Origin of the sequence: Flavobacterium sp. (genome assembly GCF_027533505.1) — a bacterium.
Taxonomy (GTDB): Bacteria; Bacteroidota; Bacteroidia; order Flavobacteriales; family Flavobacteriaceae; genus Flavobacterium.
On sequence record NZ_JAPZUB010000010.1, the window covers coordinates 1 to 57,671 of the forward strand.

Consider the following 57,671-nt stretch of genomic DNA (forward strand, 5'->3'; position numbering starts at 1 on the left):
GGTTTTATTTTGCCTAACATATTGCCACTATTTTATACTCAAATATACCATTTTTGGCAATAATTATCATCTATTTCTAGCTAAATTTTATTGTAATAAAATAACAATCAGGCGGTTATTTGTTTTTTAAGGGATGACTAAGTAAACCCTTTAAATGAGAAACTACTTTTTTTTAACCCTTATCTCCATTGCGCTGTTTGTAGTCGCTTTTACATTTTATGTAAAAATTCAAGATGTGTTGTTGGGGACTTCTAACATAGTCTACGGCGCGATGAAAACACAAATTTTTGATTCACTAACATTTGGTATTTTATGGGCCGTTTTGCCATTTATCATGAATATGGTTTGGAAAAAAATGGAAGTAAAAAAAAGACAACAAAAATTGTATCTATAGGCCTTATATTACTTACAGTTTTGCTATTTACAATCACAAAAAGTTTGCTCTTGTCAACAGGCATCCAAACTGTAGAAAGTATTAACTTACCCGGCTATTTCATAGCTGGCACTATCACTGGATTACTAATTATGTACATATATTTAAAGATTACAAAAAGGACTTCCGCGAGTTTAGATTAGCATTGCAAAACCGCGTAGTCTATTCTCCAACTTTTTTAAAAATCGTTTGCTGAAACTCAACCAAAAGAAATACTGAACAACGTTTCGTAACAAGGCGAAGTAGCGGATGTAGCAGCACAAATTTTCAATTTAGCACTGAACCCGCCATTTTGCTAAACTGCTGTTATAGGGTGTTTTTCTTTTTCGCTATTAGTATTGTATGTATGTCAAATTCTGCTTCTGAAATTTTGTACTTCACTTTAAATGTTTTTATTTCTTCCAATTTGAACTTATTCAGTTGTTCTTTTATGTTGTCCAATTGATAGTAATTAAAATATACTCGTCCGCCACTACCAACTTAAAATCCGATTGGTCTGGCGCTCCTTCTACGAAACTTAAATATATCAAGCCATTGTCCCGTAACAAATCGTAAGAGTTAGATATTAGTTCTTTGCATTCTGTCTGCGATAAATATGGCAAACAAAATCCGCCAATAATTCCGTCAAATTTCGTGTCAAGAATGTTAATTTGTCGACAGTCCATAATAGCAAAACGTGCCGTCGGATTGTTCTGTTTTGCAAGTTCTACCATATTTGGTGCTATGTCAATGCCGAAAATTTCAAAGTCAGGTCTTTTAGATAAAAGATATTTTGTAATGTTTCCAGGTCCGCAACCGATTTCCAAAATTTTTGCTTTGGGTTTGTCGATAAAAGTACAGATAAAGTCGTAGGTGTCATTATACAAGTCCAAATCCATAAACTTGTCTTGGTATAATGAAGCAATTTTGTTCCAAGTGTCAAATGTTTCTTTGTATCTGTCCATCATTGGTTTGTCGTCTTTTAAAATGCCCTATACCATTAAGATATGCCTTATTCGCAAACCTTATGTTCAGTAGATTGCCCCATTAAGAATTACCCCACCTGCCTGGCAGGTTGCCGCATTGCAAACTAACTTACTTCTCCCCTTTTGTGCTGCGGGGTTTGTAATTCTTTAAGTATTCGCCTTTCGGGGTGCCGTGATCAAATGAGCTAAACTGCACTGGGAAAGCGGCTTTTTTTCGCGCTTCATCGGGTGTCCATCCTTCATATTCGATACGATATAACGCCGAATACATTTGCGCACGACCAATGCCATGGTAACAATGCAAAAGCACCGGATAATTGGTCGAATCATCCATGATGGCAAAAACGTTTTCAAATTTTCCTCATTGGGCACTTGATCCGAGCCGTTGTTGAAGTACTTTACGCCTTTTATTTTGGCCACCGCATCGCGTTCGGCAATTAATTCTTCCGGTAATTCAGGATTGTTGATTGTATCGCCCGTACCGGGAAAACGCAAATCGACGATGGATTTAATCCCATACGCTTCCACATAGTCTTTGATTTCATCGGGTGGAATTACCCCACTTTTATAAACCTTTCCTTCCGTGATGGCCATAAAATTATGGTTGATGTGACGGTCATACACGTATTTTCCGGTAGCCATTAATGCTACGGTAAGAAGAACAAGGCCAATTTTAGTTCGTAAACGCATGACTTAGTTGGATTTTGAGGTTAGTTTTTTATCAATAATTCGTTCCATATAATCTTGTAAAAAAGCCTTACAGCGCAGTTCCAGCTGGTTCATTTCGGCATTGCGTTGCTTGATTAAGTTGGTTTTTAGCGCATAATCGTCTTTATGGTAAAAACCAACAGCCTTTTCCCCATCAAAAGTACAAATATAATTGCCACTCATCATTTGATACAAATCCGAAGCATACCGCATCACAAACGGTGGCACCTTGGGATCGCCCAAAAGACTTCGGCCCCAGCTGCGAAAGGGTTTGTCGTAACCAATCATATCCATGAGCGTTGGGAAAATATCGATTTGCTGCGCCCAATCGCGGTTCACCCCTTTGTAGGTATGCTTAGGGGTATAAAATAAGATAGGAACGGTATGCGCGTATTGATCGTTATAGTACAAATCATAGTGAATCAAATTATCGTGATCGGCTACCAATACAAAATTGTATTTTGATACCACGGCTGCTTTTGGGCTGCTTTAAAAAACTGTTTCAACGCATAATCCGTGTAGCCTATGGTTTGGTGAATGGGACTATCCCCTTTGGGAAACTTCCCTTTGTATTTTTCGGGGACAACATACGGTTCATGCGAAAAAACCGAAAACAAGGTCGCCATAAACGGTTGCTTTTTGGCCGAGATTGTTCGGTTAAAATACTGGAAAAAGGGTTCGTCCCAAATGCCCCATACGCCATCGAAATCGGCATCATTACCGTACTCATTTTTACCGTAATAATGGTCAAAACCTAAAATGTTACTAAACCCTAAAAATCCCATGGAGCCGTTGGGCGCACTATGAAAAAAGGAGGTGTCATACCCTTCACTATTTAAAATGGAAACCAAGGATTCAATTTTTTGTTTGGGATACGGCGACGAGGTAAAGGCATCTTTAAATGAGAGAATGCCCGACAACACCGACGACATCCCGTGAATTGACTTGTATCCATTGGCATAGCCGCGTGTGAAAATCAAACTGTGTTGGGCCAACGAATCCACAAACGGCGCATACCCACGGTAGCCGGGAATTTTTTCATGGGTATTGAAAGAACTAATATATTCTCTTCCAAAACTCTCTAAAATCAGCACCACAATATTGGGTCGGGTTTGGGGACGGTTTTGGTACTGTTTGATGGGAACAAGTAACGAATCTACTACAGCTTTATCGACCAAGTTCACCTTTTTAAACGTATTGGCATTCCAGGTTCGAATGACGGCAAAAGGGGTATTCAACACAAAATCGGCTTGCGAGGCATCGGTCACAAAGCGATTGGCATCAATCATGTTGATGGGACGCGTACTTTTACGAAAATCGCCTCGAATCCCACCCACACACAACACACAGACGAGCAAAAAAGTAGCGGTTGAGGCAAAAAAGTATTTTAAAGTATATTTTTGTTGATGAGGCTTAACTTTTTGTTTTCCATAGAGATAAATCCATAAAAATAGTAACCCAAAAAACCACACGAAAACATGCCAATAGTTCACCAAAAAATTCCCCATCAACGCTGCTTTGTTACTTTCATGTTCCAAAATATCCAACGATGCTCGGGTGCTGCGATTGAACGAGTAGCGGTAATACACCAAATCCACAAAATTCAATGCATAAAAAAGGGCATTGGTGGAAAAGTATAGTATTTTAAGTCCAAGCTGATACGATTTTCGCGTGTTCACCCCAAAAGGAAGGATCGAAAAAACGATAAACAACGCATTGGCATAGAGGATCGCTGTAGTATCAAACGCCAAACCGTGATAGGCCAAGGGAACCAATTCGGTCCAAGACTCGATTCGAATTAAATTGGGATTATAGGCAAAAAATAAAAAACGAACCCCCATATAAAACAGGTAGGCCAGAAAAATCCTGTATGCCAATACTTTATATTCGTTGTACCGCGGAAATCGTTGCATAGAAAGGGTTGTCGAAATCGAAGCAAAACTACAAATTTGTATTTTATGGTCGGTATAGATTAAAAATTAATTGTAAAAGCAGTCGATTTTAATTAATTTGCAAGAAAAATTGACTATGCAAACGATAAGCCGACTATTTGACTTTCCTTACTATCAGTTGTCTAAAAACAACAAAGCCGATTGTTTGGTAACCAAGTATGGGAATGAATGGGTTAAAACCTCCACGCAAGAATATATCAACCAAGCCAATACGGTTTCAAGAGCGTTGTTGCGTTTGGGCGTGAAAAAAAATGATAAAATAGCCCTAATCTCCTCTACCAACCGAACCGAATGGAACATATGTGATATTGGTATTTTGCAAACTGGGGCGCAAACCGTGCCTATTTATCCGACGATTGCTGCAGAGGATTATGCCTACATCTTAAATCACTCTGAATCGCAATACTGTTTGGTTTCGGATGCTGTCGTTTTTGAAAAAATAAGTCAAATCCGCAGTCAGGTCCCCCATTTAAAAGAAGTGTATGCCTTTGACGATCTTTCGGATTGTACTTCTTGGAAAAGTTTGTTGGAGTTAGGAGCCGATGCTTCCAATCAATCCGAAGTGGAGCAACGCATGAATGAAGTACAAACCACCGATTTGGCTACGATAATTTATACTTCTGGTACCACCGGGAAACCCAAAGGTGTGATGTTGTCGCATCAAAATATTGTCTCCAATGTGATTGACAGTGCGGAGCGGATTCCTTTTGAAGAAGGAAAGAGTCGTGCCCTTAGTTTCTTACCGGTTTGCCATATTTTTGAGCGGATGATATTGTACATTTATCAGTATTACTCCGTTTCCATTTATTTTGCCGAAAACATTGAAAAACTATCGGACAATATTAAAGAGGTAAAACCCAATGTATTTTCAGTCGTTCCGCGTTTGTTGGAAAAAGTATACGACAAAATTTACCAAAAAGGAGCCGAATTAACAGGAATCAAAAAGGCCTTGTTCTTTTGGGCGCTGAATCTTGGGTTGCGTTACGAACCCTATGGCGCTAATGGGGCGTGGTATGAGTTTCAACTCAAATTAGCCCGAAAACTCATTTTTAGCAAATGGAAAGAAGGGTTGGGCGGCGAATTGAATGTAATGGTTTCGGGAAGTGCCGCTTTGCAACATCGATTGATTCGTGTATTTGCCGCAGCAGGAATGCCGGTTATGGAAGGGTATGGTTTGACCGAAACGTCGCCTGTAATCTCCGTAAACGATCAGAAAAACTTTGGATTTAAAGTGGGAAGTGTCGGACGCGTGATTCCAAATGTTACGGTAAAAATTGCTGAAGATGGTGAGATTTTATGCAAAGGCCCCAATGTCATGATGGGCTATTATAAAGACCCTGTATTGACAGGAGAAGTCTTGAAAGACGGATATTTCCACACGGGCGATATAGGAGAAATTGATAAAATGGGCTTTTTGCGCATTACCGATCGTAAAAAGGAAATGTTTAAAACCTCTGGAGGAAAATACATTGCGCCACAAATGATTGAAAATGCCATGAAACAATCGTTTTTTATTGAACAAATCATGGTGATTGGCGATGGTGAAAAAATGCCGGCTGCGTTAATTCAACCGAGTTTTGACTTTATTCGAGAATGGGCTAAACGCCACAATGAAACGGTGGGTACAACCCCAGAAGAAATTGCTCAAAATCCGCAAGTTAAAGCCCGAATTCAAGAGGAAGTCGATAAAATCAATGAACGTTTTGGAAATTGGGAACGCATCAAAAAATTTGAGCTTACGCCTACCCTTTGGAGTATTGATGGCGGGGAATTAACCCCTACTTTAAAATTAAAACGCAAGGCCATCAAAGAGAAATACCAGCACCTTTACGATGCTATTTATCGGGAGGAGTAACCGAAAACGAACCCGCATAAGCCGATGAAGCACCTATCTTGAAACCTCAAAATAGGTGCTTTTTTTTACTCATTGGCCCTTGTATTTATAGCTTTGGGAAAGGCTACTTGTCTCAAAATGGTCTCAGCCATAGGAACTAAAACATGTTTCTCTTCACGCTTCTTAAGGGGATTCCACAAACGTACTTCCATTCCTCTTTTACTCATAATGGGAGAAAAATCTATCGCCTCATAAACCCTTTTCTCTTTTGCCTCATAATACTTATCTTTAAATTTTGAGCTGTAGTTTCGCCCCAACTTCATTTTTGATGCCACAGACAACGCATACACTTGAGGACCGTATTGATAGACAACTTCACCTTGTTGGGTGTAGTGAATTTTAGGAGCCGTTTTCCATGTAAAAGAGAATGAATCATTCGGTTGAAAAACACGTTGCACCACATAATAATCGCCTTCCGTTCTTATCGTTTCATTGGTTTCAAGTTGAGACACCCAATTTGGTTTTCGAAGGTAAAATGTCAATGTAATCGGCGTTGAAGTAGTAACTCGATAAGTAAATGCAAAATTTTGAGGATATTGTGTTTGATTTTCTAAAATAACCTTTTGTCCTTGCACCTCATACGCTAATCGGAACGGTAGGGGTACATGGATGTAAAGGTGTCCCAATTCATTTTGCATGCCGATATTTTGAATTAAGTACGGTAAAAAGCGACCCGCATTGGGCGTGCAGCAAACGGCCACGTCTTGATGAACTGCCGAATATTTGTATCGCGTTTGAATCCGATCAGGTTCCGATTCTCCATTACGTGTTCCGTCCATTACCCACGAATTGTCCGTTTTCAAATAGGCAATCCCTTCATGATTAGGATGACGTGCTCCTAATCCTGCATTGAAAAAAAGTTGCTCCATTTGAGCTGCCCATTTCGCTTCGCCCGTTTTTTGTAACAATTGTGCTAAACTGTCCAGTAACTCTTGTAAGGAACAATATTCGTATCCAGTATTTGTTGCATCGGCTATACGACCTGCAATCCATTCATCACCAATAGCTCCTCCCGAAGTAGTAATCGACTTGTTGACTTGTTCCAAATACCGTGAAAGCATCAACGAATAGTTGGAAGCATTGGCCGTGTAAGCCGCTACGGCTAATGGTCGAATATGTTCGTACACATGAACTCCATGACCTTGTAAAGTAAAATCCGGCATTTGAATGCGTTGGAGTTGCGCATCCGACTCCGACTGATTACTGTTGGCATAGGATTGATATAAAAATAACGCATACTGACGGTACTCGGGTTGTTTTGTTTTACGATACATATAATCCAATATATCGGTAAAGGTTAACCCATGGGATACACCTCCATTGAAGGCATTGCCTGTATCAAAAGGATGCGAATTGCCCATAGGATAATTTTGCATCACATTGGTTACTGCACGCGTTATGGCTTGAAATACCTTTTCATCGCCAGTAGCTTCGTAGTAGGCAACGAGTCCACGAAGTAAGGTGGTTTTTGCCCAAAGTTCCCCATTCTCTGATTGAAAATTATAACGGGTTTGTGGGTCATAAATACCTAAATAGCCATCTGCATCTTGTGACGCTAAGATATGTCGAATGTAGGCCGCTACTTTGGGGGAATGGCTCGTATTTTGAGTTAAAAAAACATGGCGAATATACCCGTCCCACCAATTGGATTGGGTTTCACTATTCCACCATTTGTATTGATCATCCCCTGCCGCGTCCCCTGATTTTAAATTGCCCAAGTCTTTGGCTTTGCTGTTTTTTCCCAAACGTTGTGTGGTATAAATTGAATCTTTAAAAAGAGTGGGGACCAACTGATCCAATTGACCAACATAATGCTCTAAATCTTGTTGCATGTACGACAATACCCATCCTTGCGGTTGAATACGACCGAACGGTAAAGGCTGAAGTACTTCTGGTTTAAAATTACTTTGGGCGAGGGCAACGGTTGCCCATAAAAAGAAGATTATTTTTCGCATGAAGTTGTCATGTTAAAGGTTAAATTTCCACCTTCAGTCAAAGAACGAAATGGGATAACTGGAGTTAGTAATGGCAATCCGTTCCATTGATAGGCTGTAGCGCCGCAGGTATTTGAAGAGAAAGAATCTGCCTTAATTGTTAATGGCTTTTTACCTGTTGTTACGATGGCTTTTTTTACTTGTGGCGCACCCAAAACAACTTCGCCTGAAGCGGGATTCACCGGATAGAACCCCAAAAGTGTACACAAATACCAAGCACTCATTTGACCGCAATCATCATTTCCAATTAACCCATCCGGTTGGGGTTTATGAAATTCATTCATAATACGTTTTAAATACTGGTGTCCTTGCAATGGTCGATCACTGAATGCATATAAATAGGCAATATGATGACTTGGCTCATTACCATGGGCATATTGACCAATCATTGCTTCTTGACCAAGAAATTTATTAGGGGCCACAGCAGTTGTTGTAAAAAAAGTATCCAAATGGGTGGTTAAAGCGGTTTTCCCGCCAAATAAAGCGACCACGCCATTAAGATCATGTTGCGCAGGTGTCCAAAAATATTGCCACGCATTGGCTTCGGTATAATCACCCGGATTGTTTAATGGAGAGGTTGCTTTGAGCGGATCAAAAGGAAAACGCCAATTTCCAAATTGATCTTTCCCTCTAAAAAGGTGTGTTTCAGGATCAAATAAATTACGATAGTACTGACTCCGTTTATAAAATTGGTTCGCGGTTTCGATATCACCAATTAATTGTGCAAAATAGGCCACACACCAATCATCATACCCACTTTCTAGGGTTCGCGAAACGGATTCGTCGGGAATCAAATCAAATGGATAATACCCAAAGCGGTTATAGACTTCCCAATCGGAATGAATGTGCGAACGAGTAGACGTTTCCACCATAGCACGCAACGCCCGTTGGGTGTCTATTTGTGCAACACCATTGACATAAGCACTCACAATCATCGGGATGGCATGATTGGCAATCATACAATAATTATCTTGCCCCCAAACGGTCCAAATAGGCAAAAACCCTTTGGCTTCATGATGCGCCAGCATGGACTCAACAAGATCGGGAATGATTTCGGGGGTTATAAGTTGCAATAATGGAAAAGCCGCACGATAGACATCCCAATTGGATAAAGTAGAGTAATATGCCCGATTTACCGCCGTTCGAATCGAATCATCCACAGCACGATACTTCCCGTCAACATCAGCCATGTTCATGGGTTGCAATAAAAGGTGGTATAATGCCGTGTAGGCCATCACTTTCTTCGACCGTGGGGCTTTTAGCGTCAGACGATTCAAATAATTTTCCCAAGTGTCTCGATTGTTAGCATACACCCGTTGAAAATCCCAATGAGGAATCTCCGCCATCAAATTGGCTTTTGCCCCTTCCACAGCAACCGAAGACAGGGCCACTTTTATTAGCAATTCTTTGGAGGAATCGAGTTGAAAGTCAAAAGCATACAAAGGGGCCTTATCAGCCTGATTATGAGCAATACTTCGTTTGTTTTGAAAAGGTTTACTAAAGTGAATGGTAAAAAAATAAACTCGATTCACCCAGTTTTGCGTTCGACAATACCCACTGATTACAGAGTCATTCTCAATGGTTACTTCACTAGAAATCACGAGCGGTTTTGTTTCTTTTTCATCAAAAACAAATCGAAGTCCGTGACGAAAATCAATGCGCACATGGGCCGAACGCGAAGGATAGCGGTATCGATGAAAGGCCACCCGTTCGGAGCAGGTTAAATCGACCGTAACGCCATCATTTTTACGAACATGATACCACCCGGGTTTTCCCTTTTCGGAAGATTTATCATAGGACCTAGCCTTCACTGAATCGGGTTGATGGATGGGTAAAATCAAAATATCACCCAGTTCATTAATCCCAGTACCGCTGAGGCGTGTTTGTGAAAATCCGAGTAAAAGGGTATCTCGATATTGATACCCGCTGGTATGAGACCACCCCCGATCGCGATTATCAGGTCCGGGTTGCACCATTCCAAAAGGCATCGATGGACCGGGAAAAGTATGCCCAGTACCCTCAGTACCTATAAAAACGTTGACGAAGGATGTGGTCTTCTGTCCAAATAATGAAAAACCTCCCAAAAGTAACCCGAGGAGGAGTAACCATTTTCTTAATTCCATAATGCATTCATTTCTTCAAGGGTTAAATGCTTGGTTTCGGGTACTTTTTTCCATACAAAAAAGAAAGAAAGCAAACACAGTAACCCAAAAAAGTAAAAAGGAAAAGCGCCATTGAAATACCTATCAATCCATACATTTTCTACCATAAACGGAAAAAATTGGGTCACTAAAAAATTGGCAATCCATTGTATAAAAACACTGATAGCCAAGGCTAAACTTCGAATCGAATTTGGAAAAATTTCAGCCAATAGAACCCAAACAATGGGGCCCCACGAAATACTAAAAGAGGCCATAAAAAGTAGTAAAAAAGGTAGAACAAAGGTTTTTTCCCATTCAAAATAAATAAATAGACCTACGGTCAATAAAGCCAAAGCCATTCCAATCGACCCTAAATACAACAACGGTTTCCGACCTTTACGATCCACCCATCGAATCGCTAAAAGTGTAAAAAATAAGTTGATTACTCCCAAAGTACTCGTTTCCAATAAAGAAGCATCTGTAGCGCTCCCCAAACTCTTAAAAATTTCAGGTGCATAATACAAAATAGCATTGATTCCTGTTAACTGTTGCAAAAGGGAAAGGCCAATTCCAACGCCTAAAGCCTTTTTATATTTGGGATTTCGTAAAGACTTCCAAGCTTGTGGACGCTCCGACTGCAGGGATTTTTCGATGTCTTCACGCTCTTTTTGCACATCTTGCTCACTATTAATAGCGTGTAAAACGGTCATTGCGCTCTGTGCTTTTCCTTGCATGAACAACCAGCGTGGACTTTCGGGAATGAAAAAAATGAAAATGAAAAATAACACCGAGGGAATCAATTCAGAACCAAACATCCAACGCCATCCAACGGTTAAATTCCACTGTGCATTACCTTGTAAGGCAATACCATAATTCACAAAATACACCAAAACAATTCCGATTACAATGGCCAATTGGTAATGGCCGACCAGGGCACCTCGACGTTGGGCGGGCGCAATTTCAGCGATATACATCGGTACCACCATGGAGGCCAACCCTACTCCTATCCCGCCTATAATTCTGTAAATTATAAATTCGGTAAACGTGTCCGGTATTGCGGTTCCAATCGAATTGACAATAAATAAAAGAGCCGCCAGTATCATTGCTTTTTTTCGGCCCCAACGCGAACTACAGAAATTTGAGATTAAAGCGCCCAGTAAGCATCCCAGCAAGGCACTTGAAATTGCCCAACCCGTTTCCATAGGCGTGAGTGTAAAGTACCGTGTTAAATCGCCAATTGCCCCTGAGATTACGGCAGTATCATAGCCAAACAACAACCCTCCGAGGGCTGCGCTCAGGGTGATAAACCGAATTTTTGTTGAATGTGTTGATTTCATACCCTACAAATGTTGTTGTAAAAACTGTTTCATTTCCAAGTTAATGTCCCATTGCGAAGCCAAAGGTTGTTGGGTAAAAGGTGCCGAGGGCATATAGGGATAGGGACCAAATTCGGGAGTTACTGTAAAAATCGAGCAATGTTGTTTTTCATGAAAAGCCACTATTGCTCTCCACCATTTCAAATACAACCTGCGATAGGATTCCCACTCGGGAGCGAAAGGATGGTTGACTTGTGGTCCTTGTTCAAATCCGATTCGAGCATGCAGATGTTTGACAAAAGGAGTAAGACGATCCAAATGAGCTTGTTGGTCGTGTAATGTACTTTCGGAAACCACACAGAAATGGGAATAATCGGCGACCAGACCAAGAGCGGGAAACACTTCCAAATAATCCAAAACGGTTTTTAGATGAAACGAGAAACGACCGCGATGAATTTCATGCCAAATGGGTATCCCTGTTTTCTTTGCAATTTGTTGTGTCGTCTCGATAATTTGGCAATTTTCAGAAAAACTGTAGTAATCTTTTCCCGTGTGTGAATTGATGGCATAGGGTTGTAATGACGCTACCATTTCCAACCGATCAATCAACCGTGCTGTGTAATCTGCCATTCCTTTTTCGGAAGGCGATACTACATTTTGGGCGATCACCATAAAATGAGGATGTGATGTCGAACGGATGGTAGCGCAAGCCGCTTGAAACTCTGCAATAAATTGGTCATCATGCGGAAAATTAATCTCTACCCCATCATACCCGTGGGCTAGGGCGCGGTTTAAAAATTCGGAAGCGGACATTGCTTCACAGCCCCAATAGGGACACAAATAGCGAATTTCCATGTTATTGCGCATAAAGAACTGGATTCAACGGGGTATCAATCACGGCATTTACTTGCGCTCCAGGGCACCAAGTCTCCCAATCTTTGACTTGATTTCGGTTCTCGGGATTTTTGAGAAGCATTTCATGATCCATGTAAATAATCGTCATCACTTTTCGCATTTCGTGGGTGGTATTGGCCCCTGCACGGTGAAAAATCCATCCCGAATGAAAACTCACTTCCCCCAAATCGAAAGGCTCGATTATATGTTCAAAATCGGTTACCCGTAATTTTCGGTTTAGGAAATCCTCACTTTCATCACTAATGGCCATTTCGCGCCCTTCCACGAGAATATGACTCCCGGCACTGAACTCCAAGGGGCCCATTTCCAAAGGGGTTGCTTGCAAGGGAATCCAGGCGGTTACCGTTTTATCGGACGCTAAGGGCCAATAGTATTGATCGGCATGCCATGGGGTAATCCCGCCGCCGCCTTCTTTAAACAAGGCTTGATCGTGGTACAATCGCACTCCCGTTACCTGCATCAAATCGGCAGCAATTTTGGCCAATCGTTTGCTAAATACCAAGGTTTTTATGACCTCGTTTTCTTGCCATAAATTGAACAATTGTAAAAAAGCTTTTCCATAGGTAGTTCGGTCTTCCAAGGCTATTTGCTCGGTAGTCATCGCCGCTACTTGAACTCCAATTTCACGATTGAAAAAGGCGACAGTTTCGGCATTTAAAACCGACTTGAGTTTGATGAACCGATGGGTCTCATAAAAATCCAATTGTTCGGTTGTGAGGGGCATCGGGGTGTCTAAATAGGTGCGAATAGCATCGGGTACGGTACGCATGGTTTTGTTCTGTATTGTTTATGGATAAATAAACCGTTAACAGGAACAAAAATACCGCATGCTTATCCATTTCTTTTTTCGTAAAAAATCAAAAACTAATACTATATTGAATTTAATTACGCTATTTTTACGTATTTCTATTCAATAGAGACCATGAAACCTATTTTTGAAAACATTCCACACGAGAAAGGCACATCGAGTTTTCATGCGTATCGGATCGTGGTACCGCATTTTGAGTTCAAATGGCATTTCCATCCCGAGTATGAACTCACCTATATTGTGAAGGGATCGGGGTATCGGTTGGTGGGAAATACGTATGAAGAATTCCAAGCGGGTGATTTTGTCTTGTTGGGGCGTCATGTGCCGCATACGTGGTCGGGGAAATCACTTGAGGGTGAGCCTGTTGAGGCGGTAGTCATTCAATTTACAAAAGAGCCCATGGATTCGATATTGTCGTGTCAAGAAGGCGTAGCATTGCAAAACTTATTGAATGAAGCGGCTTATGGCATTCGATTTACAGTTCGGGAAGCATGGATACAACAACTCAACCATTTGGTAACCTTAGAGGGATTAAACCGCATGCTTTTGGGGATAGCGCTCTTGGAAGAACTGGCCCAAGCACCTTATGAAAGAATTAGTCCAAATCCAATACACCATTCCTTTTCCCCCCAACAAGAACTGCGTATCAATACCATTTGTCGTTATATTATCGGCCATTTCAGCGAACCTTTAACAGTAGAAAAGGTAGCCTCAGTGAGCGGCATGAGTACGAGTAACTTTTGTAAGTTTTTTAAAAAAGCAACGGGAAAAACCTTCTCTGACTATGTCAATGAAATTCGAATTCAAGAAGCCTGCATGTTGCTACGAGAAACGGAACGAAAAATCAGTACCGTTGCCATCGATTGTGGTTTTGAAACCTTAAGTTATTTCAATCGGGTCTTTTTGGCAAAAAAAAAATGCCGCCCGATGGCGTATCGGAAAAGCTATTTATCTATAAACACGCGTGCGCATTGAGGTCGTTCTCTTTAAGATATTGAAACATCGTTATTTCATCCTCAACCACTTCAAAATAAATCCAAATCGCTTGGAAAGGTTTTCCGGATAAAAATAAATGTTCCTCATCAATTACCCCACGGTCATGATAAACACGGCTCACTAATTCACAATGGAAATCGGTTTGTTGCAACCGGGGCATCAATGCCGAAACCAAGGCATCGCGATTTGGATAAAGTAATTTGCCCTTGACATCGTACCCCCGAACATAGGTCGCAAAAGCACTTTCAAAAACAAGAATGTCTTTTGTATTCAACCCGATATAATGCCGATCAATGCAAGGTACCGCTGATAAGGGGTTTGAAATTGTTTTTTTTATTTGCGACACGATCCAATTGTTTAATTTATGAATGGGACTTGAAACAGGAGCGCTTTCCTTATCGAACCACAACACCCTAGGCCTACATTCAGTTGTTGTACTACTTTTTAAGAACTGTTACTGTTTGCGCGTTAGTGGTTGTATCCCTCCCAAAAACAGCCTATTGATAAATGCTTTTTACGTTTCGAATTACTCTTCAAATCACTACTAATTCAGCACTACTAATTCATAACTCATAATTCCCTAAATCATTCCCATTTAAAAACATTCACCCCAATCGCATAGCCATATACTTTTTTATCAGCATCGGTATAGAAGCGAATTTTATTGCAAGCGCGGCCTAAATCGATTTTGGTCCAGGTTGTTCCGCCATCTTTGGTTTCAAATCCCGAATTCATTGTTCCCACAAAACCGTGGTTCTCATCGATAAAACCAATACCAAACTCCCGTGCCCCTGCCTCCTCTACGAGATTGATTTCGGTCCATGTTTCGCCCCCATCGGTCGTTTTGGCCACCCGTTGCTGCTTTACATTGGGATCAGGATTGTAGGATTGAATGGTAACATACCCCACTTTGGCCGTAGGAAAAGATACTTTCCAAGTGGTTTCAAAAGGCCGGTTGGATTCATAGACTTTTTTCCAAGTTTGTCCTCCATCGGTGGTTTTCAAAATCAAAGCATGCGACTGCGTAATGTCCTCACTCGTTGCTGCACAGGCAAACCCCGTATTTTTGTCTAGCATCTTTATGTCAAACAACATTTTACAATCGGCTTGCATGCTGCGGGAAGTCCACGTCGTTCCGCCATCGTGTGAAACCATGATGTTGGCCGGACTCCCGACTCTTCCTACGGCATAAATATGGGTTTTGTAATCAATCTTTCCGTGATTGATGTATTGCTCTTTAACCACATCAAAAGCACATAACCCCTTTACATAAGGGCCTTTGTAGGCGACAGGTTTCCATGTTTTCCCACCGTCTTGTGTCCCGTAAAGCGGAATGGTATCGGTCACATTTGGAAAATAATCAGTCCCAACGGTACCCACAAATCCAACTTTTTCATCCAAGAAAACAAGGGTACGAAAAAACGATCCCTTTTGTTCAAGCTGTTTGGTCCACGTTTTACCACCATCTTGGGTGTGGTAAATGCGACCAAAACCATTAACATACCAACCCATATTGCGATCGACAAAGGTGATATCATCTTGTTTACCCGCATAGGGTTCGGTGGTCAATTTTTGCCAACCGTTGGTTTGCGCCTTACTCCACAAGGCGGTTAAAATAAAAATCAGAGGAATAATAATTCGTTGCATTTCAATGTTTTATTACGATTAAGGTTGCACTAACGCCAAAGCCCAAGCCACTGCTTTTTGTGTCACTTCGGGATTGAAGGCTTGAAATAATTCTTGTATTTTTCCTTGACTAAACGTGTCATAGGCTTGCTGCATGGTTCCAGAACGGGCAAAGTAATGGTCGGTTAACGGAAAAGAAAGCAAACTGGCATTTCCCGAATGGTAATGATTGACGGTCTGTACAATCTGTTCGTGATCGGCTAGTGAAAAGGCCTGGAAATCGGATTCGCCATACAATACCAAAACTTTACCCGTAGTATTTTTCCAATTGTCCAAAAGCGGGTAATCTTGTATTTGACGCCAATATTCCTGATTGCGATCAAAAATACGGTCTTTCCCATCGTATTGCCAATCCGACTCCAATATGGCTTTCTTCTCTGGGTCGGCGGCAATCGCCTCTAAACTTTTTTTACGAATAAAATAGTCAAACGCAATACCAGCCTGAATGCGGCAACGTTGTTCGTATTCCAAGGGTGGTGTTTTGGCCAATTTCAACTGCAACCGGTTCATTTCCAATTGGTATTCAAACCAACTTTTGGCCGTGGTACCGTACACCATAACCCCGCGTACTTTTTCACCAGCACTGATCGCAGGGGCAATAATACCGCCCATCGAGTGCCCAAAAATGAAAAGTTTTTCGGTATCAACATACGGTAACGATTTCATTTTTTGAAAACCGGCCTTAAAACTTTCCACTTCGTCATACAACGTAGTCGTACTGCAATCGGGGGTGTTTTGGCTATCGCCTAACCCACTTTTTTCTACGCGTACGACCACAAATCCGGCATCATGAAACGCTTGCACCACGCGTCCATACGGATGATCGGGCGTCAAGCCATCCACCGAACTACAGGTATAACCCGGAATAAAAAGTACGGCAGGGAGTTTACCCGTTCCCTCGGGTTTGTTGATAATGACACTGAGCTGTCCGCCCTTAAAAGGAACCCGATCATACGCAATCGACCCCTTTGCCACCGATTCCCGATCACGTCCCACCCAAGTGGTTTTGATTTGTTGTGGCGAACCTGCCCGTCGTATGGTAAAAGTAACCACTTGTTTTTCGGTGTATTGGGCTATTGCCGTTGCCACTTCGCTCGGGTGATGGAGTACTTTGCCGTTGATTTGTAACAAAACGTCTTCCGGTTGCAATCCAGCGGCTTTGGCAGTACCCCCAACCACTTGATTGAGTAAAATACCCCCTTTAGGATCGGCACTGAGTCGGGCACCCAACCAAGGACGCCGCGGCAACGGTTGCGCAGTAGCCATCGCAATTCCAAACCCAATTAATCCAATATAGACTCCTAATTTTCGCATCGCTTTTTCTTTTTTTTAAAAAATTAAAAATAACTGGAAAAGAACAACAGCACCCCTAAGACAAGAACAAGAGTTAATTCAGAAAGCAAAACCGTTTTTTGCCAAAGGGGCTTGTCGTTCCATTTTTGTGCGGGAGCAAAAGGATCGAAGGCTAATCCCAACCCAAAGTAGAGTAAGGCCTGTCCCCAATCGTTTCGCACTATAAAAAAAACACCAATACATACAAACAAGAGGTGTAATCCACGTCCGAAGGTATTTTTCATTGCTTTTTTTAAACAAAAATACCCGAAGAGGAGGTCGCAAAAGGTGTCAAAAATTGCTTATTTCACTGCAGTGGGTGTCTGTCCAAATTTCTTTTTAAACGCTTTACAAAAGGCTGATTTATCGGCAAAACCCGTTTGAAAAGCAACTTCGGCAACAGTAAGTCCTTGTTGCATTAAATTACGGGCCTGTTGTAAGCGCAAATGCAACACGTATTGGTAGGGTGTTCGTCCAAATAATTTTTTAAAAAGGCGAATAAAATGATACTCTGATAAATGGGCCTCTTGGGCAATAGAAGCGAGAGCTATAGGGTCCAAAAAATGCCGCTCGATGTACAAACGCGCTTCGTGTACGAAATCAAACAACCGCTTACTGGTTTCTTGTTTGACCGATTTTAGTCGCGAAAATTGCTGCCAAAGGTCCACTTGATCTTTGACCATACATTCGCCCAAGGTATATAACAACTCGTGGTGTAACACGGCTTCATCGCGGGTTAAGGCTTCAAAATGGTGTTCGATCTGGCGAATGGCATAGCCCAAATGCGTGTGCGCTGCTGTGTAGCGGTTGACCATTTGCTCTTGTTGTAAAATGAAAGCGGCCAACTCAGGTTGGGTTCCGTATTCAAAATCCAAAATCTCTTGAATCACTTTGGGTTGGATGTCCAAACAAATGCCCAAAACGGGTTGCGCACTGTCAATAATGATATGTGAGGTTGAAGTGGCATTACCTACGATATACTCGCCCGATTCCACGCGGTAGGTTCGGTTGTTGATTCGGTATTGCTCACAACCGCGTACCACATATTTGGCAGAAAATGCTGTAAAATCAACGCTACTGTCGAAGGTTTGTACCCCCGAGACCCGAATTTCGCCATTATGCGGCGCTGAAAGTACCACTTTGTTCATAGGACCGCTTTTCTTCTTTAGTCCAACACCGCCTCATTTTGTTACAGCAAAACAGCAAAAAAACCAATGGATTTATGGTAAAAAACAAGCTGAGGTGGCGCGTTCCTTTTTTTACATAAATTAACATAACTTCATAAAATTATGTCAATTAACAGTTGTTTTTCTCTGTCAGTACCCGCGTACAGTACATTTGTTAGCTATTGCCTAATTACCCATTCCAATCAACACTTACCTATGAAAATTCCACCCTCAATACAGCACTGGCGTAAGAAAATAACCCAAGCCCTAACGGGTCGTTTGGGGCAATCCCGTCGTCCTATTCACAATCCTACTAATTGTAGCCCCACGCCTATCCACCGCATTTTGATTATTCGACCCAACCATCGTTTGGGGAACACGCTGTTGATTACCCCTATCGTTGCCGAAATGCAGCAACTTTTTCCCACAGCCACGGTGGATTTATTTGTCAAAGGCGGCATTGCCTCTGAAGTGTTTCGCGAATATCCTCAGGTAGATCGCATCATGGCCTTGCCCAAAAAACATTTTAAAGCATTGGGCACCTACCTTTGGACGTGGATACGGTTGCGGATGCGTTCGTATGACTTGGTGATTAATAGTGTTTCGCATTCGTCATCGGGGCGCTTGGCCACAGCTTGGGCGCGTGGAACGTACAAATGGTATGGCGATCGCAACGATAGTTTACAAGCGCTTCGCACCCAATTAATTCCCCACATGGCGCATGGTTTAGTGATGGATTTTCGGACGTTTTGGACCCCCCAAACCCTTTTTATGACGCCACGTCCTTTGCCTTTGATGGACCTAAAACTCTCGGCGGCTGAGAAAGCGGTGGGGAAAGCGATATTGTCTACATTAGTCCCTACTGGAAGAAAAACCATCGCCTTATTTACATTTGCTACGGGTGCCAAATGTTATCCTCCTGAATGGTGGATTCCATTCTACCAACGTTTGCAAACCGAGTTTCCAGAGTACAATTTCATCGAGATTCTTCCAGCAGAAAACGTTTCACAAATCGACTTTGCGGCTCCAACATTGTATTCAAAATCCATACGTGAAATGGCAGCGGTCATTGCCAACTGTTCGTTATTCCTTGGTGCTGACAGTGGCGTAATGCATTTGGCTAGTGCCGCGCTAACCCCTACTGTGGGACTCTTTCAGGTGACCGACCCCGCCCTGTATGGCCCCTACGGAAACCATAGTTTTGCCGCTGACACTCGGGTGATGACTACAGCATCGTTGTTGGAACAGATGCGTCAAACGTTACTCCTTATCGAGCGTTAAAATGCACAACGCAGGTGGCCGAAAGTGGCGTAAATAAAGAATCGCTTTTCTTTATCTACAGTAGTATTCCCCTATCACTTTGCGAATAGAGATAAACCCTATCGCATTCAAATCCATCGTAGGCGGATGGCACCATTGTAACGCAGCGATCTCGTCGGCGGCTGCGATGCCAATTTCAGGATTTTCAAGTTCGTATTCGTAAAAGATATCGAGGGTTTTGTAGGGAATCGTTTTATACAAATAGTTATTGGCGGCAGTGGTAATGTACTTGAGCTTCCGCATATCGAGCACCACTCCCAATTCTTCTTTAATTTCGCGACAAGCGGCAGCTTCGGCCCGCTCACCGGGATCAATAAATCCGCCCGGTAAATCGAGCGTACCCGCGTCGGGATCTTTTTGTCGAACGGTAAACAACACCTGGTCTTGGTACCGCAACACGACAGCGACGGCCGCAGCCACATTGTGATAATATACAAAACCACAATGGGAACACGCGATGCGGTATGCCTTGGTTTCGGTGATTTTGGTGGACGTACAACGGGGACAAAATTGAAAAAGCATGGATGGGTATTTGTTCAAATGTAAAAAAAACTACCGTATTTTGGTTACCTTGCTCCAAATTTGAAGCATGAGTTACGTTTTTACCCACGACCAAAACTTTACCCAACAAACCTACACCCAAGCCGATTTACAGCATACCGAATTTGAGCAATGTACTTTTACCGATTGCGACTTTACGGCTTGTTTCTTTCAAAACGTGACCTTTGTCGATTGCAATTTTGTGCGTTGTAACTTCAAAGGAACTAAGCTCAATCATACCGCCTTACGTGGTGTATGGTTTACCGATTGCAATCTTACCTCGGTCAATTTTGCCATGACAGATCAAGTGATTTATGAATTTCACTTCAAAGATTGCTTACTCGATTACAGTCAGTTTTATAAATTGAAATTACGGCAAATTCAGTTCATTCATTGCAGTATGATTGCCACTGATTTTATGGAAACCGATTTATCAGGTGCTTTGTTTGACTCGTGTAATTTACGGCGTACGGTTTTTAGCAACACCAATTTGGAGAAAGCCGATTTCTATACGAGTTATGAATACCGGATCGATCCCGAAAAAAATAAAATGAAAAAAGCCATTTTCAGCGCACAAGGGCTGCATGGCTTATTGGAAAAATATGCTTTGGTTATTAAACCGTAAATAAATTATTTCTTTTTGGCCTGCACCATTTCCATTTTGGTAGCATCAAACGTCCAGGTTAAGGTTGTCGATTTATTCTTTTGGGTGACCGTACCATCGGGGTTGAGGACCAATTCATAGCCCTCACGACGCACCCGCATTTGGGTTTCACTCGCATTTTTATTGCGGTCTAAATACACTTTTTCGGTGATGTTATTGGTGACTTGTGTGTTGAAAAAAACTTGCTTCTTACTCGTCCATTCATAAATAGCGTGGGTAACGGTGGTAATTTCTTCCGTTTTATCGGTGGTGGTAACCGTCTTTTTTTCGGTCCAAGACACGGCATACAATTTTGTTCCAGAAGCGGTAAAGGGGACGATTTTACAATCTACAGGCTTTAATGCTGTGGCATTGGCTTGCACCACAACCGTTTCTTTTACTTTGGCACCTTCCATTTGAACCAACTGTAAATTTCCTGCTTTGAGTTCTAAGACCAGGTTTTCGACTTTGGCCAATACAGGCGTAGCGGCAGGTGCTTTTTTCTTTTGGGCGTTGACCAACGAGAGGGAACATAACATACAGAAGAACACGATTTTTTTCATGGTGAAAAGGATTTTAGTGTTCCGAATGTACAAATTATTTTGGTGTAAAAAAAACAGACGAACCTCAAGTTGAAATTCGTCTGTTTCTCTACAGGGAAAAAAGGGTTAGTCTTTGCTTGACTTCACGGCCAAATTGTAGATCACCAAACCGAAACCGATTTTGTTAATCGCATCGGCAATGTTGTAGGCTACATCTACATTTCCTTTGCCCAACATAGAGGTGTACCAGCCTTCGGTACCCAACATGTAGCCCAACGGATATATGGCCCAACCTACCAATACAAACCAGCATAAAATCTTGTGGGCTTCCAATACCGAACCGCCCGCCGCTTTGGCCAACTTGGAGGCTTCGCCCAACCAAATTTCATACACAATGATGAAGTATGCCAGACCTGATACTAAGCCCCACAACCAAGCATTAGCTGGATCAACGGCTTCTCCAAAGTACCCCGTAATCAACATCACTAAGGAATAACCAATCATTTTCCATAATAAAGAGGTTTTGGCTCCGGCTACTTTGAGAATCAAATAGAATTCCAAACACATCAACGGCACCGTCAACACCCAATCCACATACCGGAAAAAGGTAGGCGATTCTCCAAAAGCACTCCAATAATCACGCATGTAAAAATAGTGTACCGCTGCAATGAAGGTAATTAACCCAGAAACCAACACGGAGGTACGCCACTTTTTGTCAAACTGACTTAAGGATAAGAAGAAAAAGGCCGAAGCCGCCATCATAGCCATACATCCGATGAAAAATGTAAATCCAATGTAATCGGTGGGCATCATCTTGGCTACCCAACCGGTCAATAAACTGAAGTTTGTCATAATTTGTTGTTTTAGTTGTTATTACTTGTTATTGTTTAATTAAAATTACAAAACATTAAACAAATATTCTTTGTTTTGTTTAACAATTTAACTATATTTATTAAACAATTTAAACAACCCAACGATGGAAAATTCCCTTCACCTCCGCATTTTACTGACTTTTTTCATGTTATGGTTGGCCAATTTTATTTCTGTTGAGAATCAGCAGCTTATTGGTTTTGTAGGAATAGCCTTACTAGGAATTGTACACGGAGCCAATGATTTAACGATTGGGCAGCAATTAAAAGAGAGCGGGTCCAAATCTTGGGAGGTAACATTGTTGTTGAAATACATTACTATTGTATTGATAGGGATGGTGGTATTTACGCTTCTTCCCTCCTATGGCTTACTGCTTTTTATACTTATCAGTGGGTATCATTTTGGCAATCAGCACTGGACGTTGGAAATACCCTTTTTACAGAACCGCCTAGGGATGTTGTTTCAAGGAAGTTATGGTTTGTTGGTGTTGGGCATTCTTTTTTGTTTTCATGAAAAAGAAGTACAGGCGATTGTTCAAACGATTACACGAAAAACGTATGCTACCTTGTGGATTCAAGAAATAACGCTGTTCCTCGGGCTGTCGGTGTTGGTGTTAGGAAGTCTTTTGGCCCAAAAAAGTAGCGCTTTTCGGGCGCGGATAGGTCGGAATCTATTTTACCTAATGGTGTTTACGCTTATTTTTTATCATGCTGGATTGATTTGGGGATTTAGTATGTATTTTGTGTTATGGCATAGTGTACCTTCAATTCAAGAGCAGATTCGGTTTTTGTATGGCACAGAAAATAGACGCTCGTGGGGACATTATTTTAAATCGAGTGCCTTGTATTGGTGTTTGGCGGTAGGAACGATGGGTATTGCGTATTGGGCCATTGCCAATGATACGGTATTTAAAGCCTTATTCTTTTCCTTGATGGCCGCTATTACATTTCCGCATACCTTAATTATAGCGCAAATGAAAAAGGCGATGCAAAAAAAAAGTCGGACCTAACATCCGACTTTTATTGCTATTTGTTTTACACGGTTTATTTCACTTCTTCAAAATCCACGTCTTGCGTTTGATCGCCGGTCGCTTCTTGCTGGGGCTGCGCTTGGTGGGTTTGTCCTTCGGCTTGGGCTTTGTACAATTCCTCAGAAGCATTTTTCCAAGCTTCATTGATTTTGTCTAAAGCGGGCTGAATCGTATCGATGTCTTTGGTTTCGTAGGCCTTTTTCAAGTCCTCTAACGCCGCTGTAATGGCCGTTTTATTGCCTTCTGACAATTTATCGCCAAACTCGGTCAATTGCTTTTCGGTTTGGAAAATCATACTGTCGGCTTCGTTCAACTTGTCGGCTTTTTCTTTGGCCTTGCGGTCGGACTCGGCATTCATTTCGGCTTCTTTCTTCATGCGCTCGATTTCTTCGGGTGTTAATCCTGAAGACGCTTCGATGCGAATGTCGTGGGACTTGCCTGTTCCTTTATCGGTCGCCGACACTTTGATGATTCCGTTGGCGTCAATATCAAAGGTCACTTCAATTTGTGGTACCCCGCGTGGTGCTGGTGGAATGCCGTCTAAGTGGAAACGCCCAATGGTTTTGTTATCGGCCGCCATGGTGCGCTCGCCTTGCAACACGTGAATTTCTACACTGGGTTGGTTGTCGGCTGCGGTTGAAAACACTTGCGACTTTTTAGTCGGAATGGTTGTGTTGGCCTCGATTAACTTGGTCATCACATTCCCCATTGTTTCTATTCCCAAGGACAATGGCGTTACGTCGAGCAAAAGAACATCTTTTACATCCCCTGTTAACACCCCTCCTTGAATGGCAGCTCCAATCGCTACTACTTCATCAGGGTTAACGCCTTTGGACGGTTTTTTACCGAAGAATTTTTCTACTTGCTCTTGAATAACCGGAATACGCGTAGAACCTCCTACCAAGATCACCTCATCGATATCGGAGGTCGATAAACCGGCATCTTTTAAGGCTTTGGCTACAGGCTCCATCGAGCGTTTCACCAAGGTGTCGGCCAATTGTTCGAACTTCGCACGGGTTAGTGTTTTGACCATGTGTTTGGGTCCGCTGGCAGTCGCTGTAATATAAGGTAAGTTAATTTCGGTTTGTGTCGACGATGACAACTCGATTTTGGCTTTTTCGGCGGCTTCTTTCAAACGCTGTAAGGCCATTGGGTCTTTGCGTAAGTCGACGCTTTCTTCACTCATAAATTCGTTGGCCATCCAGTCGATGATTACTTGGTCGAAGTCGTCTCCTCCTAAGTGGGTATCCCCATTGGTAGACAATACTTCAAACACGCCGTCGCCCAACTCGAGGATTGAGATATCGAAGGTTCCCCCTCCTAAGTCGTATACCGCAATTTTTTGGTCTTTTCCGGCTTTATCCAAGCCATAGGCCAAGGCCGCTGCGGTGGGTTCGTTGATGATACGCATGACCTTCAAGCCGGCAATCTCTCCCGCTTCTTTGGTCGCTTGACGTTGTGCATCGTTGAAGTAGGCCGGTACGGTAATTACCGCTTCGGTCACGGCTTGACCTAGGTAATCTTCGGCGGTTTTTTTCATTTTTTGCAGCGTCATGGCCGACAATTCTTGTGGGGTATACAAACGCCCATCAATATCGACCCGTGGCGTGTCGTTATCGCCTTTCACTACTTTGTATGCTACCGTTGAGGCCTCTTTGGCACTTTCGGTGTATTTATTTCCCATAAAGCGTTTGATCGACGCAATGGTTTTGGTCGGGTTGGTGACGGCCTGACGTTTGGCAGGATCACCTACTTTGATTTCGCCGCCTTCCACAAATGCAATGACTGAAGGTGTGGTGCGTTTCCCTTCTGCGTTAGCAATTACTACGGGTTCGCCCCCTTCCATAACGGCTACACATGAATTGGTTGTACCTAAATCGATACCAATAATTTTTCCCATGATGTTAATCTCCTTTATTTTATTTCTGTTGAATGACCTCTCTAAGAGTAGGCCGTGCGTTGGCACGCTTCGTCCATGACAACTTTTGTGCCAAGGGCAATTGGAGTCGTTTTTGTCAGGAGTTGGGTGACAAGATGGCAGTGTTCAGCCCCGAAGGGTCGGGATCAGTATACAGTAAACAGTGTACAGTATACAGCCCCGAAGGGTCGGGGCAGTGGACAGTGTTCAGTAAGGGCTCAGCAGCTCAGCTTCTCAGCGGCTTAGGAGCTTAAAAAAACAGTGTACAGTGGGCAGTGTTCAGTAAGGGCTCAGCCCCGAAGGGTCGGGATCAGCTTCTCAGCGGCTTAGGAGCTTAAAAAAACAGTGTACAGTGGGCAGTGTTCAGTAAGGACTCAGCAGCTCAGCTTCTCAGCGGCTTAGGAGCTTAAAAAAACAGTGTACAGTGGGCAGTGTTCAGTAAGGACTCAGCAGCTCAGCTTCTCAGGAGCTTAGCAGCTTAAAAAAAACAGTGTTCAGTAAGGACTCAGCAGCTCAGCTTCTCAGGAGCTTAGCAGCTTAAAAAAACAGTGTTCAGCCCCGAAGGGTCGGGAGCAGCTTCTCAGTGCCTCAGTAACTCAGCAGCTTTTCACCCCTACAAATGGAGTCAAAAAAAACCGCCTCGATGATGAAGCGGTTTAAATTAAGGCATACCCAAGGTATTGTTATTCTGGAAGGAGCTGGCCGATGACTTTATCTTTGCTTAGATACTTTTGTGCTACTTTTTGGAGATCGCTCACCGTAAGAGCTTGTATCACCGCTTCCATTTTCAACAACTCTTGTGGATCGGTACCGTTGATGTAACTGCGGGTTAAATGATTCAACCAATACTCATTTTCCTTCAACTGTTTTTTATGCTCGAGCAGTTCGGCTTCTTTGAACTTATTCAAGTCTTTTTCCTCCGGTCCCTGCGTAATAATTTTTTGAAGTTCCTGCAAAGCTGAAGCCGTCAGTTTCTCTACATTTTCAGGGCCACAGGGGAAATTGATATTGAAATTATAATTTGGATACGGATATTTATTCATCATCCCTCGTGCGCTAACACCATATACGCCACTTTCGGTTTCGCGCAATTGTTCGACCAATTTAATCGTCAACACTTCTCCCAAAGCACGAAGTTGTAAAGCTTCTGTTGCACTGTAAGGCGTTTCGCCAAAAAACATGATTTGCACGTTACTTTTGGGATCTTTTCCTTTTCGAACTACCTTCTTGATATCGCCCGAGACCATACGGTAGCCCGTATCGCGAATGGTTTCCTTGTTTTCTGAACTCGGTAATGAAGCGATATAGGTTATCGCAAAGTTTGCTAAGGCTTTTTCATCTATATTACCTACCAAGAAAAATTCAAAATCACCTGCATTGGCGAAACGCTCTTTGTACTTTTGGTAGGCTAATGCGTAGTCGGTTTGGGCCCATTTTTCAGCATTGGGGAACATCCCATTAAACCTTGGATTTTTGGCATTTAAAGCGGTATATAACTCTTGTTGGAAATACATGGTGGGCTGCGCAATCAAGTTCTCTAAAAAGGCTGATTGCTTCTTTTTGTACCCCTCAAAAGCGGCGGGGTCAAAATTCAAATCGGTAAAGTACGCATGGATCATTTGAAACACATACTCCAAGTCTTGGGGCGTTGCCTCTCCACGAAATCCCTCCGTTTGGGGTTGGATGTAAGGCGTAACACTTGCAATTTTACCCATCATAAACTTGGTAATATCGTTGGTTTTTAAGCCTGAAAATCCGGCTTCCGACAATCCGTAATTGGCAAATTGTGTCTTTTTAAAATCGGCATCGTTATACGCATTTGTTCCTCCATAACTCACCGCTTCAATTACTACTTCCTCATTTTTGAAATCGGTTTTTTTATAGGTTACTTTTGCACCATTGGACAACCATAACGTTTTGGTACCTATAGCCGTATTTTCGGTGGTTTTTACAATACTTCCTGGTTTTGGCGTAGTGCGCAACAATCCTTTGGCCACCGCGGTATCTTCATAGGGTTTAAGGGTTTTGGGATCAACGGTGAGTGCCGCTAATACTTCTTTCTCGGTAATTGGAGCCAACGATTCTTTTTCGGGAGCCGTCATCACAACCACGCGATTCTCGTCTTTGATGTACTCGTTTAAAAAGCTATTCACTTCTTGCAAGGTGATTTGTGGCAGCAGTTTTTGCGTGGTTTCATACGACCAAGCTACATCGGTACAAGGCGTGTTTTCAAGAAAATGGGATTGGTATTGCCAAACATAATTTTCTGACTCCTGCTTGTCTTTGTCTTTCAAGCGACTCTCCAACTGTGAGAGGATTGTTTTTTGAGCACGTTCCAATTCGCCAGGAGTAAATCCATATTTTTTGGCACGTTCATTTTCATACACCAACACGCGTAAAGCGTCAAGTAGTTTATTTTCTTGTGTCATGGCAAACGATTGGTAGGCTTCTTTGGTGCGGGCAAACGTCGAACCATGGTAGGAATATCCAAATGTAAAGGGTGGTTCTGCTGAATTAACCAACTCTTCCAAACGGTTATTGAGCATCGTAGAAAACAAGCCTTCGGTAAGGTTTCGCTTGTAATCGCCAAGGGTGCGGGTTACTTTGGGGGCTCCAAAATCTTTGTACAGTAATTGCACTTGGGTGCTTGTTGCTTCTTTATCGCGTTCAATGGCAATCAGGGTTTGCTTATGGTTGGGTACTTCAAACAGTTTTCGCGGTTTTTCGGGAACGGGATTCTTGTAGGCACCAAAATGTTCCTTTATTTTTTGCTCCATCGCGTCTACATCAATGTCCCCTACAACAATGACACTCATCAGGTTGGGTCGGTACCAATCCTTGTAAAAAGCAGTCAGTTTATCGTAAGTAAAATTCTCCAAAATTTCTTTTTTACCAATGGGAAGCCGCACGGCATATTGGGAATTGTACATCATTTTGGGAATGTAGCGGTCTTCCATACGCTTGTCGGCGCCCAATCCTAGGCGGTATTCCTCCAAAACGACACCGCGCTCTTTATCGATTTCCTCAGGCGTTAAGTTGGCATTAAAAGCCCAGTCTTCCAAAATCTGAAATCCTTTTTCAATTTTCTCAGGACTGTCTGCGGGAATAGGTAAAAAATAAACGGTTTCATCAAAACTGGTGTAGGCATTCAAATGCTGTCCAAACTTTACCCCGATACTTTGGAGGTAATCGACCAACTGATTTTTAGGGAAGCGTTTGGTCCCGTTGAAGCACATGTGTTCCATGAAGTGGGCTAACCCTTGCTGGTCGTCGGCTTCTAAAATTGAACCGGCATTGATGACCAAACGTAAGTCGACTTTTTTCTCAGGTTTGGCATTCTTGCGAATGTAATACGTCAGTCCGTTGGACAATTTTCCGGTACGAACTGCGGGATCAAAGGGAATGGGGGCGCTTAAGTCTTGAGCGGTGCTGAAAAAAGATACAAACAATACGGCCCATACAAATTTGTTTACATGTTTCATAAAAAAATGGTTTATACGTGAAAATAATAGAGAACTTAAATTTAGTAAAAAAAGTATAAGCTACCATAAACTTTATAAAAAATCCATGATCATCGCCCCTTGAACCAGTACTTTACCTAGAAACTTCCATTTGATTTTTTTTTTGACCCTCCATAAAACATGCGTCACATCACACAATTGCTTGATATGCATCAGCTTTTGCCCCAAGGGAAACAAGCAACTTTGTCTTGTGGAAGCTTAACCGATACTGCTGTCGATTAACTTTTCCTCCACCCTCCAACCCATGTTGCCTTCCCTTAAAAAACGCGGCATTCTTTTAGAGAAAACCACCCACGGTTTTGAAAACCTCGGGGTGCTTAATCCCGCCGTACTCCGCAATAGCGAGGGCATTCATCTGTGGTACCGCGCCCTGAGTAAAACCCATGGTTCTGTAATTGGCTATGCGCATTTTGATATCCAAGGACAGCTTCTTGGCCGGGATGAAATTCCAACCTTATACCCACAAGCTTCCTACGAGTGTCAGGGTGTTGAGGACCCCCGTATTGTGCTCATGGATGGGGTGTTTTACCTTACCTACACGGCCTTTGATGGCCATAACGCCCGAGGTGCCCTTGCCATCTCCAACGATAGGATTCATTGGGAAAAACAAGGCTTAATCGTTGCCGACATTCGCTTTGCCGATTTTATTCTTCTGGCGGAATCCAACCGCCCACTGAATGAAAAATACCACCGTTACAACCAACCACCGCAGGGGTTACTCAATACCCAAGACTGGAAGTTGTGGGACAAAAACGTAATCCTTTTTCCTCGACGCATCCACGGAAAACTCTATTTGTTGCACCGCATCAAACCCGATATTCAATTGGTCATCATTCAAGAATTCAGCGACCTTACCACATCCTTTTGGGAAAACTACTTCTTGCATTTTACCGAAGGAATTCTCCTAAGCCCAAAGTATGATCACGAAGTTAGCTATGTTGGAGGCGGCTGCCCCCCTATTGAAACCGATTTGGGTTGGCTATTGATTTACCATGGTGTACACGATACCATCGACGGTTATGTATACAGTGCCTGTGCGGCTTTGTTGGACCTAGAAAATCCAAAAATTGAACGGGGCCGATTGCCTTATCCGCTCTTTGGTCCCGAATACGAATATGAAGTTCACGGAATTATAAACAACATTTGCTTTCCCAGTGGCGCAGTGGTCGTTGACGAATTGCTCTATATTTTTTATGGCGCCGCCGACAAACGTATTGCTTGGGTTACCCTCTCGCTACCCTCATTACTGGAAGAACTACAACGTAACCCCCTCGAAACCCATGCGACTTAAAATGCAACATCCGCAGCGGCTCCTCTTGCCGCAGTATACACAACGTATTCCCGCACAACAACCTGTTCCGGTTTTTGAAGTGCAACCCGATTTGGTGATGATAACCACTTACCCCCCACGGGCTTGTGGCTTGGCTACCTTTGCCTCCGATTTGATGGAGGCCATGCAAACGCAGTACGAACAGGCTTTTAGCGTTAAAATTTGTGCCCTAGACGCTCCAGAAGCTGTTTACCCAGCTAGCGTGTTTCATGTATTACAACCCGAAAGCAGTGCATCATACCACACGCTCCTTACCAAAATGAAACAACTGCATCAGCAAGAATGGGTGGTGGTACAACATGAATTTGGACTCTACCGTACGCACGAATACAAGCTGTTGGACGCCTTAAACCAAATGGAGAAAAAAATCATGGTGGTCCTTCATACCGTCTTGAGTCAACCCGACGAAGCTACCTTGTTGTTTATGAAACGACTCGGTTTCTTGGCGCACACCTTGGTCGTTATGACAAACCATTCCAAAAAACTATTGATCGAACGCTATGGAATGCTGGCTTCCAAAATTATTGTCATTCCCCACGGTACGCATTTGGTCGATCATTTGCCAAAGGCCGACCTCAAAAAACGGATGGGTTGGGAACAACGCACCTTGCTTACCACTTTTGGATTGCTCAGCTCAGGCAAAAATATTGAAACGACACTTCAGGCCCTTCCCTTAGTAATCGAACAGTTTCCAGAAGTTTTATTCTTGATTGTAGGACAAACACATCCCGGGGTGGTTGCGCAAGAAGGCGAACGGTACCGGACCTTTTTGGAAGATCGTATCGCCGCTTTGGGATTGCAATACCATACCCATTTTATCAACGAGTATGTGGCATTACCGAAGCTTTTGGACCTGTTACAAATGACGGACATCTATTTGTTTACCTCCAAAAATCAGGAGCAAGCTGTGAGTGGCACCTTTGCCTATGCCTTAAGTTGTGGCTGCCCCATCATCACAACTCCTATTCCACATGCTAAAGAACTTGTGCAAAAAGGGAGTGGCCTCCTCTTTGATTTTGAACAACCCGTACAATTGGCGCGACAACTTGTTGCGTTACTTGCACAACCCGAATGGCAAGAGGAATTGCGGGGCAACGGTTTACATCAAATGGAGCCCACCGCCTGGGAAAACACAGCCATGCACTATGTCAATTACCTACAACAGCAAAGTACCACGCAAATGTCCCTCACCCTTCGTCTTCCTTACATCACCCTAAAACACGTTTGGGCAATGACCACCGGCAAAGGAATCTTACAATTTGCGCGACTCAACCAACCCGATACAAGTTCGGGATATACCCTCGACGACAATGCCCGGGCGCTTATCGTTACCGTACAAAACTATCAAATCACGCGTAATCCAGCTTTGCGGAACGCTATGGAACGCTACCTTCAGTTTATGCTTTTTTGCCTCCAACCCGACGGTCGTTTTTTGAACTACCTGTCCTACACCCATGAATTCACCCCCCAAAACAATGCGGTCAATTTGGAAGACGCATTCGGACGGGCCCTTTGGGCTTTGGGGTATTGCGTTGCATTTGCGCCCACCGATCAAGCCTCATTGCAGCAACTCATGCAGGACTTGTTACAAGCGACTCGGAACCCTCGTTTGACCCTTACCTCCCCTCGGGCGATAGCGTTTACCCTCAAAGGACTCTATTTTGCACACGAGTCGGGAAACGCTGATTACAGCACCGAAATCGAAATCCTTGGCGATCGCTTGCAGGGGATTTACGGGCAAACGGCTTCCGACACCTGGCCATGGTATGAATCCTACCTCACCTATGGCAATAGTGTGTTGCCCGAAGCGCTTCTTATGGCATGGAAAGTAACCCACCGAAAGGATTTTAAAACCACAGCGGTTCACTCCTTTTCGTTTTTAGTAAGCATCTTGTTTCGCGATACCTATTTGAGGGTAATCCCCAACAACGGTTGGTTGCACCGCGGACAAGCGTGGTCACAATTACCTTTAGGAGGCGAACAACCGATTGATGCTGCTTACACGGTATTGGCCTTGGATACGTTTTATCGGCTACTCCAACAACCCGAATATGCTAAACGGATGGAAACGGCCTACCGGTGGTTTCTTGGATTAAATCATCGGGGCGAACTACTCTATAATCCCAAAACCGGGGGCTGTTATGACGGCCTCGAAGCCGATCATGTTAATCTTAATCAAGGCGCCGAATCGACCTTGAGTCATCTTTTGGCCCGGCAAGCACTGGAACTTCACCGAAACAAATACTCCCATCAACTTCAAAATCAAATTCACACATGAGTCCCGACGAATCATTACAATTTACGGTGCAACAAGCCTTGCGCTGGGAACCTCAAATGCAGGACGCTCAACTCGGCGTAACGGCCCACCAAGGCATTATCACCCTTATGGGGATACTACCCAATTATTTCCTAAAAGTAGAAGCTGAACGCATTGTCAAAAACATTGATGGCGTACGCGCAATTATTGAAAAAATAGCCGTGGTTTTTCCGAAAGAACACTGTTTAACCGATGAAAAATTGGCTGAAAACATCTTGCACTTGTACCAATCGAGTTTTACCATCCCCGATGAGCGGATTCGCTTTAAGGTTGAAAACGGTTGGGTTACACTGGAAGGCACCTTGCATTGGAACTACCAGAAAAAAGCCGCAGAAGCCGCGTTGAGCAGTATCAAAGGGATACGGGGAATTTCTAATTTACTGCATACCCAATCCGATCGCGAAAATGAGCTGTTGCAAGAAACAATCGAGAAAGCCCTTCACCATAGCGCTTTGCTCTCGGATGCAGTGATAGCCGTGACCCTCGATCACCGTAAGGTTACCCTTACCGGTAGTGTTAATAATCTTTATGAAAAAGAAGAGGCGGAGCGCTTGGCTTGGAATGCTCCGGGGATCGCCTCAGTAGCCAATGCACTTGAAATACGACCCTTAATCAACGTTTTTAGCGATGAACGCGAATAACGACCTTCAGCAAAAAGTGCAATTCGCCCTGTTTTGGGAGCCGCATCTCACGGGGGCTGCCATAGGGGTAACCGCGCATGACGGAATAGTTACCTTGAGTGGTACGGTGGCACGCTATGAAATGAAAGTAGACATTGAGCAAACCGTCAAAAAAGTTCGGGGCGTTCGAGCCGTAGTCATGCACATCAACGTGCAAGACCATCTAGAAGCTACCGACGAAGAACGATTGGCTGAGGAAGCCTTACGAGCCTTGGAACTGCATACTTCTATAACGCCCGAACACATTAAAATCGTGGTAGCCAACGGGTGGATTTACCTTGTGGGTTCGGTCGATTGGCACTACCAAAAACAAGCCGCCGAAAAAGCCGTATCGCGAATAATGGGCGTAAAAGGGGTAGTCAATTCATTGCTTATTCATTCGGAACGCACGGATATGTTGGAAACCAAAGCCCTTTGTGACGCTTTTGACCGCAGTAGTATTTTGCGTGGAAAAACCATTGAGGTAGCGGTTCACCAAAACGAAGTCACCCTTACCGGGGTTGTCGATTCACTACTTCAAAAAGAAGAGGCCGAACGGATTGCCTGGAATGCTCCTGGCCTTTGGCGTATTCATAACCAACTGGAAATTGTTCATCCCTAACCGGTGGAATTTCTATAAAAATCAAAAGCTATGGGAAAAATTCTTGTTACTACCGACTTTTCCGGTCATTCGCGGAAAGGCATTCGTTTTGCCTTTCAATATGCCCAACAAACCCAATCGAGGGTAGTGTTATTGCACGTCCTCAATCTTTTTGACCCCGAAATTGCCATCGACTCGCGAACCGCGACACCGCAACTGCGTTGGGAGGAAGCCCTACAACTCAAAACCAACCAACTCAAGAAGTACATTCATGTTGTATTTCCGTCGGGGATTCCGAAAGTTGACTATGAAATTGTATGTCTTAAACTCGAGCGGAGTTTGGCCGCCACCATTATCCATTACTCCAAAACACAGGCCATTGAAATGGTTTTTTGTAGCGAAAATGGAGCCTCTATTTACAAAACATTGTTGGGCAGTCTCCCCGAAGCTTTGCTACACCATTGTCCCGTTCCTTTGTGCATTGTGCCCAATCGCTACCGAACGAGACCTATACAGTCGCTTTGTTACCTCACTGACATGGCGCATATCGATGATGAAATGGCCCAGATTACAACGCTTCAACGCCGCCTGGAAGCTCGGGTGGAAGTTTTGTTTTTTGCTTATGAACTCGAACTAAAAGCGCGGTTTACCCAATTGCATGAAACGGCAAAAGGGTATGAAGGCGACACGGTACGGTTTCAATACATTCAACTGATTCCGCAAACGCCGTTTAAAGAATTGTTGCATCGGTTGTTGCACCCTTTAAAACCCTCGATGGTGGTGTTGTTTCGAACCCCCAACCGTTCCTTATTGAGTCGGATGCTTTTTCCCTCCAAAACTTCGGCTTTGGTACTCGAAAATCATCTTCCCCTTTTGGTCATTCCTAAACTTTAACCGCATACGATGGCTTTCCGTCCTTATGAAAACGAACTGGTCGGCTTGGGACAGTTTACGTTGTTTTTCGGTCGCTTTTTTCGGGAACTGCATTTCAAATCGCTATCGGGGCGCGAACTGCTCAAACAATGCTATACATTGGGGTACCGCTCACTCCCTCTGGTCACAACTACGGGATTGATCATGGGTTGGGTGCTCACCATACAATCCCGACCTGCCATGGCAAAATTTGGCGCTGAGTCATGGATTCCGGGTATGGTAGGCCTTTCCTTGGTACGGGAAATTGCCCCAGTGATTACTGCCTTGATTTGTGCGGGACGAATGGCCTCGGGTATTGGCGCCGAACTAGGTTCGATGCGCGTCACCGAGCAAATCGATGCTATGGAGGTAAGTGCTATCCGCCCTTTTCAATATTTGGTAATCACACGTACCTTGGCCACTACCTTGATGCTGCCAATCCTCGTGTTGTATGCCGATGCCGTTGGACTCTTAGGGGGGTATTTGGGTATTTCAAGGCATTTAGACCTTACGCTTGGGCATTACCTTCGGCAAGTTTTTGACTCCTTAGCCTTTAGTGATTTGATTCCTGCTGTGATGAAAACCTATTGCTTCGGATTTTTTATTGGCTTGGTAGGATGTTTCAAAGGATTTCATGCCCAGGGAGGCACCGAAAGTGTGGGACGTGCGGCCAATGAAGCGGTGGTCACGGCCTCACTAAGTATCTTTTTTGTCGATTTAATTGCAGTGCAACTCACCGATTTGTTATGACCCCTATCCTAGCCTTAGAACATGTATACAAAGCCTATGGTTCCAAAGCCGTACTGGTCAACCTAAGCTTGGCGGTAGAAGCAGGGGAACATGTGGTGGTGTTGGGCCGCTCTGGCTCGGGAAAATCGGTTGCCATTAAATGCCTGGCCGGACTCACCAAAATCGACCAAGGCGTCGTGCGTTTAATGGGACAAGACATTACTCATAGCGATGAAAATGCCTTGAGCGCCTTACGCCAAAAATTGGGCTTCTTGTTTCAAAGTGCAGCGCTTTACGACTCGATGACCGTGGGGGATAACTTGGCGTTTACACTACAACACAACCAACCCAAACTGGCTCTAGAAATAATCAATCAAAAGGTGCGCGCTACCCTACGCAATGTTGGCTTGGAGTCGGCTATGGACCTTATGCCCGGTGCATTGTCGGGAGGCATGCGGAAGCGCATTGGACTTGCCCGTGCCTTAATCATTGACCCTGAAGTATTGCTGTATGACGAACCTACGGCCGGACTCGACCCTATTACGGCCAAAGAAATTATCGACTTAATGTTGCGTATCAAAGCCGACTACCATCCTACCGCTGTGATTATTACCCACGATTTGGTTTGTGCAGCGCATACCGCCGATCGGATAGTCGTGTTGCATGAAGGGCAAATCATTCAATCAGGAACTTATGAAACCTTGGCACAAAGCAAACATCCGATGGTGCATGCTTTTTTTAATCCTTAGGCTATGAAAAACGATACGACACACTATTGGAAAGTGGGACTCTTTAGCCTATTCGGGTTACTGCTTTTGGTTATCGCCGTCTATACGTTGGGGTTTAACCAAAATATATTTCGATCGAGTTTTGTGGTCTATGCTCGTTTTCAAACGGTAAGTGGACTTCGGCAAGGGAGTACGATACGGTTGGCGGGGATTGGCATTGGTACCGTTTCCCGTATTGCATTTGAACCCGACGGAACGGTATTGGTTAAACTGGCTCTCGACACCGAGGTGCAAACCCATTTGTACCGCGATGCCATAGCCACTATTGGGAGCAATGGTTTGGTGGGCGATAAAGTATTGGAACTCACCGCGGGTTCCCAAGCGTCGGGTATTTTACATCCGAATGACACGCTTCAATCGGTAGCCCCGATCGAAGTAGAAGTCATTATGGAAAGCGTATGGCAGAGTGCCAAAAATGCTGCGGCGATAACGTCCGAATGGCAAACGTTTAGCCACCGATTGAATCGCGAAAACGGATTGGTTTCACGATTGATTCGCAGTCGAACATTTGCCGATAAAATCGAACGGGTTGTTGCTCAATTGGAACAGAGTACTAGCGCTTTGGCACAATTTACTCCGCAGTTGAACAATCCGCAAGGATGGGTCCATCGCGCGTTGAGTGACCCCACGTGGAGTGCGCATTGGAGCGCGAGTTTACAAGAACTGCATACCACAAGTACAGCCTTACGGGAATTTTCGACCCGGTTGAATGAATCGGATGGATTAGTGCAGCAATTGATACAAAATGATACGTTGCGGGATTCATTTACGCAAACCGTTTACCATATCGAACAAACTGCCCAAGGATTGCACACCCTCACCCAACGGTTGAACCAACCCGATACAGTGCTCTCCAAACTCATTAACGACCCCCAATTGGGCCAATCGGTTGATAGTACTTTGAACCAATTGGAGCAGAGTATTCGTGAATTTCGAACCCTTGAAGCCGCTGCACGTGAATCGTTTTTACTGCGGGGCTATTTTAAAAAAAAATTCTAACCTAATTCCTTTTAAACATGAAAAATGAACGAATCTTGGCTATTTGGATGGATTATTCCAAAGCCTTTCTCATTGAATTTACCGACAAAGCACGGGAAATCGACATTTTGGAGGTCCAACCCATAAAAAACACCTATGGCAATGGATTACACAGTTACCATAAAGACCAAAAGCGGAAAGAAAATCGACATGCCTTTTTTAAAAAAATTACCGACAAAGCCAAGGCCTATTCCCATGTTGTTTTGTTTGGCCCTTCGAATGCCAAAGTAGCACTCGCAAACCAATGGCAACAAGAGGGTTTGTTTTCTGATCAAGGATTGGAAGTCTTTACCACAGGGCGCCTGTCTGAAACCCAACGGTGTCATTGGGTGAACAATCACTTTACCCCGCCAGCAGTAGCTTCTTGACCGTTGGAGTATTCGCCACAAAAAAAGTCCGATACGGTGGAAGGTGTCGGACTTTTTTATTTGAAATAGGGGGCTTTTTAACGTTGCCATAGTGCCTCGGACTCGGGAACTTCGATCAATACAAAGTAGATTGAACCGCCGAGTACGAGAGCCACTATTGGACTAAAGAAGATAAAATCATAGGGGTTTAGGTACCGCATTATTGCATAGGACAAGGCTAGGGTAAGTCCTACAATCCACATTCGTTTGGTGTACGAAATCAAGGTGGGCAACAAGGTAACACTCATCCAAAGATAGGTGCCATAGGCTTGAAAATAGCTGTCACCCTTTTGAATAAAACGCATATCGTCGCCGTCGAGAGTAACCGTTACTTCATAAAAAATATAATCCCAAGTGGTAAATAACGCCACAAGCACTCCTAAGTATACAAAGAAAAGCAAGAGGCGTCGGATGGCCCATACCCGCTCCATGCGTTGGAGGGCGAAGGGAATCCACACCGGCCAAATGATTTGGGACAAAATCAATAAGAAAAGTGTAAAAAAACCTTGTAAATAATCGTAGGCTGGGAAATCAACCGCAAGGGCTATTAGGGCGGTGCAAAACTGTTCTATTGCCAGGATTAGCGGAATCATGGCAAAGGGAAAGTAACGTGGGTGGTTGACCCGTTGTACTGTGGCGAAGGCCATAAGCGCTAGGATTACCCCAGAAAAAATCGGAAAAAGGATGTTGTAATGCATATGCTATTGGTTTGGGTTTGGTTGTTCTAAAGTAACACAACACCAACGCGTGAAGCTTGATTAAAATCAGAAAAAACAGGTGATTGCCCTCAGGGTACTTTTGTACTAAGTGCCTCATTTTTGTACGTAACTGTAAAAAAAATAATGTTAAATAATCTGTAGGGTTGTTTAATTGCCTACCTTAGACTCGATTATTTTAACAATTGTTAACCACACCCCTCTCGCCTATGCCTGCGTACCGAATTTTAATTATCATGGAACAGCACGACGAAGACCATTATCTTCGTGAGTTATTGACCATGGCAGGCTATGAGGTTTTGATGGCGTTTAATGGAAAATCGGGCATCGCTATGGCGCAAGCTGAACAACCTGATGCGATTCTCTGTGAGGTGTTTATGCCTGAAATGGATGGATTTAGTGTGTTGGTTGTTTTATCCAAACAGGCGGAGACGGCGACAATCCCGTTTGTCTTTTTTGCCCATACCTACCACAAAGCCGACATCCGTAAAGGGATGGAATTGGGCGCTGACGACTATTTATCGCGGCCGTTTAGCGATGTACAACTCTTAAATGCCTTGGCGGTACGCATTCAGAAGCGGGAAAATCAACTCGATTATTTTAAAAACACTTATCGTATTGACCAAAACAAACCCTTGTATCAACAGGGAAAATTAGCTTTGGAACTGCTTAAGGACCAATCGATACAGCGGAAAATAAAAAAGAAACAGATTTTATTCTACGAGGGCGACAAGGTAATCGGCATCTACTATGTGCGCAAGGGGGCGATTAAAGTGACCAAAATTGCGCAAGACGGTCGGGAGCTAACGGTGCGTATCCACTCGACGGGCGATTATATCGGGTTGCACAATTTATACAACGAGCATACGCATACCGATAACGCCGAGGCGATGTCGGACTGTGAAATTAGCATCTTACCTATTCAGGAGTTTGAAAAATTAATCGAGCATCATCCTGAAATGGCGAGTAAATTTATCCATTTGTTATCACAGGAATCGAGTAAAACCGAGGAGCATTTGATTCGTATTGCTTACGACTCGGTACGAAAGCGCATTGCCAATTCGTTGATTAGTTACTTCAAAACCTACTGTCCCCATGGCGAAAGTATTCATTTGAGCCGAAACGAATTGGCCAATATTTCGGGCACTACTCCGGAAACGGTAAGCCGCACCCTCACCGACTTTGAGCAGGAAGGGCTTATACGGAAAGACCAAAACCGCATTGTGATTATCAATGCTGAGAAACTGCATTATTTGAAGAATTAGGTTGCAGTTTGCATTCTTCGAGCGGGGATTTAAAAGTCTTTTAGTGTTCAGCCCCGAAGGGGCGGGAGCAGTAGGCAGTGGGCAGTGTACAGTATACAGTGGGCAGTGGGCAGTGGGCAGTGGACAGTGGACAGTGTACAGTGGGCAGTATACAGTGTACAGTGTACAGTGGGCAGTAAGGGCTCAGCCCCGAAGGGTCGGGATCAGTATACAGTGTTCAGTGTACAGTGTACAGTGGGCAGTAAGGGCTCAGCAGCTCAGCTTCTCAGCGGCTTAGGAGCTTAAAAAGCAGTGGGCAGTGTTCAGTGTACAGTGTACAGTGTACAGTGTACAGTGTACAGTAAGAGCTCAGCTTCTCAGCTTCTCAGGAGCTTAGCAGCTTAAAAAAACAGTGTTCAGTTAGAGCTCAGCAGCTCAGCTTCTCAGGAGCTTAGCAGCTTAAAAAAACAGTGGACAGTGTACAGTGGGCAGTGTTCAGTGTACAGTGTACAGTAAGAGCTCAGCAGCTCAGCTTCTCAGGAGCATAGCAGCTTAAAAAACAGTGGACAGTGTACAGTGTACAGTTAGAGCTCAGCAGCTCAGCTTCTCAGGAGCTTAGCAGCTTAAAAAAACAGTGTTCAGTAAGAGCTCAGCAGCTCAGCTTCTCAGGAGCTTAGGAGCTTAAAAAAACAGTGTACAGTGTACAGTGGGCAGTGGACAGTGGACAGTGGACAGTATACAGTAAGGACTCAGCAGCTCAGCTTCTCAGCGGCTTAGGAGCTTAAAAAGCAGTGTACAGTGGGCAGTGTTCAGTGTACAGTGTACAGTGTACAGTAAGAGCTCAGCAGCTCAGCTTCTCAGGAGCTTAGCAGCTTAAAAAAACAGTGTTCAGTTAGAGCTCAGCAGCTCAGCTTCTCAGCGGCTTAGGAGCTTAAAAAAACAGTGGGCAGTGTACAGTGGGCAGTAAGGGCTCAGCAGTTCAGCATCTCAGGAGCTTTCAAATCCGTGCTATATCAGTGCTATATCCGTGCTATATCTGTGCTATATCCGTGCTATATCAGTGCTATATCCGTGCTATATCCGTGCTATATCGCTGGGGGTGGTCCCTACCCTTTCCGTGGTGATTTTGTGGTGCAAACGGGTTGGGAAAGGGAAAAATACCGAAGTGTAAGGGGAAAAATACCTGCTCGGGCGGGGAAAAATACTTTGCGAAATGGGGGAAAATACTGCTTTGAAATATGAAATAAATCCCTAATTATGAGTACGTTTGATTATATTTTTCCCACTTTGCTTAGCCACTTTGTTTTTTTTTAAGTAATTCATTATTGTATGGCGCTACCGAATATTCTTGAACTTCTGATTGCACTAGGCATGTTTTACTTCTTGTTTAGTACTCTAGTATCTATTCTTTTTGAATGGTATGCACACAAAACTGAAAAAAGAGGACGCTTTCTATATGAAACGTTACATCGCTTGCTGCAGGATCCCCTCAACAAAAACTATGGCGCTTTGCTTTACAGCCATTTTAGTATTGTTAACCTCCGCAAAGACGGGCACTCCCATCCGCAGTATATCTCGGCAGAAATGTTTGCGGACGTGCTTATTGATGTTATCGGAAAACAAGCAGAAGAAGTTCGTTTTCCGTTAAACATGTCAGCGAAAAATCCGACGCAATTACAGCATGTGGCCCTTGTGGAGAACCGAATCACCGACCCTTTTGAGCGCTACTGCAAGGGCGTAGAAACCATGCATTACAGTCCGCTGAAAAGTATGTTGCGCGGCTTTGGTGAAAAATCAACCAACTATAACGAATTGAAAACGTTGCTCATGAAGTGGTATGAAGACTATATGGCGCGTGTCACGGGCTGGTATAAAATCAAAATTAAAAATACATTAATCGGAATTAGTGCCTTGGTATGCGTTGCGCTCAATGTTGATTCGATTGCTTTTATCAAGAAGGTTAACAACGACGATCAATTTCGCCAATCGCTTGTAACACAAGCTGAGAAATTGGTCGCCCAACGTCTTGCCCAACGTCGTGAGGACAGTATTGTAAAGGGTTCGTCTACCGAACATATTACTTTTGTGGTAGGCGATAAAATGATACAACGGACCCTTCCCCTCTCGGCGAATGACTCAACCTATGTGGCGCAAATCAACGCGGTGGTTAAAGAAATTCAAAGCAATGCTATCCCGATTGGGTATACCGAGGATTTTCATTGGAAGCAAATGACTTGGAAGGATCGTCTGCTATGGGTGTTGGGGCTTTGTCTCTCGACCCTCGCTTTAAGTTTTGGCGCTCCGTTCTGGTTTGAAGTCCTCGTAAAAGCCGTAAACATTCGTAGAGCGGGTATTAAACCTAATGCATAAATCCTATGGAACCTAAATACAACATCCACACCCATATTTTCACGGGGAAATGTGCCCCAAAAGATTTTTTACAAGTCGCGCTCCCTTTGGGCGACGGGGTATCGGTTTTTTTAAAATGGCTTTTTGTCACACGTCCTGTATCGTGGCTGATCAAACGGTTGGGGGGACGCGTGCACAACCGGATGGTGCAGTTTTTGAAAATTGGGGTGATGACTTCACAACAGGAGATTTTTGAAACCCTCTGCGACAAGTATCAAAACAGTCCTTACAGCGACCTGAAGTTTATAGCGCTCACTATCGATATGAACTATATGACGGATACGAAGAACAAGCCTTATATCGATTTTCAAGCGCAGCTGCAAGAAGTGCTTGAAATAAAAAAAGCCTATCCGGCTCAGATTTTTCCGTTTTATGGCGTTGACCCGCGCAATTCGGCTACGGTATCCTTGTTGCCCGTACAGCGGGCTTTGGAAAGTGGAGCTTTTAGTGGGTTGAAACTTTATCCGCCTAACGGGTTCTTTCCTTTTGACCCGCGTTTGGATGCCTTGTATCGCTATGCAGAAGAAAAAGGGATTCCCATCATGACGCATTGCACTCGGGGAGGCAGTTATTATTTGGGAGAAAATGTATTGGCTTTACTTCCCGATGTGCCGCCTTCGTTAAACGATTCGCATCCTATTATGCCCAAGGTGGTGGAACGGATTAAAGCGTATAAAAATGCTTCGGACAAAGCCTTTCGTAAGGCTGCCTATGCCTGTAATTTGTTTACCCATCCTGAGAATTATTTGCCCGTATTGGACAAGTACCCTCGATTGAAATTGTGTATTGCACACATGGGAGGTGATATTGAAATTTTGGGGCCGACTAATGCCAACCGGAAACACGCCCAACGATGTGTTACGGCCATGCATTTGGAAGGCAGTACCGATACTTGGTATGGATTGATTAAATCAAAGTTGTTAATTCCCGCGTACCCCAATACGTACACCGATATTTCATATTCGTTGTGTGATGCGGCGTGTATGGCGGTGTTGCAAAGTGACTTGGCCAAAGGGGAAATTCCTCGTGATCGGGTATTGTTTGGTACGGATTACTTCATGGTGACCAAGGAGAATAGCGAATTGACCGTTACGGCAATTGCACAGCAGGCCCTGAAAGCCGATTTTGTCCCGATGATGACCGTTAATAATGCGCGTTATTTGTTTAAAGGGCAAACGGCCGCCCCCAAAGTATAAAGTTGTCATGTAGATAAATACCTTCTAAATAAGCAACGCCCCAAGACTACTTTATCTGTTAATCTATTTTCTTACAATCGTATTGTGTCTTCTATTTTAGACGTGTAGACACCCCATGACATCATTCACAATTTTAAAGAAAACATGAACCAAAAAAAAAGAATCTCTAAACACCTGAATTATGAAAACAGATCAAATTGCAAGAGTAATTATTGAAGACAATAGTGATGTAATTTTAAACATTACGATTGGGAATGCTCAAATTGGTGGTTCATTGATCCGCTGGAAAAATGAAAATACTAATTTGGGTAAAGGAAAAATAACCCATTTAACACTTGGACGAGGTAGCGTAATCAAAGGAAAAACGCTTGAAATACTAACCAATTTAGTGGATATAAATGAACAGACAAATAAACTAATTGTTACTTATTTCCTTCAAAACGTCACAGATCCAGTGTACACTTTAATTGACCAATTCGAAAATGAAGGCGCTCATTTTAGTTTTTCACTTTCAATAACTTTTAATTAAATAATCAAAATGAAAAAAATCAAACTCCTATTCATATTTACAGCAACTATTTGCTTCGGTCAAACTGATTTTCAATTTGATGAATTAAACATCCCTAGTGCTCCGGGTCTTGTTTTATTGGACCAATCGCCTTCAAGTATTGAAAAACCAACAAATCCAAAAGATGTTACATTTACAATGCTCTCTATAGCAAATGGAGGTGGAGCCGTAGAATTTTCACCTTATTGGTTGAAAAATCATGCTGACTATACTGTAGATAAAGATTTCAAGAAAAAGTTTCCAATTCTGCAAACTTTAGCATTTTCATTTACTTCAATAACTAAAAATGACACGCTTCAAATTGGGGGCGGTTTTCGATTTCAACTTTATCGTGAGTATCAAAAAGAAGTAAGTGCATTAAAAAAGTTAGAAGAAAAAATTTCAACTTTATTAGCAAATGTGACCTACGACCGCGCTGAAGTAGATAAACTTATTGAAGAACTAAAAGATGCTCGAAAAAAAATAAAATGGAATATCGAATTTGCAGCTGCCATGACAGGTTTTGGAACAACCTATTCCAATCTATCAATATCAAAAATTGGTGCATGGTTAAATTTTAGACATACTCCCATAAATTCATTCTTAGATATTGTACTTTTAGCCCGATACTCCAAAGAATTTAATGAACATTTTACGCCATTCAATTCAGAAAATTTTGATTTTGGTGTAAGTCTTTCCCATCAAGGAAAACGATATGACATTAATTTTGAATACATTCACAGGAGTGATTTAACAATTAGCAAAAACTTTAATCGCTTGACTGCTGTACTGAATTACGAATTATTCAAAGGTGTTTATGGTGTTGCCTCATTTGGTAAAAATTTTAATATTGTAGAAAATCTATTCACTATCGTTGGAATCAAGTTTGGTATATCCCGTCAAAAAATGAAATTAGAGAACTAATTTAAAATAAATATAACTTACTTCGCTTTAACGCTTAATACCTGTTAATTTCATAAGTGCTGTAAGCGGTCTAAAGCGAACTCGGTACCTTCCCCACATGGGTGTTTTGTGTTGCAAACGGTTGGGAATGGGTAAAATACCGAAGTATAAGGGGAAAAATACCTACCCGGGCGGGGGAAAATACTTTGCGAAATGAGGGAAAACCCTAGTGATTTATTGAAAACGATTTCTCACCTTTGTGATGGTTAGTTAAAATACGACACGCGTACCCTTGCGTAAATCGCTTTTATTGGCCTTGCGTTAATTGAAATCCCCTATCGGCTTGACTGGTTGGGGATTTTTTGGTAGGTTTGGGGGAATAAGAATAGATATAAAATGGCCGATAAAAAAGTAAAAGCAGATATTAACTTCGAACAAGAATTATGGAAGGCAGCCAATGAGTTACGTGGAGCTGTCGCCGAAAATCAATATAAAGACTTTGTGCTTCCCATGATTTTCTTGAAGCATATGTCGGAACGTTATGAGATACGCCGCGAGGAACTGCAGTCGTTAATGGAGGATAAAACGTCCAGTTATTACACTGAAGATCGAGACGAACGCCATTATGTCTTAGAAGACTCTGATGAATATCTTTCGCAAAACATCTATATTGTTCCTGAAAAAGCCCGTTGGAATTATTTAATGGCGAATGCCGAACAAGATAATATTAAAGTTTTGGTTGATGATGCGTTCGAACTACTGGACGCTACACTTGGTCAGTCTCGACCTGACTTAAAAGGAATACTACCCCGTATATTTGTTAAGAGTCAGTTAACTGCTCGACAAGTTGGCGGATTGATTAATTTACTATCTCACCCCAAGTTATCGCAAAAAGAGAATCCCGAAAGTGATGTATTGGGTCGTGTGTATGAATACTACATTGGTAAGTTTGCCTTGGCAGAGGGCTCTGGTGCGGGACAATTCTTTACTCCCGGGAGCATTGTGCGTTTGATGGTTGAAATGATTGAACCTTATGAAGGAAAAATCTTTGATGCCGCCTGTGGTAGTGGCGGTATGTTTGTTCAGTCCTTAAAATTCTTGGAATCCCATGGTGGTGACAAACGCAAAATTTCTATTTATGGGCAAGAGCGATATGACGGTACATTGCGCTTGTGCAAGATGAACTTAGCTTTACGGGATTTATCCTTTGATGTCCGCTTGGGCGACTCGTTGTTGCAAGATAAGTTTCCTGATTTGAAAGCAGATTATATCATCGTTAATCCGCCTTTCAATGTGAGTCAATGGCATCCCGAAGACTTACCGGAGAACGACCCCCGCTTGTTTGGACCCAAAGAAGAATTTACTACCGATGGCAATGCCAACTTTATGTGGATGCAAACCTTTTGGAGTCATTTGAGTGACCGAGGAACCGCCAGTGTAGTGATGGCAAATGGGGCTATGACCTCAAACAATAAGGGAGAGAAGAATGTACGGGAGTTTATGGTAGACAACCACATGGTAGATTGTATTGTACGTTTACCCGATAAGTTATTTTTAACGACGGGAATACCGGCTTGTATTTTTATTTTGAGTAAAAACCGGGATGGTAAAGACGGCGAGCACCGCGAACGCAAAAATGAAATTCTCTTTATTGATTGCAGTAAAATGGGAACCATGGAAAGCCGAAAGCTACGGATATTTACCGATGCCGATATCGATCGTGTGGCAGCGACCTACCATGCTTGGCGCAATGTGAATGCTGACAAGTATCAAAATATTGACGGCTATTGCTATGCAGCCTCATTAGAGGAAGTACGCCAACAGGACTATAAACTGACCCCCGGAATTTATGTAGGTACCGAAGAAGTGGAAGACGATGGGATTCCCTTTGAAGACAAGATGGCAGGTTTACAGGCTACCTTGCAAGAGCAGTTTACCAGAGGGAATGAGTTGCAAGCAAAAATATTGGAGAATTTTGAAAAGTTATAGTAATAAAAAAAGCAACTCTAATAGAGTTGCTTTATTTCCTAGGAACTAAGAAGTAAACTTTAAATACTAGAAAAACCTAATAATTAAGAGGAGAACTACTGTAGTTCCTTTATGTATTTTTACAATAAATGTTCATAATAATGGTACAAATATAACAAGTTATGATTAAAGTTAGACCAAAAATTGTATTAAATTTAATAGAAAGTTTTTTCTATGAAAAATCATTAGAACTATTACATAGAAATACAATTGATACAAATAGACTTAAACTAAGTAATCCTTTATTAATAATAAAGGAACTAGTAAGTGTTTGTAGTGATTTATCAAAAAATAAACTTAAAAATCATGATTATGCAACTAGTGTAATAAAAGAAACTTTAAAGTTAACTAAAGATAATCATCATTTAAAATCGACAGTTATTAGCATAGATTACTTTAATGCTTTGATTGAGAAATCAAATAAAAATGATTATTTAAAAATTGTTCATGCTGGAAATTTAATTCTAAATGATAATAAAGATTACATAAACACGCTTTTTGAAGAGATTCATAAAGTAATAGTCGCAAAAAGAACAGATTTAGTCTTGGACTATAATGACATGAAAAAGTTCAGCAGACTAATTGAGTATTTATACGTTGAACTTTGTTCAATCGGATATTCAAAATTTTATTTATATCGTTTTTTAACTGCAATATTTTCTGGCGTTGATGCATTAGATTTTGATGCTCGATACAGTATCATGAAATCATTAAAAGATAGGTCATTAGAGAAATTCGAGGTGATTTTTGGTTTGGATTCTACAAAATTTCATAAAACAAAAGTGAAATTATTAACAAATGATTTAAAGATTTTAAATAAAAGTGAAAAAACGAGGATTTCAGTTATTACAAAAAGTAAAATTGATCCATTTTTTACTGAGAACGATGAACATTTATTATTATCAATAAATGTAAAGACAAAAGACTATTATCAAGCTTTAAATTTGTCAAGAAGTAAGCTATTAAATATTTTAGATGTTTTGTATTTGGGACACAGTGACAAAAATCTATCATTAATAAAGGATTGTTTCATTGTTGGTGCCAATCAGCCTGATAAAGCTAGTTCATTACCTACAATGTATCAAATTGATGGTTATTATAAGAGTAATAATAAAGTTTACAAAGTGTTAATTGAAAAATTTAAAAAAATTAATAATTCAAACGTAAACGAAGAAACAAAAAATAAAATTAATTCTGGCATTCGATATTTGAGAATGGGAGGTGAATCAAGTGAAATAATTAATAAATATATAAATTATTGGATAGGTTTAGAATATATATTTTCAACTTATGAAGCAGACTCTTATACAATTGGCAGATTAAAAGAATATTTTAAAAGAGCTCATGCACTTATTTACATAAAAAGAAATATTAATGATTTTCATAAGGATATAAAAACACTTAACGAACATCACTTAATTCCTGATTATAATGATGATTTGGAATATTTAAAAATAGAAAACAATTACAATTTACTTATAGCGTCTTCAGCCTCTCCATTACTTAGATTTAGAGCAGAATATTTTAAGAATTTACTAATGGATATTGAAAAAGTTAGAGCCGCATTAGAGAATCATCAAAAAAACCTTGAATGGAATCTAACTAGGATTTATAGAATAAGAAATGAAATTGTTCATAACGCTGCAATTAAAGAAGATATTGCCGTGCTTACTTCTCATTTACGATATTACCTAACATTCATTATAAATGGCTTAATAGACTTTATAATTAACAATCCAAAAGATGTAAATAATGATGATCAAATTACTATAGATGATTATTTTATCTTTCAAGATTTAACATTGTCAAGTTTAGAAAAAAAAGGAGTTGAACTAAATGATTTAATTACCATAAAAAACCCTTTGGAAGTAATAATATAAGTATGCCAAACAACCGGAAAACATATAAACTAGGAGATATTGCTGATATTCAAAACGGTTATGCTTTTAAAGCGGCTGAATTAGTGGATAAAGGAATTCCTGTGATTAAAATTAAAAATATAATATCTCCAAATGTATCCATAGAAGATGTTAGTTATTATAATGGGAAATTAACAGATAATATAAAAAGGTATATTATCGAAAAAGGTGATTTTTTAATTTCAATGACTGGTTCTACTGTGAATGTAATGAGTTCGGCAGTTGGCAAAATGGGTAGGTATAGATTAGATGACAGATCATTAATTAATCAGCGAGTTGGTAAAATATATTTGACTAAACCAGATATTGCATCATTTGAATATGTATGTCAATATTTAAATAGATATGAAATTCATTATAATTTAGCATTAAACGCTACAGGTAGTGCAAATCAAGCAAATATTTCACCTGCACAAATAAAGGATATTGAAATATCATTACCTTCATTAGAAGAACAAAAATCAATAGCCGCTATCCTCTCCGCAATCGACGACAAAATCGAAAACAACCTCGCCATCAACAAAACCCTTGAAGAAATGGCTATGGCGTTATACAACCACTGGTTTGTCGATTTTGGACCGTTTCAAGACGGTGAGTTTGTGGAAAGTGAGTTGGGAAGAATTCCTATGGGTTGGGAAGTGAAGAGGTTGGATGAGATTTGTAATATTACCATCGGTAGAACTCCACCCAGAAAAGAACCAAAATGGTTTTCTCAAAATGAAGGAGTAAAATGGATTTCAATAAAAGATATTGGTAACTCTGGTATATACATTTCAAAAACAAGCGAATATTTGTCTGAAGAAGCCATAAAGAAGTTCAATGTGCCTGTTATTAATCCTAATACAGTTATATTGAGTTTTAAACTAACCGTTGGAAGAGTAGCAATCTCTTCTGAAAGAATGCTTTCGAATGAAGCAATAGCTCATCTAAATAGAAAAGATTCCGAAATTCCAGTAGAATATATATATTCATACTTAAAGTTATTTGACTATAATTCATTAGGTAGTACTTCATCAATTGCTACTGCTGTTAATACGCAGACGATAAAAGCAATGAAAATAATAATTCCGGATAAAAAACTATTGAATAGTTATTTTGAAAAAGTAAATACAATTTTTGAACAAATAAAAATAAATCAAAATGAAAACCAAACCCTAACCCAATTGCGTGATACGTTGTTGCCTAAGTTAATTAGTGGTGAGGTGCGGTTGAAAGCGTTTCGGGAGGAAAATGAAAAAAGGGCTTAACGCCCTTTTTTAATACTGTATTTCTGCCAGATAGTCTGTAAACTTTTTGTTATTGGAGTTGGCGATTTTCTCTGTTTGCTGCTCCAATATATCAGGGGTAATGAATTCAAAGTTCGCTTTTAAATTTGAATAGGTAATCTCAAACAAATTGTGTGCTGGGGTGTGCAATGGCGGCTCTTCAAATACGATTTGAATGGGTTTAACCCCTACTCCCGTTTTTTTGGCAAAATATTGTAAAGCTGCGTGTATCGACTGGGTTTCATAGACATTATTGACCACACTGTGTTCTGTCAAATTGAAATCTAAGGTTTGTATCGCGCTAATGTCCCCGTTCTTGGTAATTAATGCCACATCGGTATCTTTAAAAACTCCAAGAAAATGTAACGGATCAAAATAGAATTTTAAATCGGCTTTATCTTCTAAACCTTCTTTTTCAAAAGCCGGTTTAATTTTCTGCGCAAAGGTCTGCGTTTTTACTTCGACAACTTCAAAAGGCTCCCCTACAAAGTGAAGAAAATAGCTTTTAAACTTTTCAATTGTAAAATTAAAGGGTAAAGAAGCAGGCTCTGAAAAACTCAGTATACCGTTATTGTAGGCATTCAAATAGGAAAAGTATTCTTTGGAAAAAATAGACTTTTCAAATTCAATGGTGATTTGATTTTTTTGGAGTGCTTTATTGGTTTCGTTAACGCTATTTTTAATTTGCTGAATACTCTTTTTCGCTAATGTGCCAATGCCTATTTGCGACGGAGCTAATTTATCGAGCAAATTCAATTTACTTTTAGAATAATGAAAAAAAACTTGGTTCTCGGTTACAGCCAATAACGCCACCACCACTTTCTCTAGAGAGACTGGATTGGTTTGAATGCTAATGGTACTGAAAAAAGTTTTCATTATTAAAAAAAATCTTTTGTTACTAAAATAGTTTCTCGAACCGTATTTATTCGTGCTTCGTTATTTAGATATAGGTGAATCCGCTGTGCTAAATTAGGTGTAAGATCCCAAATATCAGTTAATTGTTCAATAACCCCATCAATAATCGGCTGATGAGAAACTTGGAGCAAAGGTATAAAATTATCTACAGTTTCCACGTTCCGTCAAGACGACAATAGCGAAAAACGAAACTGTTATATACATACTAAAATAAACGTATTTCGTGTAATTCAAACGCCAACTTTATACTTACTAGCCATAGATATTAGGGGATATTTTAATTTTACTAACAATTCAAAAATTTTATTAAAATTTAGAAAAAATAGGCATGTATTTTGTAGAAGTTCTTTTAAAACAATTGTACTTTTAGAATTTATTGATTGTAAAAAAATATTCCTATTATTGTATAATATTTTACATATTTATGTTTGAAACCATCGTTCATCAAACTCTACAAAATAAAAACAATAATGAAGAAGTAGAGGCTAATGGCCCTTATCCAACAACGGACTTAAAAAATTCTTTTTTAGGTACGGGTTATTATTTTTGGGATTATCATATTGAACTAGCTAAGTTTTGGGGTAAAGTTAGATGTAATAACAAATACATTATTTGTGAAGGTGAATTAAAAGTGGATAAAAATGATTTTTTAGATCTAGTTGGTAGTAGAGCTGATCAGATTCATTTTTTAAATTTAGTTTCAACTTTAAAGATGCAAAATCAATCAATTGGAAAAACAATAGAAGCACTAAAAGCTCTAGAAAAAGAGCAAAAAGGAATTTTTCCTTACAAGGTAATAAGAGTTATGGATAGTTTACCCAAAAAGAAATTTCCTCAAACTCAACATAAATTTTCAAACAAGGAAAATTACTCAATTTTGACACCAATGTACATTATTTGTTTGTTAGAGAAAAATAAATTAATTTTGCCGACGTTTAAAGTTATTTTTTCTAATTAGATTTAATACCTTTACATAATGGTTATGGAAAAAAAAATAATGCAGAGCAACGCAATAGATTTATTGAATAAACTTATTGCAAAAAAACCACAAAAGGTTCAGGAAATCATTGAGTTCAGTTCAAATACTGATATCGATGGACCAACCTATGAAGAATATTTATCTTCATTACATGAGCATTCTATTTTAAATAATTGTTCTGTTAGCTCCGAAGTAGAAGTTGATTATATGCGTATTCAGTCAGCATACATAGATATACCTTTAACTTTTGAAGTAGAACAGGAGCCACCTATCCTGATTAAGACACGTAAAAGAAAAAAAGACTCTGTAATTTCACAGAGTCTTTTTTTTTATATAATATTGTACAATGTTAGAAGCAAAAAGAGCAGAATTTAAATTTGTAAAGTTTCATATTCCTCGTTTCAATTATAATGAAACCAGAGAAAATCAAGGTGAGCTAAAAATGCAGTTTAGTCCCCGAGGAATATATTCTCCAAAAGAAGGTAAATTTGAACTTTCAATATCTTTTACTGGATTCGAAAAAAATAAAAAGAGAAAACCTGTTATTTCTCTTGATTGTGTTGCGGAGTTTATTTTTACTAATAAAATAGGCTTTGAAGAAATTCCTGATTATTTTTATACAAATTCGGTTGCTATAGTTTTTCCATACCTCAGGTCTTTTATCAGTACTGTTACATTACAAGCGAATACAGGTGTAATTATGCTTGGAGTTATGAATTTTATGGAAATTACTCAACCACTTAAGGAAAATACAACTGTAGCAGAAAGTACTATTTAATTAAATAGGAAATATATCGATTTACAAAATCCTTCTCTTAATCGACGGTTTACTCTAATCTTGGTATTATCTAAAGTCCCCTGTGCTACTTCTACTAGCGCAATTTCAGGTGTAGGAATTCCAAGTTCTTTTAAAAGAAAATGCGCCACGACTTCATAAGCGAGACAGTTGATTTCAGTCCTATCAAACTGGGTCAGGTATTTACAATAATACGTTGCATCATCATCGCAAATAAATTTGAGGGGAGCGTGTCCAGAGGTATTTAATTCTTCGATTAAAAATTCTGTACTTACTCTTGGAATAGCTATCATAGTTGTGCGTATAATTAAGTAAATGTACATTTTTTATAAAAAAAATACTATTTTTAGACTTTAATTCCCTCCATGACCACAGAAGCCGTAATAGAACAAGCAACCATTGACTGGTTAACCGATTTAGGGTATACACACAAACACGGGACAACCTTTACCTTTCCTGAAAATGAAGTCGTAGATAAAGCTACTTTGTTGGCATTTATACAGCAGCAACACCCGCATTTGCCTGCGGAGTTGTATCCCTTAATTGTAGCGGAGTTTGTCAATAACAAAGGCGCTGATTTGTTGTATCGCAACCGTGATTTTCATTTGAAGTTAACCAAAGGTTTGGACTACGAATACCAAGATGCTAACGGTAATGAAAAAGCAGTACACGTCTACCCTATTGATTTTCAAAACCCTGAAAAGAATACGTTTTGGGTAGTCAATCAATTGAGCATTAAAGGCAAAAACAAACGCCGTCCAGATGTGATTGTGTACATTAATGGTTTGCCTTTAGTTGTTTTTGAATTAAAGAATTGGTTTGATGAAAACACTAATTTGCAAGAAGCATTTAATCAAATTCAACATTACACCAAAGATATTCCGTTGTTGTTTGAATACAACGTAGCCACAATTGTAAGTGATGGTAACGAAGCCCAACACGGTATGTATAATGCTTCTAACGAATGGTATGCGGCCTGGAAAAGTATTGATGGGACGACCATTGTTGATAACGATTTTCAAATGCATACATTGTTATTTGGTTTGTTCCCCAAAGAGCGGTTATTGAATTACATTAAAAACTTTGTCTTTTTTGAAGACCATAACGGCACCTTGATTAAGAAAGGCGCTAAATACCATCAATTCTTTGGCGTTAACTTTGCTGTTGAAGCCGCTATAAAAGCCATTCGTCCCTATGGAGACGGTCGTATTGGAGTGATTTGGCATACCCAAGGAAGCGGAAAAAGTATATCCATGGCTATCTATGCCGGAATCTTACGCAGCTTACCCGAATTGAAAAACCCCACTATTGTAGTACAAGTTGATCGAAGTGATTTGGATTTTCAATTGTATGAAAACTTTGTATTGGCCAAAGACTTAGTAGGCGATGTACAACATGCTGATTCTACGGATGATTTAAGACGACTGCTTTCGGCAGGAAGTGGTGGTGTCCTATTTACTACCATAGAAAAATTTCGATTGAAATCAGGTAATGAGGATTCGTTAGGCGAATTAGAACATCCTATTTTATCGGAACGTGAGAATATCATTGTGATGGCGGATGAAGCCCACAGAACGCAATATGGCTTACTAGATGGTTTTGCCTCTAATTTACGTAAGGCCTTGCCGAATGCTTCGTTTATTGGATTTACAGGAACGCCAGTAGATAGCAAAGATGCTGATACGCAAGAAGTGTTTGGAGAAACCATTCACGTGTACGATATTAAACAAGCAGTAGATGATAAAGCGACGGTTCCGATTTATTACGAACCTCGATTGGCCAAACTGCATTTAGCCAATGAAAATTTAGACTCCGAAGTCGATGCTTTAACATGGGAACAAGAAGACAGTTCTAACTTAAAATGGGCGGCTTTAGAAGATGCCGCAGGTTCGCAAGAACGAGTAGAAAAGATTGCTAACGATATTTTAAAGCATTTTACTAATCGTACCGAAACCTTACCCGGGAAAGCGATGATTGTTTGTATGAGTCGTCGGAACAGTGTGAAAATGTATGATGCCCTTACACAACTTGAAGGCTGTCCTGAAGTTGCGGTAGTAATGACCGGGAATATTTCTAAAGACCCTGTGGAATGGAATCCGCACATTAGAACACAAGAAGCTACAGAAGCTTTGAAAAAGCGCTTTAGAAATCCGAAAGACCCTTTACAGTTAGTAATAGTTCGTGATATGTGGTTGACTGGTTTTGATGCACCTTGTGTGCATACGATGTACGTCGATAAGATCATGAAGGGGCATAATTTAATGCAAGCTATTACGAGAACCAATCGCGTATTTAAAGACAAACCTTCGGGCGTAATTGTAGATTACATTGGAATTGGCGACCAGTTACGAAAAGCAACCGATAAGTACACTGGTGGCGGTGGTAAAGGAGAGCCGACTATTGATATGGAACAAGCGATGCATATGTTTTTCAATCAAATAGAGGCTTGCAAAAATATGCTACCCGAAAACACCGATTACAGCCAGTGGAAAGCCTTGCGAGAAAGTGATAAAATGTTGTTGGTAAAACAAGCTTTAAATGCCTTATTGAAATACGATGAAGTGGCGGAGCGATTCATGGTTGAAGAAAAGAAACTGACTGGTTTGTTATCTATTGTAAAATCGCAACCTGAAATTCAGGAATATGCCATTGATATTTTGTTTTCGCAACATGTATCGAAAGCGATACGAAATGCCAAAACACCTGGGGGAAACATCAGATCGACACAAAACGAGATCAAAGAGTTGATTAGTAGAAGTATCGAATCGGATGATATTATCGATGTATTTGCCATGGCAGGTATTGAAAAAGCCGATATTTCTATTTTAGACGAGCAGTTTTTGTTGGGTGTAAAAAAAGACAAAGACAGTATTGCTATCAAAATTGAATTATTGAAGAATATTTTGAAAGACGAAATTAGAATGCGTTTACCTCAAAATATCAAGAAATATACTTCGCTAAAAGAAGAATTAGAAAAAGTAATCGACCGTTATCATGCCAATGCTATTGATTCGTACACCACAATTGCCGAATTAGTAGAGCGTGCCAAAGAAATGCAAGACGAAGACAAGCGTAAATCGGAATTAGGTTTGTCGGATGAAGAGTTGGCATTCTATGATATTCTAGCGGCCAAAAAAGACATCATCAACGAAGCTGGCCCCATTCAAGACGTGGTACACAACGTAGTCAAAGCCGTAAAAAGCAACTTACAAATCGACTGGACCAACAAAGAAGACGCTAAAGCCGCGATTCGTTTGGCTGTTAAAAAAGAACTACGTGGAAAGGTCAGTATGTTAGAATTAAACGCTATTCTTCAAGACATTATGGAACAGGCAGAAGGGCAGTTTAAAGAGTGGAGGGCTTAAAAGTTTTAACTATGTTTACAACCGAAAAAATTAAAAAATTCCAAGCCTTTCTAAATCAAGACCCCCACAATCGTTTTAATTCTTGGAAACATTGTTACATGGCTTTTGAAAATCAAAACCTTGAGGCTGATTATCTTGCTTTGCATTTGGGTTTCTATTTAGCTAGTTGGGGTATGTATAGAGGTTCAACGGGCTTACTTCAGAAAGATTATAAAATTCATGTTGAGGCTGTTCAATTGATAAAGAAATATTATCATTTGCGTTGTACCTCAACATTTGAAGTTAATAAACAGCATATAGAGGATATACTAAATTTAAAACAACAATTATACGAGTACTACAATAGCTTTACTTATCAAAATAAAGAAGCCTACAAAGCAAAGCCCCCTACTGATACCTTACTTTCAAAAATTATACTGGGTACTTTAGGTTGTACACCCGCGTTTGATCGATACTTTAATGAAGGTATAAAACAACATCACCACAAGGCTTATAAATTTGATAAGAAAGCAATGTTTGCGTTATTTTCATTCATTGAACAGCATTATCAAGACCTAATCGAATTACAAACCTACTTAGCCCGACTAGAGGGAGTACATTATCCGCTATTTAAATTAATTGATATGTATTTTTGGAATGAGGGGTATACTATGTCACAAACAAAAGATATTTAGTAATAAAGACGCTTTTACTATGAAACTATCCGAATTCATCGCCAAACCCACAATATCTTTTGAATCTATTTTTGAACAAGATATTCAATTGTACTCATTTACTATTCCCTGTCAATCGTTGTTTACCCCTAACTTTGAAATCGAAAAAGATAAACATCCGCCTATTTTAAGTGAAATTATTGCTACACTTAATCAGGTTCACAGTCCTACCCTATACTGGTTTGAAACAGAAACTGCTGAAGAAGTGATGCACTTGAATGAAGCCTTAAATCAATTTCGATTACTACAAAAATCTGATGATCCAAATAGAAGAGTAGTACCTGCTGTCAATAGGAAATTTTTAAATAAATCTCTTGAACCAAGTAAAATATTGTATGTTGGAAAGCGTCATGAAGGTCATCGCAAAAGAGATGGGTTAACCAATATATCGGGTAGAATGGTTATTCATTTTGGATACTATCCTAAAGGTACTACTCAGGGATTACAACTAGCTCATTGGTGCACTACATATACAGGTACACTTCGACTAAAGGTTATCGCTCTTCCTAATGAAGCAAAAGAATACTTAGAGTTATTGGAAAAAACATTAGCAAAACAACTGCGTCCCCTTTGTGGGCAACATTAAACTACAATTATGAAATTCGGTAAAACCATAAAACTATTTCTTATTGACGGGGATCCCAACGGACGCATGACTTGTGAATTGTCAAATTGGACGGGGAAAGCCTATAAAATTCCGCGTATCAAAGTAAAGGATTGCACTGACCGTCCGGATTTAAATAGTACGGGGATTTATCTTTTGTGTGGCAAAAATGATGAGGGAAAAGATATTGTGTACATCGGTGAGGCGGAATCTGTGTTGAAACGCCTCAACCAGCACATCGCCCAAAAGGATTTTTGGAATGAAGCCATCGTATTTATTAGTAAAGATGAAAACTTGAATAAGGCCCACATCAAATACTTGGAGAATCGTTTGCATGAAATTGCCAAAAAGGCCAATCGTTATGCTATAGAAAACTCGGTTATCCCTACCCTGCCCGCTATTGCTGAATCGGATCGCGCCGAGATGGAGGAGTTTATTGAGAATATAAAGTTACTTATTAATACTCTAGGACATAAAGTCTTTGATGAAAAGCGAGAAATTACAACACAGAAAAAGCAAGAACTTTTTGTAATCAAAGCAGCCCGAGGGGCAGATGCAAGTGGTGAACCAACTGCAGATGGCTTTGTTGTTCTTAAAGATT

At 41.2% G+C, this 57,671-nt stretch carries 50 protein-coding genes and 1 pseudogene (1 of these 51 running past the window's edge); 30 read left to right on the plus strand and 21 right to left on the minus strand.

Features of this window, described 5'->3' with window-relative positions; all coding sequences use genetic code 11:
• Window positions 1–154 precede the first annotated feature (154 nt).
• Complete coding sequence (locus O9316_RS02965; protein ID WP_298205280.1) at window positions 155–394, plus strand: hypothetical protein; 240 nt, start codon at window positions 155–157, stop codon at window positions 392–394.
• A 467-nt stretch (window positions 395–861) separates the two neighbouring features.
• On the opposite strand, the gene O9316_RS02970 is transcribed toward O9316_RS02965, so the two are convergent.
• From O9316_RS02970 to O9316_RS02980, 3 genes and pseudogenes are all read right to left on the minus strand, one after another.
• The gene (locus tag O9316_RS02970; protein ID WP_298205281.1) at window positions 862–1,380 is read right to left on the minus strand and encodes a class I SAM-dependent methyltransferase; all 519 of its coding nucleotides are present in this window, start codon (window positions 1,378–1,380) and stop codon (window positions 862–864) included.
• Between the two features lie 165 nt (window positions 1,381–1,545).
• Window positions 1,546–2,088: a hypothetical protein gene (locus tag O9316_RS02975; protein WP_298205282.1), complete on the minus strand. Its 543-nt coding sequence runs from the start codon at window positions 2,086–2,088 to the stop codon at window positions 1,546–1,548.
• 3 nt (window positions 2,089–2,091) lie between these two features.
• Window positions 2,092–4,019 (minus strand): annotated as a pseudogene (locus O9316_RS02980) (LTA synthase family protein).
• Window positions 4,020–4,134: 115 nt separating this feature from the next.
• Between O9316_RS02980 and O9316_RS02985 the strand changes: the two are divergent.
• Window positions 4,135–5,913 carry a long-chain fatty acid--CoA ligase gene (locus tag O9316_RS02985; protein WP_298205283.1) on the plus strand — a complete coding sequence of 593 codons (1,779 nt, stop codon included), beginning with the start codon at window positions 4,135–4,137 and terminating at the stop codon, window positions 5,911–5,913.
• 65 nt (window positions 5,914–5,978) lie between these two features.
• On the opposite strand, the gene O9316_RS02990 is transcribed toward O9316_RS02985, so the two are convergent.
• From O9316_RS02990 to O9316_RS03010, 5 genes are read right to left on the minus strand one after another with little or no spacing between them, the layout of a single operon-like run.
• On the minus strand, window positions 5,979–7,907 hold the full coding sequence (locus O9316_RS02990; RefSeq protein ID WP_298205284.1) for a beta-L-arabinofuranosidase domain-containing protein: 1,929 nt from the start codon (window positions 7,905–7,907) through the stop codon (window positions 5,979–5,981).
• Window positions 7,895–10,069 (minus strand): GH92 family glycosyl hydrolase, encoded by a 2,175-nt coding sequence (locus O9316_RS02995; RefSeq protein ID WP_298205285.1) that lies wholly within the window; start codon window positions 10,067–10,069, stop codon window positions 7,895–7,897. The genes O9316_RS02990 and O9316_RS02995 overlap by 13 nt, the downstream gene beginning before the upstream one ends.
• Window positions 10,060–11,424, minus strand: coding sequence for a sugar porter family MFS transporter (locus O9316_RS03000; RefSeq protein WP_298205286.1), 1,365 nt, complete (start codon window positions 11,422–11,424; stop codon window positions 10,060–10,062). The genes O9316_RS02995 and O9316_RS03000 overlap by 10 nt, the downstream gene beginning before the upstream one ends.
• 3 nt (window positions 11,425–11,427) lie before the next feature.
• A complete protein-coding gene (locus O9316_RS03005) occupies window positions 11,428–12,270 on the minus strand; it encodes a TIM barrel protein (RefSeq protein ID WP_298205287.1) in 843 nt (280 codons plus the stop codon).
• Window positions 12,260–13,087, minus strand: coding sequence for a phytanoyl-CoA dioxygenase family protein (locus tag O9316_RS03010; protein WP_298205288.1), 828 nt, complete (start codon window positions 13,085–13,087; stop codon window positions 12,260–12,262). The genes O9316_RS03005 and O9316_RS03010 overlap by 11 nt, the downstream gene beginning before the upstream one ends.
• Window positions 13,088–13,240: 153 nt before the next feature.
• Here O9316_RS03010 and O9316_RS03015 point away from each other — a divergent pair, with 153 nt between their 5' ends.
• Window positions 13,241–14,101: an AraC family transcriptional regulator gene (locus O9316_RS03015; RefSeq protein ID WP_298205289.1), complete on the plus strand. Its 861-nt coding sequence runs from the start codon at window positions 13,241–13,243 to the stop codon at window positions 14,099–14,101.
• On the opposite strand, the gene O9316_RS03020 is transcribed toward O9316_RS03015, so the two are convergent.
• The 5 genes from O9316_RS03020 to O9316_RS03040 all read right to left on the minus strand — a co-directional run bounded on the left by O9316_RS03020 (window position 14,079) and on the right by O9316_RS03040 (window position 18,288).
• A complete protein-coding gene (locus O9316_RS03020; protein ID WP_298205290.1) occupies window positions 14,079–14,468 on the minus strand; it encodes a hypothetical protein in 390 nt (129 codons plus the stop codon). The two genes, O9316_RS03015 and O9316_RS03020, sit on opposite strands and share 23 nt — an antisense overlap.
• A 239-nt stretch (window positions 14,469–14,707) precedes the next feature.
• Window positions 14,708–15,769 carry a hypothetical protein gene (locus O9316_RS03025; RefSeq protein WP_298205291.1) on the minus strand — a complete coding sequence of 354 codons (1,062 nt, stop codon included), beginning with the start codon at window positions 15,767–15,769 and terminating at the stop codon, window positions 14,708–14,710.
• Between the two features lie 18 nt (window positions 15,770–15,787).
• Entirely contained in the window at window positions 15,788–17,122 is a 1,335-nt protein-coding gene (locus O9316_RS03030) for an alpha/beta fold hydrolase (RefSeq protein WP_298205292.1), read from the minus strand.
• 23 nt (window positions 17,123–17,145) lie between these two features.
• Window positions 17,146–17,385 (minus strand): hypothetical protein, encoded by a 240-nt coding sequence (locus tag O9316_RS03035; RefSeq protein ID WP_298205293.1) that lies wholly within the window; start codon window positions 17,383–17,385, stop codon window positions 17,146–17,148.
• A 57-nt stretch (window positions 17,386–17,442) separates the two neighbouring features.
• Complete coding sequence (locus tag O9316_RS03040; protein ID WP_298205294.1) at window positions 17,443–18,288, minus strand: AraC family transcriptional regulator; 846 nt, start codon at window positions 18,286–18,288, stop codon at window positions 17,443–17,445.
• A 234-nt stretch (window positions 18,289–18,522) separates the two neighbouring features.
• Here O9316_RS03040 and O9316_RS03045 point away from each other — a divergent pair, with 234 nt between their 5' ends.
• Window positions 18,523–19,587, plus strand: coding sequence for a glycosyltransferase family 9 protein (locus O9316_RS03045; protein ID WP_298205295.1), 1,065 nt, complete (start codon window positions 18,523–18,525; stop codon window positions 19,585–19,587).
• Window positions 19,588–19,638: 51 nt separating this feature from the next.
• Here O9316_RS03045 and O9316_RS03050 read toward each other — a convergent pair whose 3' ends face one another.
• Window positions 19,639–20,148: an NUDIX domain-containing protein gene (locus tag O9316_RS03050; RefSeq protein WP_298205296.1), complete on the minus strand. Its 510-nt coding sequence runs from the start codon at window positions 20,146–20,148 to the stop codon at window positions 19,639–19,641.
• Between the two features lie 67 nt (window positions 20,149–20,215).
• On the opposite strand from O9316_RS03050, the gene O9316_RS03055 reads away from it, so the two are divergent.
• The gene (locus O9316_RS03055; protein ID WP_298205297.1) at window positions 20,216–20,791 is read left to right on the plus strand and encodes a pentapeptide repeat-containing protein; all 576 of its coding nucleotides are present in this window, start codon (window positions 20,216–20,218) and stop codon (window positions 20,789–20,791) included.
• 5 nt (window positions 20,792–20,796) lie between these two features.
• Here the strand turns inward: O9316_RS03055 and O9316_RS03060 are convergent, their stop codons facing one another.
• A complete protein-coding gene (locus O9316_RS03060; protein ID WP_298205298.1) occupies window positions 20,797–21,372 on the minus strand; it encodes a hypothetical protein in 576 nt (191 codons plus the stop codon).
• A gap of 105 nt (window positions 21,373–21,477) precedes the next feature.
• Window positions 21,478–22,203, minus strand: coding sequence for a bacteriorhodopsin-like (locus O9316_RS03065; RefSeq protein WP_298205299.1), 726 nt, complete (start codon window positions 22,201–22,203; stop codon window positions 21,478–21,480).
• Between the two features lie 124 nt (window positions 22,204–22,327).
• On the opposite strand from O9316_RS03065, the gene O9316_RS03070 reads away from it, so the two are divergent.
• Window positions 22,328–23,230, plus strand: coding sequence for a Brp/Blh family beta-carotene 15,15'-dioxygenase (locus O9316_RS03070; protein WP_298205300.1), 903 nt, complete (start codon window positions 22,328–22,330; stop codon window positions 23,228–23,230).
• A 34-nt stretch (window positions 23,231–23,264) separates the two neighbouring features.
• On the opposite strand, the gene dnaK is transcribed toward O9316_RS03070, so the two are convergent.
• Window positions 23,265–25,151, minus strand: coding sequence for a molecular chaperone DnaK (gene dnaK, locus O9316_RS03075; RefSeq protein ID WP_298205301.1), 1,887 nt, complete (start codon window positions 25,149–25,151; stop codon window positions 23,265–23,267).
• 701 nt (window positions 25,152–25,852) lie between these two features.
• The gene (locus O9316_RS03080; RefSeq protein ID WP_298205302.1) at window positions 25,853–28,651 is read right to left on the minus strand and encodes an insulinase family protein; all 2,799 of its coding nucleotides are present in this window, start codon (window positions 28,649–28,651) and stop codon (window positions 25,853–25,855) included.
• A gap of 283 nt (window positions 28,652–28,934) precedes the next feature.
• Here O9316_RS03080 and O9316_RS03085 point away from each other — a divergent pair, with 283 nt between their 5' ends.
• The 9 genes from O9316_RS03085 to O9316_RS03125 are packed head-to-tail and all read left to right on the plus strand — an operon-like array spanning window position 28,935 to window position 37,432.
• Complete coding sequence (locus O9316_RS03085) at window positions 28,935–29,981, plus strand: pesticidal protein Cry7Aa (RefSeq protein ID WP_298205303.1); 1,047 nt, start codon at window positions 28,935–28,937, stop codon at window positions 29,979–29,981.
• Window positions 29,971–32,298, plus strand: a complete 2,328-nt coding sequence (locus tag O9316_RS03090; protein ID WP_298205304.1) for a glycosyltransferase — start codon at window positions 29,971–29,973, stop codon at window positions 32,296–32,298. The genes O9316_RS03085 and O9316_RS03090 overlap by 11 nt, the downstream gene beginning before the upstream one ends.
• Complete coding sequence (locus O9316_RS03095; RefSeq protein WP_298205305.1) at window positions 32,295–32,978, plus strand: BON domain-containing protein; 684 nt, start codon at window positions 32,295–32,297, stop codon at window positions 32,976–32,978. The genes O9316_RS03090 and O9316_RS03095 overlap by 4 nt, the downstream gene beginning before the upstream one ends.
• On the plus strand, window positions 32,965–33,618 hold the full coding sequence (locus O9316_RS03100) for a BON domain-containing protein (protein WP_298205306.1): 654 nt from the start codon (window positions 32,965–32,967) through the stop codon (window positions 33,616–33,618). Before O9316_RS03095 ends, O9316_RS03100 begins: the two co-directional genes overlap by 14 nt.
• 30 nt (window positions 33,619–33,648) lie before the next feature.
• A complete protein-coding gene (locus O9316_RS03105) occupies window positions 33,649–34,491 on the plus strand; it encodes a universal stress protein (RefSeq protein WP_298205307.1) in 843 nt (280 codons plus the stop codon).
• 9 nt (window positions 34,492–34,500) lie between these two features.
• A complete protein-coding gene (locus O9316_RS03110) occupies window positions 34,501–35,259 on the plus strand; it encodes an ABC transporter permease (protein ID WP_298205308.1) in 759 nt (252 codons plus the stop codon).
• The gene (locus tag O9316_RS03115) at window positions 35,256–35,987 is read left to right on the plus strand and encodes an ATP-binding cassette domain-containing protein (RefSeq protein WP_298205309.1); all 732 of its coding nucleotides are present in this window, start codon (window positions 35,256–35,258) and stop codon (window positions 35,985–35,987) included. The genes O9316_RS03110 and O9316_RS03115 overlap by 4 nt, the downstream gene beginning before the upstream one ends.
• Before the next feature lie 3 nt (window positions 35,988–35,990).
• Window positions 35,991–37,025: an MlaD family protein gene (locus O9316_RS03120; RefSeq protein WP_298205310.1), complete on the plus strand. Its 1,035-nt coding sequence runs from the start codon at window positions 35,991–35,993 to the stop codon at window positions 37,023–37,025.
• Window positions 37,026–37,042: 17 nt separating this feature from the next.
• A complete protein-coding gene (locus O9316_RS03125) occupies window positions 37,043–37,432 on the plus strand; it encodes a hypothetical protein (protein ID WP_298205311.1) in 390 nt (129 codons plus the stop codon).
• 77 nt (window positions 37,433–37,509) lie between these two features.
• On the opposite strand, the gene O9316_RS03130 is transcribed toward O9316_RS03125, so the two are convergent.
• Window positions 37,510–38,169 (minus strand): hypothetical protein, encoded by a 660-nt coding sequence (locus O9316_RS03130; protein WP_298205312.1) that lies wholly within the window; start codon window positions 38,167–38,169, stop codon window positions 37,510–37,512.
• A 254-nt stretch (window positions 38,170–38,423) separates the two neighbouring features.
• Between O9316_RS03130 and O9316_RS03135 the strand changes: the two genes are divergently transcribed.
• From O9316_RS03135 to O9316_RS03170, 8 genes are all read left to right on the plus strand, one after another.
• Window positions 38,424–39,452: a cyclic nucleotide-binding domain-containing protein gene (locus tag O9316_RS03135; protein WP_298346967.1), complete on the plus strand. Its 1,029-nt coding sequence runs from the start codon at window positions 38,424–38,426 to the stop codon at window positions 39,450–39,452.
• 1,308 nt (window positions 39,453–40,760) lie between these two features.
• Complete coding sequence (locus O9316_RS03140) at window positions 40,761–41,801, plus strand: hypothetical protein (protein ID WP_298205315.1); 1,041 nt, start codon at window positions 40,761–40,763, stop codon at window positions 41,799–41,801.
• Between the two features lie 5 nt (window positions 41,802–41,806).
• Entirely contained in the window at window positions 41,807–43,036 is a 1,230-nt protein-coding gene (locus O9316_RS03145) for an amidohydrolase family protein (RefSeq protein ID WP_298205316.1), read from the plus strand.
• A gap of 181 nt (window positions 43,037–43,217) precedes the next feature.
• Entirely contained in the window at window positions 43,218–43,565 is a 348-nt protein-coding gene (locus O9316_RS03150; RefSeq protein ID WP_298205317.1) for a hypothetical protein, read from the plus strand.
• A gap of 9 nt (window positions 43,566–43,574) precedes the next feature.
• The gene (locus O9316_RS03155) at window positions 43,575–44,507 is read left to right on the plus strand and encodes a hypothetical protein (RefSeq protein ID WP_298205318.1); all 933 of its coding nucleotides are present in this window, start codon (window positions 43,575–43,577) and stop codon (window positions 44,505–44,507) included.
• Between the two features lie 375 nt (window positions 44,508–44,882).
• Window positions 44,883–46,475: a class I SAM-dependent DNA methyltransferase gene (locus tag O9316_RS03160; protein WP_298205319.1), complete on the plus strand. Its 1,593-nt coding sequence runs from the start codon at window positions 44,883–44,885 to the stop codon at window positions 46,473–46,475.
• Window positions 46,476–46,636: 161 nt separating this feature from the next.
• Window positions 46,637–48,394, plus strand: a complete 1,758-nt coding sequence (locus O9316_RS03165; protein WP_298205320.1) for a hypothetical protein — start codon at window positions 46,637–46,639, stop codon at window positions 48,392–48,394.
• Between the two features lie 2 nt (window positions 48,395–48,396).
• Window positions 48,397–49,680 carry a restriction endonuclease subunit S gene (locus tag O9316_RS03170; protein ID WP_298205321.1) on the plus strand — a complete coding sequence of 428 codons (1,284 nt, stop codon included), beginning with the start codon at window positions 48,397–48,399 and terminating at the stop codon, window positions 49,678–49,680.
• Between the two features lie 9 nt (window positions 49,681–49,689).
• On the opposite strand, the gene O9316_RS03175 is transcribed toward O9316_RS03170, so the two are convergent.
• The gene (locus O9316_RS03175) at window positions 49,690–50,574 is read right to left on the minus strand and encodes a hypothetical protein (RefSeq protein WP_298205322.1); all 885 of its coding nucleotides are present in this window, start codon (window positions 50,572–50,574) and stop codon (window positions 49,690–49,692) included.
• A 463-nt stretch (window positions 50,575–51,037) separates the two neighbouring features.
• Between O9316_RS03175 and O9316_RS03180 the strand changes: the two genes are divergently transcribed.
• The 3 genes from O9316_RS03180 to O9316_RS03190 are packed head-to-tail and all read left to right on the plus strand — an operon-like array spanning window position 51,038 to window position 52,370.
• Complete coding sequence (locus O9316_RS03180; RefSeq protein ID WP_298205323.1) at window positions 51,038–51,571, plus strand: hypothetical protein; 534 nt, start codon at window positions 51,038–51,040, stop codon at window positions 51,569–51,571.
• Between the two features lie 24 nt (window positions 51,572–51,595).
• Window positions 51,596–51,967, plus strand: a complete 372-nt coding sequence (locus O9316_RS03185; protein ID WP_298205324.1) for a hypothetical protein — start codon at window positions 51,596–51,598, stop codon at window positions 51,965–51,967.
• Window positions 51,939–52,370, plus strand: coding sequence for a protein-export chaperone SecB (locus O9316_RS03190; protein WP_298205325.1), 432 nt, complete (start codon window positions 51,939–51,941; stop codon window positions 52,368–52,370). The genes O9316_RS03185 and O9316_RS03190 overlap by 29 nt, the downstream gene beginning before the upstream one ends.
• Here the strand turns inward: O9316_RS03190 and O9316_RS03195 are convergent.
• Window positions 52,367–52,681: a hypothetical protein gene (locus O9316_RS03195; protein ID WP_298205326.1), complete on the minus strand. Its 315-nt coding sequence runs from the start codon at window positions 52,679–52,681 to the stop codon at window positions 52,367–52,369. The two genes, O9316_RS03190 and O9316_RS03195, sit on opposite strands and share 4 nt — an antisense overlap.
• Before the next feature lie 72 nt (window positions 52,682–52,753).
• On the opposite strand from O9316_RS03195, the gene O9316_RS03200 reads away from it, so the two are divergent.
• The 4 genes in view from O9316_RS03200 to O9316_RS03215 are tightly spaced (at most 19 nt apart) and all read left to right on the plus strand, a layout consistent with a single transcriptional unit that may run on beyond the window.
• Window positions 52,754–55,753 carry a type I restriction endonuclease subunit R gene (locus O9316_RS03200; RefSeq protein WP_298205327.1) on the plus strand — a complete coding sequence of 1,000 codons (3,000 nt, stop codon included), beginning with the start codon at window positions 52,754–52,756 and terminating at the stop codon, window positions 55,751–55,753.
• Between the two features lie 11 nt (window positions 55,754–55,764).
• Window positions 55,765–56,427, plus strand: coding sequence for a hypothetical protein (locus O9316_RS03205; protein WP_298205328.1), 663 nt, complete (start codon window positions 55,765–55,767; stop codon window positions 56,425–56,427).
• A 19-nt stretch (window positions 56,428–56,446) separates the two neighbouring features.
• A complete protein-coding gene (locus tag O9316_RS03210; protein WP_298205329.1) occupies window positions 56,447–57,052 on the plus strand; it encodes a hypothetical protein in 606 nt (201 codons plus the stop codon).
• 9 nt (window positions 57,053–57,061) lie between these two features.
• Window positions 57,062–57,671, plus strand: the 5' portion of a protein-coding gene (locus O9316_RS03215; RefSeq protein ID WP_298205330.1) for a GIY-YIG nuclease family protein. 251 nt of this gene lie beyond the right edge of the window; the window shows 610 of its 861 coding nt (coding positions 1–610); the start codon lies at window positions 57,062–57,064; its stop codon lies beyond the right edge, outside the window.

Excerpts from the sequence above, each read along its gene's own strand:
- O9316_RS03070 (WP_298205300.1), top strand. The coding sequence starts at position 22,328 with ATGGAAAATTCCCTTCACCTCCGCATTTTACTGACTTTTTTCATGTTA.
- O9316_RS02990 (WP_298205284.1), bottom strand. The coding sequence starts at position 7,907 with ATGCGAAAAATAATCTTCTTTTTATGGGCAACCGTTGCCCTCGCCCAA.
- O9316_RS03050 (WP_298205296.1), bottom strand. The coding sequence starts at position 20,148 with ATGCTTTTTCAATTTTGTCCCCGTTGTACGTCCACCAAAATCACCGAA.
- O9316_RS03045 (WP_298205295.1), top strand. The coding sequence starts at position 18,523 with ATGAAAATTCCACCCTCAATACAGCACTGGCGTAAGAAAATAACCCAA.
- O9316_RS03120 (WP_298205310.1), top strand. The coding sequence starts at position 35,991 with ATGAAAAACGATACGACACACTATTGGAAAGTGGGACTCTTTAGCCTA.
- O9316_RS03190 (WP_298205325.1), top strand. The coding sequence starts at position 51,939 with ATGTTAGAAGCAAAAAGAGCAGAATTTAAATTTGTAAAGTTTCATATT.
- O9316_RS03140 (WP_298205315.1), top strand. The coding sequence starts at position 40,761 with ATGGCGCTACCGAATATTCTTGAACTTCTGATTGCACTAGGCATGTTT.
- O9316_RS03145 (WP_298205316.1), top strand. The coding sequence starts at position 41,807 with ATGGAACCTAAATACAACATCCACACCCATATTTTCACGGGGAAATGT.
- O9316_RS03080 (WP_298205302.1), bottom strand. The coding sequence starts at position 28,651 with ATGAAACATGTAAACAAATTTGTATGGGCCGTATTGTTTGTATCTTTT.
- O9316_RS03095 (WP_298205305.1), top strand. The coding sequence starts at position 32,295 with ATGAGTCCCGACGAATCATTACAATTTACGGTGCAACAAGCCTTGCGC.
- O9316_RS03170 (WP_298205321.1), top strand. The coding sequence starts at position 48,397 with ATGCCAAACAACCGGAAAACATATAAACTAGGAGATATTGCTGATATT.
- O9316_RS03100 (WP_298205306.1), top strand. The coding sequence starts at position 32,965 with ATGAACGCGAATAACGACCTTCAGCAAAAAGTGCAATTCGCCCTGTTT.
- O9316_RS03110 (WP_298205308.1), top strand. The coding sequence starts at position 34,501 with ATGGCTTTCCGTCCTTATGAAAACGAACTGGTCGGCTTGGGACAGTTT.
- O9316_RS03115 (WP_298205309.1), top strand. The coding sequence starts at position 35,256 with ATGACCCCTATCCTAGCCTTAGAACATGTATACAAAGCCTATGGTTCC.
- O9316_RS03105 (WP_298205307.1), top strand. The coding sequence starts at position 33,649 with ATGGGAAAAATTCTTGTTACTACCGACTTTTCCGGTCATTCGCGGAAA.
- O9316_RS03060 (WP_298205298.1), bottom strand. The coding sequence starts at position 21,372 with ATGAAAAAAATCGTGTTCTTCTGTATGTTATGTTCCCTCTCGTTGGTC.
- O9316_RS03035 (WP_298205293.1), bottom strand. The coding sequence starts at position 17,385 with ATGAAAAATACCTTCGGACGTGGATTACACCTCTTGTTTGTATGTATT.
- O9316_RS03130 (WP_298205312.1), bottom strand. The coding sequence starts at position 38,169 with ATGCATTACAACATCCTTTTTCCGATTTTTTCTGGGGTAATCCTAGCG.
- O9316_RS02995 (WP_298205285.1), bottom strand. The coding sequence starts at position 10,069 with ATGGAATTAAGAAAATGGTTACTCCTCCTCGGGTTACTTTTGGGAGGT.
- O9316_RS03040 (WP_298205294.1), bottom strand. The coding sequence starts at position 18,288 with ATGAACAAAGTGGTACTTTCAGCGCCGCATAATGGCGAAATTCGGGTC.
- O9316_RS03030 (WP_298205292.1), bottom strand. The coding sequence starts at position 17,122 with ATGCGAAAATTAGGAGTCTATATTGGATTAATTGGGTTTGGAATTGCG.
- O9316_RS03195 (WP_298205326.1), bottom strand. The coding sequence starts at position 52,681 with ATGATAGCTATTCCAAGAGTAAGTACAGAATTTTTAATCGAAGAATTA.
- O9316_RS03015 (WP_298205289.1), top strand. The coding sequence starts at position 13,241 with ATGAAACCTATTTTTGAAAACATTCCACACGAGAAAGGCACATCGAGT.
- O9316_RS03065 (WP_298205299.1), bottom strand. The coding sequence starts at position 22,203 with ATGACAAACTTCAGTTTATTGACCGGTTGGGTAGCCAAGATGATGCCC.
- O9316_RS02975 (WP_298205282.1), bottom strand. The coding sequence starts at position 2,088 with ATGCGTTTACGAACTAAAATTGGCCTTGTTCTTCTTACCGTAGCATTA.
- O9316_RS02985 (WP_298205283.1), top strand. The coding sequence starts at position 4,135 with ATGCAAACGATAAGCCGACTATTTGACTTTCCTTACTATCAGTTGTCT.
- O9316_RS03135 (WP_298346967.1), top strand. The coding sequence starts at position 38,424 with ATGGAACAGCACGACGAAGACCATTATCTTCGTGAGTTATTGACCATG.
- O9316_RS03055 (WP_298205297.1), top strand. The coding sequence starts at position 20,216 with ATGAGTTACGTTTTTACCCACGACCAAAACTTTACCCAACAAACCTAC.
- O9316_RS03205 (WP_298205328.1), top strand. The coding sequence starts at position 55,765 with ATGTTTACAACCGAAAAAATTAAAAAATTCCAAGCCTTTCTAAATCAA.
- O9316_RS03210 (WP_298205329.1), top strand. The coding sequence starts at position 56,447 with ATGAAACTATCCGAATTCATCGCCAAACCCACAATATCTTTTGAATCT.
- O9316_RS03175 (WP_298205322.1), bottom strand. The coding sequence starts at position 50,574 with ATGAAAACTTTTTTCAGTACCATTAGCATTCAAACCAATCCAGTCTCT.
- O9316_RS03090 (WP_298205304.1), top strand. The coding sequence starts at position 29,971 with ATGCGACTTAAAATGCAACATCCGCAGCGGCTCCTCTTGCCGCAGTAT.
- O9316_RS03160 (WP_298205319.1), top strand. The coding sequence starts at position 44,883 with ATGGCCGATAAAAAAGTAAAAGCAGATATTAACTTCGAACAAGAATTA.
- O9316_RS03085 (WP_298205303.1), top strand. The coding sequence starts at position 28,935 with ATGTTGCCTTCCCTTAAAAAACGCGGCATTCTTTTAGAGAAAACCACC.
- O9316_RS03155 (WP_298205318.1), top strand. The coding sequence starts at position 43,575 with ATGAAAAAAATCAAACTCCTATTCATATTTACAGCAACTATTTGCTTC.
- O9316_RS03200 (WP_298205327.1), top strand. The coding sequence starts at position 52,754 with ATGACCACAGAAGCCGTAATAGAACAAGCAACCATTGACTGGTTAACC.
- O9316_RS02965 (WP_298205280.1), top strand. The coding sequence starts at position 155 with ATGAGAAACTACTTTTTTTTAACCCTTATCTCCATTGCGCTGTTTGTA.
- dnaK (WP_298205301.1), bottom strand. The coding sequence starts at position 25,151 with ATGGGAAAAATTATTGGTATCGATTTAGGTACAACCAATTCATGTGTA.
- O9316_RS03025 (WP_298205291.1), bottom strand. The coding sequence starts at position 15,769 with ATGCAACGAATTATTATTCCTCTGATTTTTATTTTAACCGCCTTGTGG.
- O9316_RS02970 (WP_298205281.1), bottom strand. The coding sequence starts at position 1,380 with ATGATGGACAGATACAAAGAAACATTTGACACTTGGAACAAAATTGCT.
- O9316_RS03125 (WP_298205311.1), top strand. The coding sequence starts at position 37,043 with ATGAAAAATGAACGAATCTTGGCTATTTGGATGGATTATTCCAAAGCC.
- O9316_RS03185 (WP_298205324.1), top strand. The coding sequence starts at position 51,596 with ATGGAAAAAAAAATAATGCAGAGCAACGCAATAGATTTATTGAATAAA.
- O9316_RS03010 (WP_298205288.1), bottom strand. The coding sequence starts at position 13,087 with ATGCGTACCGTACCCGATGCTATTCGCACCTATTTAGACACCCCGATG.
- O9316_RS03150 (WP_298205317.1), top strand. The coding sequence starts at position 43,218 with ATGAAAACAGATCAAATTGCAAGAGTAATTATTGAAGACAATAGTGAT.
- O9316_RS03005 (WP_298205287.1), bottom strand. The coding sequence starts at position 12,270 with ATGCGCAATAACATGGAAATTCGCTATTTGTGTCCCTATTGGGGCTGT.
- O9316_RS03180 (WP_298205323.1), top strand. The coding sequence starts at position 51,038 with ATGTTTGAAACCATCGTTCATCAAACTCTACAAAATAAAAACAATAAT.
- O9316_RS03000 (WP_298205286.1), bottom strand. The coding sequence starts at position 11,424 with ATGAAATCAACACATTCAACAAAAATTCGGTTTATCACCCTGAGCGCA.
- O9316_RS03165 (WP_298205320.1), top strand. The coding sequence starts at position 46,637 with ATGATTAAAGTTAGACCAAAAATTGTATTAAATTTAATAGAAAGTTTT.